The organism is Mangrovibacterium sp. (assembly GCF_041596335.1).
Classification (GTDB): domain Bacteria; phylum Bacteroidota; class Bacteroidia; order Bacteroidales; family Prolixibacteraceae; genus Mangrovibacterium.
The window spans coordinates 57,672-115,342 of the sequence record NZ_JBFHIT010000003.1; the positions used below are offsets into that span (position 1 = coordinate 57,672).

Below are 57,671 nucleotides of genomic sequence, written 5' to 3' on the forward strand. Positions count from 1 at the left end.
ATTGCAGATGATTTTACCGGAGCTGCCGAAATTGGAGGTGTTGGCCTGCAAAGGGGCTTAAAAGTGCTGATTGAAACAATGGTTAGCGGCACTGGAAATCCCGATTTGCTGGTGATTGTCTCTGACACCCGTTCGATGGAGGTGGAGAAGGCGAAAGAAAAAATAAAGACACTGACCAGTCAGTTGCTTAAGTTGAAGCCACGCTTCATTTATAAAAAATTGGATTCTGTTTTACGTGGAAATATTTATGAAGAACTGATTAGCCAACAGGAGGTTGAAGGAAAGAAGCGGGTGATTGTAATCCCTGCCAATCCTCATTTCAACCGGATTATTAAAGACGGAATTTACTACGTGGAGGAAGTTTCTCTGGCAGAAACCTCGTTTGCCAACGATCCTGAGTTTCCTCTGACGTCAAGTAAGGTCGCTGATATAATTGGAAATGACCCTTCGTTAATCAATTGTCTGAATGTAACTGAAGAATTGCCTGAATCGGGATTTATAGTCGGCAATGTGCTGTCGGATACTGATCTTAAAAATTGGGCCAAACGAATCGATGATCAATCGGTATTCGGTGGCGGAGCCGGTTTTTTTGAAGCTGTTTTGAATCTGGAATTTGCACCTAAAATTCGGAGAGGGTCTCTGCAGATAGCCGATGGTCAGAAAGCATTATTTATTTTTGGAAGTACATTTCCAAAGACTGTAGAATTTATTACTAGATTGAAGACTGGCGGAATGGCATTTATTAATCTATCGGAAGAGTACTTTCAAGATTGGGGGCACAGGAAGGGCGACATTGATGAGATGGCTGAAAATATTGCCGGATGGCTGAATCAAGACCGCAAAGTGGTGGTGACAACCATTTTTTCCGATTCCCCCGGGGTTGAAATTTCACCGGAACTGGTTCGGCAAGAAATAGGCCTGCTGGTTAAAAAAGTTTTTCAACTTGCCGAAATCAACGAACTCTATATTGAAGGCGGGGCAACAGCCTCTCAAATTATGCGAAATCTGAATATCTCCCATTTAACTCCGGTTCGGGAACTCGATTACGGAATTATCCAGATGAAGGTTGAAGCTTACCCAGGCCTAAACCTGATAACCAAACCCGGAAGTTACAGCTGGCCTGATTGCGTTATTCCGGACAGCAATTAAAACAAACTGAACGAAATCATTCGAACAAACCAAAATAAACCAAAATCAAATCAAACTAAATGAATCCACTTCCAAGCATACATTTCGTCGATTATTTAATCATGTTTTTAACCTTAGTCGTCTCCCTGGGGGTTGGCTTTTGGTTTTCGACGAATCAAAAAGACACCGACAATTATTTTAAAGCCGCCGGCTCTATTCCATCGTGGGCTATCGGTATTTCCATCTTGGCTACCCTTATAAGTAGTATCACCTTTTTGGCCTATCCGGGTGAAGGCTTCACGTCGAATTGGATTAGATTAGTTCAGGGGCTGATGGTGCCCATTGTTCTGGTTGCCATTGTTGGCTTTGTTGTGCCTTTGTTTCGGCATGTTATTCAGCTAAGTACGTATGAATATTTTGAAAAGCGCTTTGGTTTTTTTGCCCGCTTCTACACCTCAATAAGTTTTATTTTGACCCACTTTTCCAAAATGGGAACGGTATTCTTTCTGATCTCGCTGGCGTTAAGTAAAATGATTGGTCTTGACACAACTACAATTATCTGGATTATCGGTGCTGCTGTAATTATTCTGACCATGATGGGTGGAATCGAAGCCGTAATTTGGCTGGATGTGATCCAGGGATTTTTACTGATTATTGGTGGGATCATCGCTTTGGGGATTTTGTTGTTTACTCCCGAAGGAGGGCCGGTTGCGGTGTGGAATGTTGCAATGGAAAATGGCCGTATTGGCTTCGGACCGTTCGATTGGGACTTTGTGAACCTCACCTTTATAGTAATGGCTTTGAATGGTGTTTTTTATGCCATCCAAAAATATGGAACGGATCAAACAATTGTGCAACGTTATTTGACGGCAAAAACTGATAAGGCAGCGATTCGTGCTTCACTGATTGGTGTATTGCTAAGTGTTCCGGTCTGGGCTATGTTCATGTTTATCGGGACTGCCCTGTTCTCTTATTACCAGATTACAGGTGATGCCCTGCCTGCCGATATTGAAGCCGATGCCGTTTTTCCATATTTCATTTTAACAAAACTACCTGTTGGTGTGGTTGGATTGATTTTGTCGGCCCTGATGGCTGCTGCTATTTCCAGCCTCGACTCGGATTTGAACTGTCTTTCTGCCATTTTAATGGAAGATTATTACAAACGCATTCGTCCAAATAGTACGGACAAGCAACAATTGATGATGGGGCGTATTTTCATTGTTCTGGCTGGTTTGGGAGCCATCGCCGTGGCACTATTTTATGTACAGGCCGGAAGCGAAGGGGTATTGGGAATTATCTTCACCCTATATGCGATTTTTTCAGGTGGTATTGCCGGCATGTTCTTGCTGGGAATATTCAGCTCCAGAGCAAATAAACAAGGCTTGTATTGGGGAATTGGAGCCAGCGTTATTTTCACTGGCTGGGCCGTGCTTACTTCAACACCGATCGGTTTGGAAGGTCATGAATCGATATTGGTCGACATGGGAAGTTTGAATTATCCGCATCATAAATACATGATTGGTGTTTACAGTCATGTGTTATTGGTTTTTTTCGGATACATCGGTAGCTTTTTTTACCAGGGCAACCCAACCGACACAACTCTGACCTGGAAAGGTTGGAAAGCACGTATGAAACAATTAAACAAAGCATAAAACCGAATAAAACTATTTTCCATGAAAAATCTATTCATTTTAAGTTTGTCCATTCTGTTTTTGGCGTCCTGTAAGCCGGAAGTTAAAAAGGAGGAAGGTCTCAGTCTCTTGAAAATATCTGAAAACGGACGCTACTTTGAGACAGAGGATGGAAAACCGTTTTTCTGGCTTGGAGATACCGGCTGGTTGATGTTCACCAAACTTAACAGAGCCGAAACCGAAAAATACCTTGAAACAAGAAAAAATCAGGGATACAATGTTATTCAGGCGATGGTGCTTCACGGTTTGGGGGCGGTAAATGTATTTGGTGATTCTGCCTTGGTGAACAACAGCGTGGCGACTCCGAATGTTACAGAAGGAAATGATTTCAACGATTCAGTTCAATACGATTACTGGGACAACATGGACTATGCGATTGACTTGGCCGCTGAAAAAGGCTTGTACATGGCATTGGTTCCGGTATGGGGAAACAATGTGAAAGGTGGTGGTGTGTCGCGCGAGGAAGCTGCTGTATATGGAAAATGGATTGCCGGGCGATACAAGGATCGTAAGAATATTATTTGGCTGAATGGCGGCGATGTGATGGGAAGTGACTCAATTGCAACTTGGAATATTTTGGGAAATGCCCTCAGTGATAACGATCCTAATCACCTGATTACCTTCCACCCGCGTGGTCGAATGCAGTCAAACGACTGGTTTCTCGATCAATCCTGGATGGATTTCAATATGATTCAATCCGGTCACCGGCGTTACGATCAGGATGATACAGAACGTGCTTACGGACAGGACAACTGGCGTTACATTGTTGAGGACTGGGATTTGACACCAATTCGTCCAACCATTGACGGAGAACCTTCCTACGAGGGAATTCCACAAGGATTGCACGATACGTTGCAGCCTTTCTGGAACGATGCCGATATGCGCCGCTACGCCTACTGGTCGGTTTTTGCCGGAGCGTTTGGATACACATACGGAAGTAACGCTGTCATGCAATTTTATCAGCCGGGTGACAAGGCTGCTGCATATGGTGCAAAAGAATATTGGACGGAGGCAATTAACGACCCGGGAGCCCGGCAAATGCAGTATTTAAAAGAATTGATGTTGTCGCGTCCGTATTTTGAACGCGTTCCGGATCAAAGTTTGATTACCGGCGAGAATGGGGAGAAGTACGATTTTCTGATCGCGACTCGTGGTAATAACTATGCGTTCATTTACACCTACAATGGCCGCGATATTCCGGTTCAGATGGGGAAAATTGCCGGCGCAAAAGTGAAAGCCAGCTGGTTTGATCCACGCAATGGCCAATATTCAGAGATTGGTGAGTTCGAGAATACTGGTGTTCAATCGTTCGATCCTCCCGGAGATGCAGGCGATGGCCACGATTATGTGCTGGTACTGGATACTGTAAAGTAGATTGATGATGAGAAACAAAATATTACTCCTGGTAGCTCTGTTGGCGACGTTGATTTCCTGCTCGAAGGAAAAAGAAATATACGTATTCAGCACGTTTCGCGAACCGGCTGACAAAGGGTTGTTTTTAGCCTATAGTGAGGATGGTTATCATTGGAACGATTTGGGCGGCCCATGGCTGAAGCCCGAAGTGGGCCAGCAAAAAGTAATGCGTGACCCCTCGGTGGTGCAAGGTCCCGACGGAACTTTTCATATGGTATGGACTTCTTCGTGGCGCGGTGATTTGGGCTTCGGGTATGCCAGTTCGAAAGATTTGATTAACTGGAGTGATGAGCAATTAATCCCCGTTATGACCGATACTTCAACGGTGAACGTATGGGCCCCCGAGCTTTTTTACGATGATGAAGCCGACCGTTTTATCATTATTTGGGCTTCTACAATTCCGTTCAAATTTGAAAAAGGGGAGGAAGAGGAAAGGAACAACCATCGGATGTATTATACCACCACCAAGGATTTTAAAAGCTTCACTGATACAAAGTTGTTTCTTGATCCCGGATTTAGTGTGATCGATTGTGTGATCGTAAAGCGTGGAGCGAAGGATTATGTGTTGGTGTTGAAGGACAATACCCGGCCGATGCGAAACATCGAAGTGGCTTTCGGCGAAACGCCGTTAGGACCCTGGACTGACATTTCCGAGCCATTTACGCCGTTCAAATCCGAAGGGCCGACCGTGCTGAAAGTTGGCGAAGATTACCTGATTTACTACGACTCCTACGGCGAAATGAACTATGGATGCGCCCGAACCAGCGATTTCAAATCTTTCGAAGACATTACCGATCAGGTTTCATTACCTGAAGGGCACAAACATGGCACAATTTTTAAAGCGAAACATTCGGTTGTTGATGCGCTGCTGAAACAAGCCAAATTGAAAACTGAAAATTAGTTGGTGAAAAGAACCGAATCCGGTCCTGATTTTTGACGTACCCGGATTCGATTCTTCTTTTGATTGCAATTAGATAAATGAACAGAAACATGAATTTAAGAACGAAATTAATCAGCCTGGTTTTTCTGGCGACGGCATCGTTCGGCCTTTCGCAGGCGCAGGAATTGCCGCACTACACCGGAGAAACGTTAAATAATCCCGACTATCATCATGGCCAGTTGTCACCGGCCATGGGGGTGCACAATATTCAAACCTTTAGGGCAAACCGCGAACATCCGGAACTAGCCGAAGATTTGGGCTGGACATACAACCATGCGCCAAACCTGGCGTACTGGAACAACACCTTCTTTTTGGAATATCTAAACGATCCGGTTGGCGAGCATATTCCACCCGGAGCAACGATGCTTCAAACTTCGCGCGACGGCTACGTCTGGACCAAGCCCGAAATTGTTTTTCCTCCTTACAAAATTCCCGATGGGTTTTCTAAAGAAGGCGATACAGCTGTTGCCCGAAACGTGGAATCGATCAATCATCAACGGATGGGGTTTTTTGTTAGCAAAGATAACCGCCTGTTGGTTCTTGCTTATATCGCCATTTCGCTGAATGAGAAAGACAGTCCGAATGACGGAAATGGCATTGGGCGTGTTGTTCGCGAAATTTATGCCGACGGGAGCTGGGGGCCAATTTACTTTATTCGTTACAACCATGGTTGGAATGCAAAGAATACAAGTTTACCTTTCTATACAAAAAGCAAGGACAAAGGTTTTGTGAAAGCCTGTGATGAGTTGCTTGGTACCCCATTGGTGGTTCAGGGATGGAATGAAGAGGCTGATCGGGATGATCCGTTGATCTCGCTGAAAGGAGAGTATAAAGCATTCAATTTTTACCATTTGCCAGATGGCAAGGTCGTTGGCCTTTGGAAGCATGCCCTGACGGCAATCAGCGAGGACGAAGGAAAAAGCTGGACACAACCTGTTCGTGCTTCGGGTTTCGTAAACAGCAATGCTAAAATCTGGGGACAACGCACAACTGATGGTCGTTATGCCACGGTTTACAACCCTTCAGACTTCCGCTGGCCATTGGCACTTTCGGTAAGTGATGATGGTTTGGAGTACAAAAAACTGTTGCTGGTAAATGGTGAAGTTTCGCCCATGCGTTATGGTGGAAACTATAAATCGTACGGACCTCAGTATGTAAGGGGAATTTTGGAAGGAAACGGAAAGCCTGCTGATGGAAACATGTGGGTTACTTACAGCATGAATAAAGAGGATATTTGGATTTCGAAAATCCCCATTCCTGTTCTCTATAAGGAAACGACCGATGTGAATGACGTTTTCAACCAGATGGAAGCTGGCCAGGAATTGGATAGCTGGAACATTTATAGTCCGGTTTGGGCTCGTGTTGCAATTGAGAAAGATACTAACGGAACGCGATGCCTGGTGTTGAATGATCAGGATGAGTTTGATTACGCCAAAGCGGAAAGGCTGTTTCCAAGAGCCGAAAGTGTATCTGTTTCGTTTAAGGTGAAGCCTGCACAAAACGACCACGGACGGTTGGATGTTGAATTGGTGGACGAAAAAGGAACTGCAGCTCTCCGCCTGTGCTTCAATGCTGACGGACAATTGCAACAGAAAAATGGCTATCGCATGAAAAATATCGTGAATTATGAGGCCGGAAAAGAGTACGATATCCGTATTGAGCTAACCGCAGGAAACCGTTTCTACCATGTATTTATCGATGGTGAGAAGAAATCAACAGGACTTTGTTTTGCACCGGTTCATGCGGTGGAACGTGTAACTTTCCGCACCGGCGACGTTCGTCGTTTTCCCGATGTGGATACGCCTACCGATCAGGATTACGACCTGAAGCAAGATGGAAAACCGGTGAAGCTGGCTCGTTTTTCAATTTATTCCATAACGACAAAAGAATTATAACCCATGAAAATCAGCAGGATAGTTTTTTCATTCATCATAGTTAGTGCGGTTTCCCTGGCATTTTTTAGCCAGGGAATTGCCTTTGCTGCAAATAAAACGAAAGATAAAAGCGTGTTGAAAGCCGACGATTTCAAACACTATGTGGATTATTTCAATCGCATGGAAGATGAAAACCTGTCGTTTGCCATTCCCAATTCGCAATCGTGGGAGTGGCTGAAAAGTAATATTCCATTGTTCGAATGTCCGCAGGATAATTTCGAGGAAATATACTATTACCGTTGGTGGACATTCCGCAAACATATTAAAGAAACGCCGGTGGGTTGGGGGATAACCGAGTTTTTAGTTGACCGTCCGTATGCTGACAAGTACAACCTCATTGCTTGTGCAATTGGGCACCATGTCATGGAAGGTCGTTGGTTGCATAATCCTGAATACATTCAGCAATACATACATGTGTGGTACCGTGGAAACGATGGGAAACCAATGAGCAAGCTGCAAAAATTCAGCAGTTGGACTCCGTTTGCGTTGTTGAATAGCTATTATGTGAACGGCGATAAGAATTATTTGGTTGACATGTTACCTGATCTGACAGCCGATTACCAAAACTGGGAGAACGAAAACCGATTGACAAATGGCTTGTTCTGGAGCTATGATGTGCGTGACGGCATGGAAGAACAAATCAGTGGCGGACGGCGCGTTAAAAACATGCGTCCGACGATAAACAGTTACATGTACGGAAATGCAGCGGCGCTTTCTGAAATTGCCACGCTGAAAGGCGATGAGCAGAAGGCGAAATTATACACGGCAAAAGCAGATACCTTGAAGGAACTGATTGATGCCAATATGTGGGATACCGAGGATGAGTTTTTCGAAACCGTAAAGCAGGATGGAGGGTTCGCAAAAGTTCGTGAACAGATCGGCTTCATTCCCTGGTATTTCAATATTCCAACAACTGAGCAGTCGGTTGCCTGGCAACAAATTGATGACAATAATGGCTTTTCAGCCCCTTTCGGATTAACGACTGCCGAACGTCGTCACCCCGATTTCAGAAGCCACGGGTGTTGTAAGTGTGAGTGGGACGGTGCGATCTGGCCTTTTGCCACAGCTCAAACCCTCACCGGTTTGGCCAACTTGCTGAACAACTACCAGCAGAAAGTGGTCACCGACAGCACATATTTCCGCCAAATGGAATTGTATGTCGAGTCGCAATACTACCGTGGCCGCCCTTACGTGGGCGAATACCTGGACGAAGTCACCGGATTTTGGCTGAAAGGAGACCAGGAACGCAGCCGCTATTATAATCATTCAACTTTTAACGATCTGGTTATTTCCGGCCTGGTGGGCTTGCGTCCCCGTGGCGATGAAGTGCTTGAAGTGAATCCCTTGGTTCCGGAAGGTAAGTGGGATTGGTTTTGTCTGGACAAAGTACTTTACCATGGTAAAGCAATTTCTATTGTGTGGGACAAAACCGGTGAGAAATATAAAAAGGGAAAAGGGCTGTACCTGCTAGTTGATGGGAAAGAAGTGGCTCGTCGTGCCGACTTAGGAAAGCTGACGGTAAAGCTGTAAATGTATTCAGTCGCAGTTTTCAGTGGCGACGAATGGCAGCCTGGTGACTATCCATGACCATTTAATTACTAAGATAGAAAACATGAAACGAATTATAATTTTCACGCTTCTGCTAATTGGGGCTTTCCAATTTCAAGTCGAAGCCAAAAGGAACGACTGGAAAACCGGAATCCTAGTTGACGAGTTTATCTACACCGAAGCACCTTACCCATCCTGCCACTCGGCGACAATTGCCGAAACCGCAAGCGGATTGGTTGCTGCCTGGTTTGGTGGTACCCGCGAACGCCATCCCGATGTTGGTATTTGGGTTAGCCGCTATGAAAACGGAAGTTGGACCGAATCGGTTGAGGTAGCGAACGGTGTGCAAAACGATACCCTGCGTTATCCGACCTGGAACCCGGTGTTGTTTCAAATGCCCGGCAGCGATTTGCTGTTGTTTTACAAAATTGGACCAAGCCCTTCGACATGGTGGGGCATGATGATGCGTTCGTCCGATGGCGGTAAAAGCTGGTCGGCTCCCGAAAAGCTGCCCGAAGGAATTCTTGGTCCCATCAAAAATAAACCCGAATTATTGGCTGACGGAACTCTAATTTGTCCAACAAGTGTGGAGGGCGAAGGTGGTTGGAGAACCTATTTCGAGTTTACCAACGACGCAGGGAAAACCTGGGAGAAGGGTGACTACATTAATGATGGTAAGATGTATCAGGCTATTCAGCCATCTTTGTTGACTTATGCTGATGGTCGTATGCAAACGCTGGTTCGTACCCGCAATGCGGTGATCGCTTCGGCCTGGTCGACAGATCAGGGAAAAACCTGGGGACTTATGCAACCGTCGGGATTACCGAACAACAATTCTGGAATCGATGCTGTAAGTTTAAAAGATGGTCGCCAGTTGGTTGTTTATAACCATGTCAAAACTCCGGTTAATGCACCAAAAGGTCATCGTACGCCATTAAATATTGCTGTTTCGAAAGATGGCAAACATTGGGAAGCAGCTTTGGTCTTGGAAGATTCCGAAATTAGTCAGTATTCGTACCCAGCCATGATCCAGACATCGGATGGCTTGGTACATGTAGTCTACACCTGGCGCCGCGAGCGGATCAAACATGTAGTCGTTGATCCAAATAAGTTGAAATCGGAAGAAATTGTCTACGAACAGTGGCCGGAGTAAAAAGTAGTCGGAGATCACCAGCAACATTCAGGTTACATGCGCTTGCTAAGCCACTGTCCATCGCCTAAAATCAAACATCTATAAATCTTCGAAGATATGAAACAGATCAAACTAACAATCATCGGAATCGTTTTGCTGGCGTGGGGCACACATGCACAGTTGGTGAATTCTGACAACAAATTCCAGAGACCATTGGCTGAAGTTTTAAAAGATGTTGAAGCCCGTTTCGACGTGGAACTGCGGATTTCAGGCGAGAGCATCGAAGGTAAAATGCTGGACTATGCAGACTGGAGAGTCCGTCCCGAACTGGAGGAAACGTTGGATAAAGTTTTAGCGCCTTTCGATTTAATCGCTTTGCCCGATGGTGCTTCCAATAAATTTAAAATTGAAGGTTTTCGCTATCATCGCCGCACAGAGGAAGAGGCGCAACAGTTTCTCGGTTATTTGAGTGGTTTATACAGTATGCAAGAAGAATGGGAAGTTCGCAGAGCAGAGATAAAGGCATGTTTGTCAACCGCAGTTAGGCTCGATAAAGCGCCTGACTCACCTGGTACAAAACCAATTTTGAGCAAAACCCGCAAAATGGAAGGTTATACCATTCAGAACATTGCGTTGGAGATTTTGCCAGGTGTTTACGTTTGCGGATCGATCTATCGTCCGGCAAAAATAAAAGGGAAAATTCCGGTGGTTTTGTGTCCAAACGGACACTTTGGCGATGGCCGTTACAACCCCGATATGCAGAGTCGCTGTGCCGGTTTAGCCCGAATGGGGGCAATGAGCATCAACTACGACCTGTTTGGCTGGGGCGAATCGACGCTTCAGTTCGAATCAAAATACCACCAAAAAAGTCTGGCAAACACGATTCAGGTTCTGACAAGTATCCGTTTGCTGGATTACCTTTTGAGCTTTGATTATGCCGATTCGGATCGGGTCGGAATTACCGGCGGATCGGGGGGTGGAAGCCACACGATGTTGATTTCGGCGATCGAAGACCGGATTGATGTGAGTGTGCCGGTGGTGATGATGTCTGCTATTCATTACGGTGGTTGTCCCTGTGAAAGCGGTAATCCCATCCACCTTTGCGGAGGCGGAACCAACAATGTTGAAATTGCTGGTTTATTTGCACCAAAACCACAACTGATTGTCTCGGATGGAGGCGACTGGACAGCCAATGTTCCTGAAATGGAATTCCCTTTTTTGAAACGAATTTACAGCTTTTATGGTCCCGCCGCGGTTGTTGAGAATGTACATCTGCCAAACGAAAAACACGATTATGGCCCGTCAAAACGAGCTGCGATGTATCATTTTATGGCAAAAGAATTGAAACTGGACAAAGCGAAAGTATTCGGTAAAGACGGCCAGTTGAATGAGTCGGCAATTACGATCGAAAAACCGAATGATCTGAAAATATTTGGCGACAATGGTGAGGAATTGCCGGCCAGTGCACTGAGAAATTTTGAGCTATTGGAAGCGATGTTTAAGTAAGAACCTCTAAACTAATCCTATGAAAACATTACAGAAATATGTCTTGCTGGCTGTTCTTAGTTTGAGTAGTATGACGCTGGCTGCTCAGCAACTGGCTTTTCCGGGAGCAATGGGCTATGGCGCTTATGCTCAAGGTGGGCGTGGTGGCAAAGTGATTGCTGTTACAAACCTGAACGACAGCGGCCCTGGTAGTTTGCGTGCTGCCGTTGAAGCAGAAGGTGCCCGAACGGTGGTTTTCAAAGTGTCCGGAAATATTGCTTTGAAATCGATGCTGACAATCACCAATCCATTTATCACAATAGCCGGGCAAACAGCTCCGGGTGATGGTATTTGCCTGAAGGATTATCCGCTGCACATTACCGGCGCACATGATGTGATTGTCCGTTTTATTCGCGTTCGCCCTGGCATAGCATCCGGGCTGAATGGCAGTGAAATTGATGGCATTGAAGTTCGCGACAGCAAGAATGTTATCGTCGATCATTGTACCATTAATTGGACAGTCGACGAGTGTTTAAACACCTGGCACGGAACTGAAAATATTACGGTACAATGGTGTCTGGTGGCCGAACCGTTAAATAAGTCGGTGCACGAAAAAGGAGCCCATGGTTTTACAGCCTCTTTGGGTGGACAAAAAGCGTCCTATCTGTTTAACCTGTTTGCATCCGGAGTTGGACGGAATCCCAGCATTGGCGGAAACCATTTGGAACATACTCAAAATGTTGATTTTAGCAACAATGTGGTTTTCAACTATGGCAACCGTACCTGCGATGGGAAGCCGATCAGCTTAAATTTCACCGGGAATTATTATAAACCGGGCCCTGCGACACAGGACATCGTGAAAAAACGATTGGTAAAAATAGACAATGCCCAAAAATACGGCTTTGATGGCAGATGGTATATTGCGGGCAATGTCATTCACGGAAGTCAGGACGTCAATCGTAATAATATTGAATTTGGTGTTGAGTTTGAAGACGGTTGCGACGCCGACAATAATTTGCTCAAAGAACCTTTACCTGTGCTCGAAACCAAGCATGTGTCCGCTGAAAAAGCTTTTTCATTGGTCCTTGACAATGCCGGAGTGACTGTTCCGGGGCGTGACTCAAAAGAACAGCAAATAATTGATAATGCTTCCGGAAAATTAGCAGTAATTGGCAATGGTATAGTGAATACAATAGAGGAAGCCGGAGGTTGGCCCGAGCTGAAAAGCACCCCTGCTCCGGAAGATACCGACGAAGATGGAATGCCGAATAGCTGGGAACTGGCGAAAGGTCTGGATCCGAAAAATCCGGATGACAGCTCCGCTCTTACAAAAAGTGGTTTTACCAATTTAGAAGTCTATTTGAGTCAACTTGCAGGAGTCGTAGGATTTTAGGTTTCACGAAAAGGGAATAGGGTTACAGCTATTGACATGAATAGCAAGGGTAGGTCTGAAGATGTTAATTTGTAGTGTTTCAAACTAAGAAGCTAATCATGGCGGAAAAATCGGAATATCCCTCGAACTGGCCTATTGAATGGAACCAGTTTAAAATGGGCAATCAAGAGTCTTTTCGGAAGATCTATGATTTCTTTTTCGACCGCCTGTACTGGTATGGCTCGAAGATTTCACCAGACAGTGAGTTGGTCGAAGATTGCATCCAGGAACTATTTTTGAAACTGTATACCAATCGCGAAAACCTGTCGGAAACAGACCAATTGGAGTTTTACCTGTTAAAATCGCTCAAACTCACCATCTACCAGAAATTGCGTTATCAAAATCGACTGGAAGAATTGAGTCAACCGTTAGACTCCTTTAATCTGGAGTTGGTTGTCGAAACAGACGAGTCGGAAGGGTGTGATACAGAGCGAATTAGGATGGTTAAAGAATCCATTCTAAGTTTAAGTCCTGCTGCGCAGGAAATCCTATACTTAAAATTTTACAGCAATCTCGGCTACAAAGAAATTGGAAAGATGATGGGCGTTCAGCCTGATTCGGTAAAAAAGCAAGTATACAGAACCATTGGCCGACTGAAAGAAATTTTGGCCGAAAAGTACCTTGAATTTTTCATCATGTGCTTTAGAGCATAAAACATTCCTTTTATTTTGTGTCCACGTTGAGCGCTTTCCTGCAATTATCGGGTAAAGACGAACACAAGCATGGCGAATCTGAAAGATTATATTGAAGACCGAAAGTTTGTAAATTGGGCTTTGGAACCGGATGCGGAAACTGAAGCTTATTTTTTAAACTATCTAAATGAGCATCCGGATGAAAAAGCAGGATTACTGAAGGCAAGGGGAGAGCTGAAACTTTTAGCCGTAGATCAAAAAACGATTTCTGCCGATCGAAAATCAACCATTTACAAACAAATTACGTCATACAATACGTTTAAACAAGCATCACGGACAATTCTTGTTTTCAGGAGAACGTTGCCTTACGCTGCGGTAGCAATCTTATTTTTTGCCTTAGGAATTCTGGCGATGAATCAATTGAAGGAAAACTATCCCGTGACAATTCCGGAAAGTCTGCTGGTGAAAAGCGCCGCCCTAAACACCATGGTTTATCTGGCCGATGGCAGTAAAAAGGAAGTCGGTAATGCGAAAACCCTGATTGATTTTTCTCAAAAGGGTGTCTTGCTTGTTGGTACAGATACAATTCAGCTAACAGAAACAGAACGGGAGAATTCTTCGAATATGGTTGTTGTGCCGTTTGGCAAAAGGGCTCTGATTCGACTTCATGATGAGAGTTTAATTGAACTGAAAGCCGGTAGCCGGATTCTAATTCCTGAGAATTTTTCCGACGATCATCGTTCTGCCTATTTATCCGGTGAGGCCTATTTTGATATCACAAAAGATCCGCAGCATCCCTTTCACGTAAACACGTCAAGTACTGAAATTAAAGTTTTAGGGACAAGTTTTCGGGTTGAGGCATACCCTGATTTGGCAGAACAAACGACCTTCCTGAAAGAAGGAACGGTATTCCTGCGCAGTTCCGGTCATTCGCTGTTGAGCGGCTGGAAGGAGTTGAAACCGGATGAGCAAGCGGTCACACATGCTTCATCAAACAAGATTATCATTTCAAAAGGAGACTCGGTAGCCTATTCCTTGTGGAAAAAAGGAATCGTTCAACTAAACAATGAGCCTGTCGAGGCTGTCGTGAAACAGGTTGAACGCTATTTTAATATCAGCATTCAGTTGCCTGATCAACAGATACGCAACCGGTTATTGACCGGTAAAATGAATCTGGACACCGAATTAAACGAAGTTTTTAAATACCTCGAAAAAATAACGGATGGAAAAATTGAAAAAGTAAATGCCGGTGAATTCGTTCTGAAATAAAAAACCGGATGATGGTAGGACATCCTCCGGTTTAGGCCAGTTCGTTATAAACCAGCAGATTTAGTAATATCTAAACAGACCAAATTTATGAAAAAAAAGTCATTAACTGGCTTCCCTGATTGGGGAAGTGTTAAACCACTATGGAGAATCATGAAATTAACCATGCTCATCTCTTTGTGTTTCGTAATTACGGCAGTAGCCAATTCGTATTCACAAGCAACCAAACTAAATCTCAAGCTTTCAAACTCAACGGTGAAAGAAATCCTGAACCAAATTGAAAACGAAAGTGATTTTATCTTCCTCTATAATCTGAATGAATTGGATGAATCCAGGAAAGTCAATATCGACCTTGAAAATGCCAGTATCGAAGAAGTATTAGATGAGATCCTAAAAGGACAGAATTTGAAATATACGATTTTTGACCGGCAGGTCATTATCCGCTCGGGTGAAGCGCAGGTCATTCGCAGTGTCAGTAGCCAACCACGGACTGTAAACGGAAAAGTGACGACCTCATCGGGCGATCCTATTCCCGGGGCAACCATCGTGGTGAGGGGGACCAGCAACGGTGCTGTTACCGATGTCGATGGGGCCTTTTCGATCGGTAATGTTCGTAATGGCGATTTGTTGGTTGTTGCATTCGTGGGAATGGTTAACCAAGAAATTGTTTTTGATGGACAACCTTCCCTGGAGGTAAAACTTATTGAAGAAACAATAGGGATTGAAGAGGTAGTCGCCATTGGTTATGGTACCATGAAAAAGAGCGATTTAACCGGTTCTGTAACTCAGGTTTCGTCAGATGATTTGGTGACCGTTTCAGGATCGAACCCAATTCAAGCATTACAGGGACGAGCTTCAGGTGTTGCTGTGATGAATACTGATGCGTCACCAGGTTCTTCGCCAACATTACGGATTCGGGGTAGCGGTTCGATAAGTGCAGGAAACGAACCACTGGTCGTGGTCGATGGTTTTCCGTTGATGAATAATAATCTGAATGACATTAGTTCGAATGATATTGAATCAATGGAAATTTTGAAAGATGCTTCTTCCGCCGCCATTTATGGATCAAGGGGGGCAAACGGAGTTATTTTGATTACTACTAAAAAAGGTTCCAAAGGACAAAATAATCTAGAGGTATCGGGTTCTTTGGGAATCGCCACTCCTGCAAGGGTGCCTGATATGCTCGGTCGCGCAGATTTCCTGAATTTCATTAACGATGCTTATACTTATTCAAATGGGAATCCGGTGTATTCTTCAGCTAATCCTGCTCCCGATTATGATGTTGACTGGCAGGATGAAGTAATTCGCAACTCCTCAAAAGTACAGAACTATTCTATCGGGTTTAGCGGAGGAAAGGATAAAACAACTTACATGTTATCAGGTAATCTTTTTTCGCAGGACGGCATGGTTGAGGCATCAGGATTCGAGAAATTTACTGTCCGCACAAATTTGAGTCACGAATTTAAGCCGTGGTTAACTGTTGGAACACATTTGCAGGTAGGCCGTTCACAACGCGATGTACGTGAAAATCCAACCGGTAATATCTTCCGCTATGGATGGCCGACAGTTCCAGATAAGAATCCCGATGGAAGCTGGTATTATGCGACTGAAGACCCAACAATAAGTTCCTATTTCGAAGGAACATGGAATCCGGTTTCAGAAGCATCGGAAGTTACAAATGAACTTTCGTCAGATCGTGTATTAGGAGATGTTTTTGCTTTGTTTACCCCAGTTAAGAATGTCACTTTCAAAACAAATTTTGGGGTTGATATAGCAAACGAAAAAGGATACGAATATTATACATCAAAATCGACTGCCGGGATTGGTTCCGGCAGTACAGGAACAGGTGGTCAAACCTATCGTAGAAAAACCAGTCGCTTGACGGATAACATCCTGACCTATTCAAATACTTGGAATGATAAACACCGGTTGACAGCCACAGGTGTCTATTCATGGCAGGACTATGTTTACGAAGATTTGGCCGTAAGTGGATCCGGATTTGAAAACGATGCGACCGGTGCAAATAATATCTCTTACGCAACTAAGGAAAGTATTTCTACAAACTCAGATAAGTATTCCAACCGATTAATATCATGGACGACGCGAGCCGCTTATTCTTACGACGACAAATATCTGCTGACAGTGACCGCAAGATATGATGGCTCTTCCCGTTTTGGAGAGAACAATAAATGGGGCTTTTTCCCGTCAGTTGGATTAGGCTGGCGAATTGATCAGGAACCGTTTCTGATAGACAATGAATTGGTTACGACTTTGAAACTGAGAACCAGCTATGGTGTTACCGGGAACCAGGAAATTGGAAATTATCAATCATTATCATCGCTAAGTACAGCCTATTATGTATATGATGAAGTTCCAATCTTAGGATTTGCTGAAACCATTGGTAATCCTGATTTAAAATGGGAACGTAACATTCAATATAATGTTGGGGTGGATATAAGTTTTTGGAACAGACTTGATTTTAATCTAGATTATTACACCAGGCAAACAACTGATTTACTCTACAATGTTCCTATTCCGACTACTTCTGGTTATTCAAGTATGTTGGAAAATATCGGAGAAGTGAAAAACATTGGACTTGAATTAACAGCACACCTGCGTATCATCGATTCCGACCTGAAATGGGATGTAACAACCAATGTTTCAAGTAATAAAAACGAAGTGATTGAACTATATGGTGATGTTGATAAGATTAATCTAGGATCTTCAACGGCAGGTATTGCCCGATTTTTAATTGTTGGCGAACCAGTCAATAGTGTCTGGGCTCGTGAATCTGCAGGTATCATCCAAACAGATGAGCAATTGGCTGCTTATCAGGAAATTCGGTCTTCGGCCAAGATGGGAGAGGAAATGTATGCTGACAATACACCGGACAACAAGATTAACAGTGATGACTACGTGAATATCGGTTCAACAGAGCCCGATTTCTTTTATGGCGTTTCAACAAGCCTTTCCTATAAAAAATTCACAATGGACATTTATGGTCAAGGCGCAACAGGAATCGCTTCAAACGAAGATGACAATTATATGCTGTTTGGTGAGTATCAGATCCAAAACAGGAACTATCTGCCAACTAACCATGCATACGGCAGGATGTGGAGTCCGGAAAATACAAAAGGTAATTTTCCAAGGGCAGGTGCACAGGAAGTTTATTTGTCTGACAGAACCAATGGAGATTGGAAATATTTTATCGTAAAAAACATCAAAGTTAGCTACGATTTTTCATCGCTGATAAAAAATGCAAACTGGATAAAAGAACTTAATTTTTACGTAAACGCTCAAAACTACTTCAATTTTGCAAATCACCGTGGTTATAACCCTGAAAACGGAAGCGTAAATTTCCCGTATGCAAAAACCATGATCTTTGGAGTTCGTGCAAAATTTTAAATCTTAAATAGTTAGAACAATGAAACTAATAAAATATATCATTTTAAGTTGTACAGTACTGATTTTTACACAATGTACCGACTTGGACGAAGTGCCCTATACCTTTCTTTCGCCAAATAACTATTACAAAACCGGAGATGAGCTTGAGACTGCCTTAACCGGTGTTTATGATGGCTATCAACGGGGATTTAATGGATATTATAAATACATCATGTATTTGGAAGTGATGACTGAGTTTGGCTCTCCTGCTTATGCGAAGGATAATGTACATCTTTGGAATGTATGGTCAGACATCAACAATGCTGACAAAATGGTTATCACCAACTGGGACGATGCCTACAATATTATTAATAGGGCAAACCTGGTGCTTGGTCGGGGTGAGGGTATTGATATGGATGAAACCATAAAAGCCAGATATTTTGCGGAGGCGAGATTTCTTCGGGCTGCTACGTTTTATAATTTAGTGCGCATGTATGGAGGCGTCCCCATTCCGGAGTCATTTACTGCAGGACTTGAAGGACTTAATATTCCTCGAAAAACAGTGGATGAAACATACGAATATATCATTGCCGATTTGGAATTTGCAGAGCAAAATTTACCTGAGAAATCCGAATATTCAGGGGATAATATTTGGCGAGCATCGAAAGGAGCAGCGCAGGCACTACTTGCCGACATTTATCTTACCCGTGGTAGTATGACTTCAGAAAATAGCTATTTCCAAAAGTCGAAAGACTACAGCAGTGCCGTGATACAATCGATGGAATATGGACTGGAGTCAGACTTCAAAGATTTGTGGTACTGGTGGAATACCGAAAACAAGAATGGCATGGAATCAGTCTTTGAACTTCAGTATGGCGGCGTAGACAACGAATACAATAACAACCATGTTATGTTTGGTGTAAATATTACAGAATATACTCTAGGCTGTTATATGTACAGACGCTTTGGTCCCTCAATCTCCCATTTTCTTTCTTATAGTGATACAGATGCGCGCAAGGAAGGCAGCTTTTTGACGCGGTTTCACACAACCGAGAAAGGGAATCCAAGTCACATATTAGATACCTTGGTGTTTGTGCCCGAGGATAACGGATTCTACCCTGGCTCGAGAGGTTGGAAAACAGCTTCGCCTGGTAATTTGAAATTTTATGATCGTACGGATGCATCGGCTACTTTGAAAAAGCCCCAAGCGAATACTTATGTTATCCGATATGCCGATGTTTTGCTCGACTTTGCTGAGGCTGAAAATCAACTGAATGGTCCAACCACAGCAGCCTACAATAGCATTAATGCTGTTCGGAACAGAGCTAATTTGGCCGATTTAACATCAGGCTTGAGTAAACAAGAGTTCGCTGACGCTATCTTTAGAGAAAGAGGTTGGGAGTTTGTTGGAGAAGGTCTTCTATTCTTTGACGAACTACGAACCGACCGTATCGGAGAAAACGTAAAGAAGCATGTGGCCGAGGGAAATGAACAGAGAATCTATATGTATGTTGACGCTCCGTTGGAGTTTGTCCCCTCAAAAAACTTCTTGTTTAAAATCCCACAATACGATCTGGATTCCAATCCTGAGTTGACTCAAAATCCTGATAACGTTTCCAATTAGCTGTAGATCGTTGAATATGAAAGATAGAGGTAATTATGCCTCTATCTTTTTTATTTAAAATAGAGATAGAGCCGAAAAAATCATTAAATTAGCGGTTTCCATTCAAAATATTTATCAACCCCAATTTTTTAAACCATGAAACTGACCGCCAAAATATTTCTTCTAGTATGTGTAAACGTTTACATTAGTTTGGCCGTTTTTGCACAAAAAACTCGGATTAAGTACCTCTCCGGTGCCGGGGTCGATCAACAGGTTGAGTGGGATTTTTATTGCACTGCAGGTCGCAATTCCGGGGAATGGACCCAAGTTCCGGTTCCATCGTGCTGGGAACAGGAGGGGTTTGGGACCTATAATTATGGAAATGCCAAAGATGCTGTTCGACTGGATGAAAAGGGAATGTATCGCTATCTGTTTCAGGTTCCATCCGATTGGAAAGGTCAACAGGTGAACATCGTCTTTCAGGGAGTCATGACTGATTCTGAAGTAAAGATCAATGGCAAATCCGCTGGTCCCATTCATCAGGGCGCTTATTACCAGTTTCAATACGACATAAGTAAATTACTGAAATATGGGCAGGAGAATCTACTGGAAGTCACCGTGGCAAAACATTCGGCTAACGAATCTGTAGGAAAGGCAGAAGCTCACGGCGATTATTGGATATTCGGCGGCATTATTCGTCCGGTTTTCCTAGAAGCCAAACCTAGGCAAAATATCGAGCGAGTGGCAATTGATGCCAAAGCCAACGGCGAATTTACAGCCGACATATTTCTGAAAAATACATCGAAAGCCGATGAGCTAACAGCGCAGGTTTACGACAAGAATGGAAACGCAGTGGGCGAGGTTTTTTCGGCGAAAGTATCTAACGGTGCAGAACAAGTTCGGGTAAATTCAACCTTGAAAAATATTAAAACATGGAATCCGGAGGATCCCAATCTTTACACAGTGAAAGTGGTATTGCGAGCCGGAGATGAAACAATCCATGAAACGACGACCCGTTTTGGCTTCCGTACCGTCGAAGTTAGTCTGCGCGACGGCATATACGTGAATGGAGTAAAAGTGAAATTTAAAGGAGTGAACCGACATACTTTTAGATCCAATTATGGCCGTGCTTCGAGTAAAGCCATCAGCATTGAAGATGTGGAGTTGATTAAATCCATGAATATGAATGCCGTTCGTATGTCGCACTATCCCCCCGATAGTCATTTCCTGGAAATCTGCGATTCGTTGGGCCTTTTTGTACTGGATGAACTGGCCGGATGGCATGCAACATACGATGACGTAGTTGGTTCGAAACTGGTTAAAGAAATGGTGACCCGGGACGTGAATCATCCGTCCATTGTGATGTGGGATAATGGTAACGAAGGGGGGCACAATCCTAACTTTGACGCATTGTTCAACCAATACGATATTCAAAAAAGACTGGTCATTTACCCCTGGATGGAACACAATGGTCTAGCCACTCAGCATTATCGTGGGTACGATTACGGCGCGGGTACATACTGGAACGGACCATTGATTACGATGCCTACCGAATTTTTGCATGGCATGTATGATGGCGGGCATGGAGCGAGCCTATACGATTACTGGGAATACATTTGGAACAAACCTAAAGCAGCAGGTGGTTTCCTTTGGGATTTGTTCGATCAGGGGATCTTGCGAACTGACAAAGAGGGTGAGATTTACGATACCGATGGCAACCATGGTGCCGATGGTATTGTAGGTCCAAAATTGGAGCGGGAAGGAAGTTACTTCGCCATTAAAGAAATTTGGTCGCCGGTACGTTTGGAAGATCGTGAAATTACGGCTCAATGGGATAAGAAAATTGAAATTGAAAACCGCTATCTCTATACCAACCTGAAGGAGAGTAGCTTCAGCTACAAATTGGTAAAGTTGCCTTTGCCGGGCGAAGAGGAAGAGCGAAAAATAATTACAGGGAACATCGATTCACCAAATTTGGCTCCGAGAGAAAAAGGATGGCTCGAAATTCCGGTTCCGGCAAATTGGAAGCAATTTGATGCCTTGTACATTTCGGCTGCTGACCGGCACGGAAAAGAATTATACACCTGGAGCTATCCGCTGGTGATCCCGGCCGAGGTGACTGAACGACTAATTGAAAAAACAGCTGATCGCGGAACGCCGTTCTTCACGGAAACCGACAGTCTGTACCGTATTATAACTGGAACAGTTGAGTATGCAATTGGTAAAGCAGATGGTATGTTGAAGAAGGTGGTAAACGAAAAAGGTGAAATTCCTTTCAATAGCGGGCCTGGGTTGAGCGCAGGTGTCATTGCTTTTAAAGGTTTGGAAGCGAAATCTTACCCCGACAGTATCGTCATTGTCTGCTCGTTCGAAACCAAAGATTCCAGTGCATCGCGGATGAAGGAGTTCAGCTGGACCTTCTACCCGAATGGCTGGGCGAAACTTCATCTTTATTATTTTCCTCCGGTATACGATAAGGATTTTGATCTGATGGGAGTGAATTTTTCTTATCCGGAAGAGCTGGTGACTGGCATTGAGTGGCTGGGAAGCGGCCCGTATCGAGTTTGGAAAAACCGGATGCACGGTGTTGAATTCAACATTCATCAAAAAGATTATAACAACACCATTACAGGAGTTAGTCCGATTGTCTACCCCGAATTTAAGGGCTATCATTCTAATCTGTACTGGGCTAAAATTCAATCGAAGGAGCAGTCTTTTACCGTGGCGACATCAACTGATGACGTATTCCTTCGTCTGTACACACCGGCCCAACCAAAACCATTTGATCCGCGTGTTGTTCCAGCTTTCCCGGAAGGAGATATCTCCTTTATGCAAGCCATACCGGCCATCGGAACCAAATGTAACGAAGCCTGGAATATGGGGCCATCCGGTCAGAAAAACAAGTTTTTCGACTATGGTCCATTCGACGACTGGCGCACTCGCAGTCAGCAAATGACCCTGTTCTTCAATTTCGCCCCAGGTCAATAAGTACATATCCACTCCAAACAATAGAAACATCGAGACCAATGAACCAATTCAAAACCAAACAATTTTTAGTGCTTGCGCTGAGCTTTTTTCTAAGCTTTTCCGCATCAGCGGTCGATATCTGGGTTTCTCCGGGAGGAAAGGATTCCGAACCCGGCACTCAAAGCCGGCCAATGGCATCGGTGCAGGCAGCACTCGAAAAAGCGAGAGACTTAAGACAAAAGAATAGCGGCTCAATAAAAGATGGAGTCCAAATCATTTTACAAGAGGGTGAATACTATCTGGCCAAACCGCTTCAGTTAGGGACTGAAGATTCGGGGACTGCTGCGTCACCGACCATCATCATGGCAGAAAAGCCGGACAAAGCCGTTATCAGCGGTGGTGTACTGGTAACCGACTGGCAGCAGGTTGAAGGCAATATTTACAAAGCGCGACTCAATCGCGATAGCAAGCTGCGCAGCCTGTTTGTCAACGGCAAGCGCAAGCGCATGGCCGGAACCGATGTGCCGGTCAATGGATTAGGAAACTGGGGTAAATTCACCATTGAAGGAAATGAAACTTGGGCTTTTGGCGCAGGTACGGCGATTGACGGGATAAAATTTGCGTCGAACGATATCCGACAGTATAAAAATCCGGGCGATGTTGAATTGGTTCAGTTTAATATCTGGACTGAAAAGATACTTTGCGCCCGAGATATGGAGCAACTGGGCGATACTACGATTATAAAACTGCAGCAGCCCTACGGTGCGATAGCCACAACGATGGCCTGGGCCGGAAAAATCAACTACAAAAAAAGCTTTGTAGTTCGCAATGCGTTGGAACTGCTCGATTCACCGGGTGAGTTTTACTTCGACCGGAAAAGTCAAACGCTTTATTATTATAGTGATGGCGAAGATATGGCTACTGTAAAGGCCATTGCTCCCATGGCTGAAGGCTTGGTTCAGATCAAAGGCAGGTCAGCATCTGAACGGGTGAAAAATATTCGCTTCGAGGGAATCACCTTCTCGCACGACCATTGGCAACTGATGGACGTGGCCGATTCGCACGGCTTTGCCGGTATCCAAAGTTTGGGGCTGGCCACGAAATACATACCCGGCGGCAACTGGCACCCAACCGAGTATAACAGCACCGATGTTCCGGGGGGAGCTATTCAGGTTGAAAATGCCGAAAGCATCGAATTCGTTCGCAATAGCTTCGAGGGCATCAGCTCGGGAATCGCCATCAACTTGGTGAACGATGTGAAAAACAGCCGGGTTGAAGGCAACTATTTCCACGACCTGCTGGGCAATGCCGTCAATATTGGCCATCCGCAGCACTATAAAATCGGCGACGGCAACATTTTCCCCGAAAGCGTTGAAGGCCTTTGCGAGAACAACCGGGTGGCCAACAACTACCTTCGCAATGTTTGTCTCGATTTCAGACAGGTCGAAGGGATCACCTCGTTTTTTGTGGCCAATACCGAAATTGTGCACAACGACGTGGAAGGCACGCCCTACGGCGCGATTGTTTGCGGTTGGTGGTGGGGCAATTCTGAACTTGCAGCTTCAACAGAGGCTAAAAACAATACGATAAGTTTCAATCGTGCAGGCAATACGCACAATGTCCTCGATGATGGGGGCATCATTTACTTGTTGGGCGAGCAGCCCGGAACGGTGGTCGAAGGTAATTATGTGTTCAATGGGCCGCGTTGCATTTATCCGGACGATGGCTCGGCTTACCTGACCATCAAACGGAATGTTGTTGGTAACGACAGCTATAAATGGATGTGGTTGCACCTATGGACAAAACGCTGCCACGACATTACCGCTCGCGAAAATTACGTGAAGAACAACCTGCTGATGGACAATGGCACAAATAATACCATTGAAAAAACCTACTCGTTCCGCGAAGATGAATGGTCGGACGAAGCACTGAAAATAATTGAAAATGCGGGTATTCAAGATGAATTCAAGGATATTATACCCGAATCTGAACCTGATAAAATTAGTATACACCCGGCTGGTTTTAAGGAGCGGGACGTATTTCATTAAAATCCGGGTGACGCGGTTTCTGACCGTGTTAGTTAAGGGAAGGACGACTAAAGCAGCGGTTTCTAACCACTGCACCCATGGCAGAACCGAGGTGAACCCGTGTAAGCGGGAAACATGAAGCAAGAAACCGAAAACTAAAAACTAAATGAATCAGACGAACATCCATAATCTTCTGTCAACGTCAGTACTGGCGTTGTTGCTGTTGGTAGCTTGTCAATCTAAAAATTCTCCAAAATCGGATGAATCGGCGGCTTTGGTGGCGGTTGACCGTGTTGCATTCGAACTGATTCTGGACGACGTTACACGACTGGATTCACTGTTAAATCAGATTGACGAAATCAGCATGGATAGTTATCAATGGAAGAATCATATTGTATTGTTTGGAGAAGTAAAGGATACTATAGGTGTTCGGGATTTGTTGTTAAATACTGGTGTCAATCTAAAAATTAAAACTTACGACAATCCTTTCTATGTTTTTGACAGGGAGCAGCATTGCGGCGATAGTTTGGTTTTAAAGCCTTGGAAGAATTACCTGTTGACGGCCAATCTGGTTGCCGACTCTCTTCTTCAAAAGGAATATATGCACTACCATGCAGTACAGTTTGACAAGTGGCCCGAAGTGGCCAATGGCTTTTGCAACGCTCAGTTTCAGCAACTGCTGGTGTATCGAAACGAGCGGCAGTTGATGCTGGTTATATCCGTTCCGGCCGACAAAACGCTCGACGAACTGAATCCGATAACCGAAGAAAATAATCCTCGGGTGGCCGAATGGAACCAATTGATGAGCCGGTATCAGGAGGGAATAGCGGGAACAGCACCGGGTGAGTCCTGGGTGTTTTTCGAACCGGTTTCGCAATGAAAAAATAGAAACAATTTTTATTAAACAATAGAACAGATAACAAATGAATTTTCGACGATTAAAAAGCACATTTATATTGCTGGTGATTTTAGCAGCATTTAGCGGATGTACCGGAAAAGGAACGATACTAATTGTTTCGGAGCAGACGAACCCCCGTGAGCAATACGGAGTTGAACGACTATCAGCCCAATTGAAATTGGTTGGTTATCAGGTTGAACTTTCAAACGAAATAAAGGAATCGAAGCAGCCCAGGATTGTACTTGAACACATTCAGGGCGATAGCCTGACTCTTCCAGCCGGTTTGGAGCACAAGGCATTTTCGACCACCGATGAAGGTTTTTCAATCGAGACCAAAGCAACCGAAATTTACATTCGGTCGACGGGAAGCAGCGGCATTTTATACGGATGTATGGAATTGGCTGACCGGATTCAGCAAGAACAGAAATTACCTCGGGAAATTCAGATAGACGACCAGCCAGAAATGGTCATGCGCGGAACGTGTATCGGACTTCAAAAAACAAGTTATCTGCCCGGACGCGAAGTGTATGAGTATCCCTATACACCCGAAACTTTTCCTTGGTTTTACGATAAAGAACTTTGGATCCAGTACCTAGATATGATGGTTGAAAACCGTTACAATTCGCTGTATTTGTGGAATGGTCATCCTTTCGCGTCGCTGGTCAAACTCGACGACTATCCCTACGCTGTTGAAGTCGATGATGCAACTTTCGAGAAAAATAAAGAGATATTTGCCTTTTTGACCACCGAAGCCGAAAAACGTGGGATTTGGGTCATTCAAATGTTTTATAATATTATTGTGTCGAAACCATTTGCCGAGCAAAACAACCTCGAAACGCAGGATCGGAACCGGCCAATTGTGCCGATCATTGCAGACTACACCCGAAAAAGCATTGCCGCCTTCATCGAAAACTATCCGAACGTAGGCTTGCTCGTTACCTTAGGCGAGGCTATGAATACCATCGACGACGATGTGGAATGGTTTTCAAAGACTATTATTCCCGGTGTGCAGGACGGCCTGAAAGCCCTGGGTTCGACTCACGAGCCACCCATCGTTTTGCGTGGTCACGACACCGATGCCGAGCGGGTAATGCAGGCATCGCTGCCGATTTACAAGAATCTCTACACCATGTTTAAATACAACGGCGAGTCGTTAACGACCTATAATCCGCGCGATTCGTGGTCGTCAATACCTACTGCGTTAAGCGAATTGGGCTCGGTGCATATTTCCAATGTGCACATTTTGGCCAACCTGGAGCCGTTTCGTTATGCCTCTCCCGACTTCATCCAGAAAAGTGTGCAGGCCATGCACTCCGAACAGGGAGCCAATGGTTTGCATTTGTATCCGCAGGCTTCGTATTGGGATTGGCCCTACACCGCAGACAATACGCCTGAACGACTGCTCGAAATCGATCGCGACCGCATGTGGTACGACGCGTGGGCCCGCTACGCCTGGAAAGCCAAGCGCGACCGGAACGACGAAATCAGCTATTGGGCCGGTAAGCTGAACGAATTTTACGGAAGCAAAACCGCCGGCGAAAATTTACTGACCGCCTACGAAGAAAGCGGCGAAATTGCGCCAAAGCTCTTGCGAACCTTCGGTATTTCGGACGGCAACCGCCAAACCCTTCTTTTGGGCATGTTCATGGGGCAGCTGGTCAACCCGCAGAAATACAATGTGTACAGCAACTTCTGGACATCGAGCGGTCCCTTGAAAGAAGTCCTGCAGGTTTATGCTGAAAAGGAATTTAAAGGTGAAGCGCACGAGGGTGAAACTCCGCCGCAAATTATTGCCGAAGTGGCCGAACATGGCCGCAAAGCTGTTGCAGCAATCGAGGCTGTTTCAAGCCAAATTACCAAAAATAACGACGAGTTTGAACGACTGAAAAATGATATGCACTGCTACCAGGCATTTGCCGACTGCTTCGCAGAAAAAGCGAAAGCCGCAATGCTGGTGCTCAACTATAAATATTCGAATAAAATTGAAGACCTGGAAGCCGCCCTGCCGCATTTGGAGAAGGCTCTGGAGCACTACCAAAAGCTTGTCGACCTGACCAAAGATTCGTACCTGTATGCCAACAGCATGCAAACCGCTCAACGCCGAATACCGATTTCGGGAGTCGACGGTACCAACAAAACCTGGGTGGAGTTGCTGCCGCATTATCAAACGGAGCTCGATAACTTCAAACGAAACCTGCAAATGTTAAAAGACAACGGCGGACAGATGTCGTCAGTTCATCCGAAGTTGAAATCAGTTGAAGTGCATGTTCTCAATGCCGAAGGCAAACGCTATTCGCTTAAGGAAGGCGTACAGGTTTACTCCGACAATAAAGCAAAAATTGCAGCGGTGTCCGATGAATTGAAAAACTTATCGGGTGTGCAGTTTTCAGATGACGCGCAGCGCGAAAACGGAACAGTTTTGCGATTTAAAACCGATAAGCCAGTGAAAGTGGTCGTGGGCTATTTCAATACCAACAGCTATTCGGTTTTGGAGCCACCAACGCTCGAAACCAATGCTGCAGCCAACGATCGGGGGCAGGCTGATATTAAAATTGCCAATGCCATCGACCTTCCCGGCTTGTATCCGGTAAATGTGTACACCTATCAATTTGAAGCAGGCGAGCAGGAGCTGGTTTTAGGAAAAGGACGTGTCCTGATTCTGGGCTTTATGGATGCCGGGCAGGAAATTGAGATCCACGATGCCGGTATGGTAGACGACCCGAATGGCCCAGCTGTTGACTGGTTGTTTTATTAGAAGGAAAGATATGAGATATAAGAAATGAGAGAGGACGATGAGAGACACGAAGAAGAATTTCAGCATTGAGAAAGGATATAAAATGAGACAATTTTTGATAGGGCTACTTTTTATTGGGTTTGCAACGAATGGCGCGGCACAGCCTGGGACGAAATTAAAACTTTGGTACGACGAACCGGCCTACAAATGGACAGAAGCGCTTCCCATCGGAAACGGCCGGCTGGCCGCCATGATTTACGGCACAACCGGCGTTGAACAAATTCAGCTGAATGAAGAAACGATCTGGTCAGGGGGACCAAATAACAATACCAATCCTGAAATGGCCAAGGTGCTCCCTGAGATTACCCGTTTGTTCTTCGAAGGGAAATACCAGGAAGCTGATGATTTGGCAAATGCCGAAAAACGGGCAAAGAACAACGGGATGAAATACCAACCGGTTGGTAATCTTTGGCTGACCTTTCCGGGGCATGAAGAAGTGAACAACTATTATCGGGATTTGAATATTGAAGATGCTATTTCAACCGTGAAGTATCAGCTTGATGGTGTTGAATACACCCGCGAGTATTTTGCCTCGCTGGACAACGGTACAATCATGGTTCGTCTGACTGCCAGCGAAAAAGGGAAGATAAACTGCACCCTGGGGATGGATTGCGACTTGCGCAGCCGAGTCCTGGTTGAAAACGATTCGACGATTCATTTGTCGGGCATTACCGATGACCACGAAGGGGTTTTGGGACAGGTTCGTTTTGAAGCTCTGGTGAAACCACTTGTAAAAGGCGGTGAAATAAAGCTGCTCGATAGGGGATTGAAAATTGAGCAGGCTGATGAAGCAACCATTTTCATTTCAATCGCTTCAAACTTTAAAAATTACCGGGACATCAGCGGCGATGGCTTTGCCAAAGCCGATTCCATTTTAAAGAAAGCTCTTCAAACCGACTACGAAACGGCTAAAGGCAGACATCAGGAAATTTACCGGCATTTTTTCAAGCGCTCAACGCTCGATTTGGGTGACAGCGGCGCTTCTGCCAAAACAACCGATCAGCGAGTGGTTGATTTCAAAAACGGTGACGATCCGCAGTTGGTGAGTCTTTACTTTCAGTTTGGCCGCTACCTGATGATTTCAGGATCGCAACCGGGAAGTCAACCAATGAACCTGCAGGGTAAATGGAACGATCGCGTGGATCCGCCATGGGATTGCAAGTATACCACCAATATAAACGCTGAAATGAATTACTGGCCGGCCGAGCTGACCAATCTTTCGGAGCTGCACGAGCCTTTCCTGAAAATGGTGAAAGAGCTTTCGCAAAGCGGACAGGAGACTGCGAGGATACTTTATGACGCTCGCGGTTGGGTGCTGCACCACAATACTGATATCTGGCGCATTACCGGACCGGTTGACTGGGCTCGGTCTGGTCTTTGGCCAACGGGCGGCGCCTGGGTTTGCCAGCATTTGTGGGAACATTATCAGCATACCGGCGACCGGGAATTTCTGGCCGACGCTTATCCGGCCATGAAAGGTGCTGCCGAATTTTTACTCGATATCTTAATTGAAGAACCTACACATGGCTGGTTGGTGATTGGCCCGTCGGTATCACCGGAAAATAATTATCTGCCCAAAATAAACGTCGGAGTTGGAAATACGATGGACAACCAGCTGGTGTTCGACCTGTTTTCGAATGTCATTCGCACAGCTAAAACTTTAGGGGTGGATGCAGCCTTTGCCGATTCGCTGGCCACCGCCAAAGATCGGTTGCCGCCCATGCAAATCGGCCAGCACAGCCAATTGCAGGAGTGGATCAAGGATTGGGATCGCATAGACGATACGCACCGTCACGTCTCGCATTTGTACAGCGTTTATCCGAGCAACCAGATTTCGCCTTTCCGCTCACCGGAACTTTTTCAGGCAGCCAAAAACTCACTCATTTATCGCGGCGATGTGTCTACCGGCTGGTCAATGGGCTGGAAGGTGAACCTCTGGGCTCGCTTTATGGATGGCGACCATGCATTGAAGCTGATTGGTGACCAGTTGTCGCCATCGCTACCCAATGAAAAGGGAAAGGAAACAGGCGGAACATATCCGAATTTATTCGATGCGCACCCGCCTTTCCAAATCGACGGGAACTTTGGCTGCACTGCCGGTATTGCCGAAATGTTGATGCAGAGCTATGATGGCTTTGTGAATATTTTGCCGGCTTTGCCCACGAAATGGCAAAAAGGCGAAGTGACCGGTCTGGTGGCTCGTGGCGGTTTTGTGATCGACATCCGCTGGGAAAACGGAAAGGTTGTTGAGTTGATTGTGGAGTCGAAGTTGGGCGGCAATCTTCGGATTCGTTCGCTCGATCAGCTGGTCAATGTTGAGGGAGAAAAATTGCTGCTTGCCAATGGTGAAAATCAAAATCCTTACTATCAGCTAAATCCGGTGAAGACCCCTTTGATTTCAAAAAAGGCGAAACTGAAAAAAACAAAGCTGGCAAAAACCTGGATGTATGATTTTCCGACCGAAGCTGGTAAAATATACACCTTCAAAGCGGTAAACTAACGATGAAGAATTCCTTCCAACTAAAAAATAAAATGGTGAATGCCTGCTTGTTGGCGAGCTTGTTTTTTATGCTGACACAAGTGGGGCAGGCTCAACCGATCGATAAAAAAAATCAGGTTCGCCAGCAGGTATTGTTGAATGCTGACTGGCAAACGGTGTTGCTGGACGACAAAGAGGCTTCCGGTTTTCAAGATCCTGACTTTCGGTATGAGAACTGGAAACAAGTCAACATACCCCACAATTGGGACGATTACGGTGGCTTCCGCCGTTTGGTACATGGTAATCTGCACGGTTCGGCGTTCTACCGCAAGACGTTCTCGGTTCAGAAGATTGAAAAGAATAAACAATATTTCCTTTGGTTCGAAGGTGTTGGATCTTATGCCACTGTTTGGCTGAACGGCGATTCAATTGGCTACCACGCCGGTGGCCGCACTTCGTTTACATTGGATGTCACTTCTGCTTTGAACGAAGGACAAAACCTCCTGTCTGTTCGGGCCGATCATCCGGCTGAGATTCGCGATTTGCCTTGGGTTTGCGGAGGTTGCAGCTCGGAGTGGGGTTTTTCGGAAGGAAGCCAGCCGCTGGGTGTTTTTCGTCCGGTGCACCTGATTGTGACTGATGACGTTCGGATTGAACCTTTTGGTGTACACATCTGGAACGATAAAAATATTAGTGCTGAAAAAGCAACTTTGAATTTGACAACCGAAGTTCGCAACTACGGCGAAAAGACCAGGAAACTGAAAGTTGTCAGCCGGTTGTTGAGCGCGGAAGGAGACTTAGTCGCCGAAACTACGGCTTCGGTTTCGGTGAAGCCGGGCGTAACAGATACGGTGGCGCAACAAATGCCGGATATTCAAAATCCGGAGCTTTGGTCACTCGAAAATCCCTATCTGTACATTCTTGAAACCTCGGTCTACGAGGGCAAAAAACTGCTCGACCAATTGCATACTTCTTATGGAATCCGATGGATCAACTGGGACATTCACCACGAGGGAGCAACCAATCGTTTCTACCTGAACGGGAAGCCGGTTCTGATTAACGGAACCGCCGAGTACGAACACCTGATGGGGCGAAGCCATGCTTTTACCGATGAACAAATCAAGTCGCGTGTTGCGCAAGTGCATGACGCCGGATACAACTCGTTTCGCGATGCACACCAGCCGCACAACTTACGCTACCAGGAATATTGGGACAGCCTGGGGATTTTGTGGTGGCCGCAAATGGCCGCACACATCTGGTTCGACAATCAGGCCTTCCGCGATAATTTTAAACAATTATTGACCGATTGGATGCGCGAACGACGCAATAGCCCGTCCGTCATTTTGTGGGGACTGGAAAACGAAAGTACGCTGCCAACAGATTTTGCCGAAGAGTGTTCGGCGCTGATTCGAAAACTCGACCCCTCTACAAGTTCACAGCGACTGATAACAACCTGCAACGGCGGAACCGGAACCGACTGGAATGTCATTCAAAACTGGTCGGGAACGTACGGTGGTAATCCGGAGGCCTATGATGAGGAAATATCGAGGCAATTGCTGAATGGTGAATACGGCGCCTGGCGCAGTATCGACCTGCACACCGAAGGGGAGTTTGAGCAGGACGGAATATGGAGTGAAGATCGCTTCAACTTATTGATGGAGTCAAAGATCCGCCTGGCAGAGAAAGCTGGCGATCGTATATGCGGCCAGTATCACTGGTTGCTGAATTCGCACGAAAACCCGGGCCGCACGCAGGGAGGGGAAGGTACTCGAGAACTTGACAGGCTTGGCCCGGTAAATTATAAAGGGTTGATTTCAGCCTGGGGTGAAATGCTAGATGGCTGGTACATGTACCGCGCCAATTATGTTTCATCCAAAGAGCAACCGATGGTTTACCTGGTTTCGCATACCTGGCCCGATCGATGGATGACGCCCGGCCTAAAGGATGGCATTCGTGTGTTTTCGAATTGCGATGAAGTGGAGCTGTTTAACGGCCTGCGCGAAAAGTCGCTCGGGAAACTGAAAAATCCGGGGCGCGGACAGCATTTCGTCTGGAATCAAGCCGATATTCAAAATAACGTGCTAGTTGCAGTTGGCTATGTTGGTGGAGTGGCAGTGGCGAGCGATGTAATTGTCGTTCACCATTTACCAGAAGCTAAAAACATAGAAAAACTGGCTGGTGACCTTCAACCTTTAAATGAAAATACCGATCGTAATTATTTGTACCGGGTTAATTGCGGAGGCGCTGAATATATCGACCGCGCCGGTAACCGATGGGAAGCCGATGTGCGTTGGGATGGCGGCAACAGTTGGGGCTCGCGTTCGTGGACGGACGACTACCCCGGATTGCCCGCTTTTTATGGCAGTCAGCGCCAAACCTGCGATCCGATTGAAAGTACAATGGATTGGCCCCTTTTACAGTCGTTCCGCTACGGACAGCATAAACTGAGCTACCATTTTCCCGTTCCCGACGGTAACTGCGAGGTAGAATTGTATTTCATAGAACCTTGGTACGGAACCGGCGGTAGCCTGAATTGCGAAGACTGGCGAGTGTTTGACGTGGCTGTGAACGATAAAATTGTATTAAAAGATCTGGATATTTGGAAAGAAGTCGGACACGACCGAATGATGAAAAAGACAGTTTCGGTTGAGGTGACAGATGGCCGGCTTGAACTGAGCTTCCCGCAAGTAAAATCGGGACAGGCGGTGATCTCGGCCATTGCAATTTCGTCGGCCGACGAATCACTCAAAGCGGTTCCGGCTTCCGAAAAACTCCTTCAATTAAAAGCTGAAACAAAAGACTGGACAACACAAAGCTGGTTGAATACGGGCGACGCAATTGATGAAGCAAACACCTGCCAATTTGCAGAACTCCCACCTGTACTTTACAGTGCCGAGTGGCTAAAACCAACGAATATCAATAATCCGGGGAGCATTGATTTCTCAACCCGAACAGATGCGGATATTTTCCTGGCGCTGAAGGATTCGTTGAATGTTCCTGCCGGTTTCAAATCTTCGCCAAAGGGGAAAGTGAGAACCAATGCCGATGGAGGAACTTCTTACATGCTTTATCAGCAGCGGGTAAAGGCCGGAGCTTTGATTGTTATTCCGGAATTCAGCGGAGCTTTTGGACTGCTGGCTGCCGTTCCGGTTTCAACCCTCGATGATGCCCGCGATTTGCGCCCATCTGTGACTTATCAGGCGTCTGATGCTGAAAATTTGGGTAACGGGCAGGCGGAAGAAAAATGGGAAAAACCGGCGCGAAGAGTTGAAGGGGAAAGTGATGCGATCCTTTGGACTTTTCAGGTTGGGCTGGCTTCGAAATATGGCCTCGAGATTCGCTACTCCAATCCGTCAAACCGGACGATTCACGCTGAATTGAGTATTGAAAGTCTGGATGGCCGGCCGATGAGTTCGGCCAAACTGGAATTTGATCCATCCGGCGACCGCTGGCGCAGTTTACGAACTGATACCGGATCGATTATTAACGCCGGAACCTATAAACTGACCATCAAACTTAACGAAGAAGGGCCGATGTGGTTTAACTTTTTGAAAGTACAGTAGGAGGCAGCTGCAAGCTACAAGCTACAAGCTACGAGAGACAATTGCTGATGCCTGAAACTTGCAGCCAGTAGCTTGAAGCTAAAAATATATTTCAAACCGAATATGAAACGAACCAATTTTCAACTCATCGATTTTCTGGATTTCGATCCCGCATTTCCGGGAAATGAATTTCTGTGGAAGTGCGGCGAACCTGCGGAGGTGCGGGAAGATAAGGGAGACATCGTCTTCTACATCCCTTTTCAGCGGCAGAAGCCAATGAATGACATCGTGGCTGATCCGGAACTTGCTCCGAATTATCATCAATTGCGGCTGCGGGCCTACAATGATAAAATAGTGAGAATTGCAATCGGGATCGGTTGTGAGGATATGCCTGAATCGGAAGTGTTGCAGTTTCATCAGTCGGTGAAGCAAACGCCATTGAAGCTGCAAACAACGGACGATGCTTTTACGGTTACCGATGAAAAAGGTCATGTGAAAGCTAAATTGAATCGAAAACCTTTCAACCTGGATCACTGGAGCGACTTGTTGCCGGCAGCTGGTAAAGGCCTGGAATTGGCGCTTTATCCCGATTCTCAGAAAGAAGTTCGACTCAGTGCTTACGACCAGTTCTTTCCGGCGCGGCACGACGCTTTTGCCCTGGCTTACGTGGAAGAAAACGGTCAGGTGCGCAGTACAACCATGTCGTTTCATTGCGAGCCCGATGAATGTTTTGCCGGAACCGGCGAGCGGTTTACGAAGATGGATCTGGTAGGCCAGACTTTTCAGCTTAAAAACCAGGACGGGCAGGGGGTGAATAACCGCCGTACCTATAAAAATGTACCTTTCCTGCTGTCGAGCCGAAAGTATGGCGTTTTTATGCACACCACAGCCCATTCGAAATTTTCGGTGGCCGATCATTCCAGTCGCTCGGTGCAGCTGTTGAGCGAAGAGCCTTCGCTGGATGTGTTTTTCATCGGCGGTGACTCTCCCGAAGAAATATTATACAATTACCGCTGTTTGACGGGCTTCCCGACCATGCTTCCGTTGTGGAGTTTCGGTACCTGGATGAGCCGCATGACCTATTTTTCGGAGGATGAAGTGAATGAAATTTGTGATCGCATGCGGAAGGAAGATTTTCCCTGTGATGTGATTCACCTCGATACCGGCTGGTTTGTGACCGACTGGTTGTGCGAGTGGAAATTCAACCCCGAACGCTTTCCCGATCCCGTGCGATTTGTGAAAAATCTACGGCAAAACGGCTATAAAGTCAGTCTGTGGCAAATGCCCTACATCGCTGCCGCTGCCGAGCAGCACGACGAAGCGCTGGCCAACAAATACATGTGTGTATTGGAGCAAACCGAAAAGCAGGGAGGCTCTAATTTCAGCGCGCTCGATTATGCTGGAACCATCGATTTTACCTATCCGAAAGCCGTTGAATGGTACAAAGGATTGTTGCGCGAACTGCTCGAAATGGGAGTTGTTTGCATCAAAACCGATTTTGGTGAAGACATTCATATGCAGGCTCGTTATCACGGAATGGAAGCTGAAAAACTGAATAACCTTTACGCGCTGCTTTATCAGAAGGCAGCCTACGAAATCACTCAGCAGGTAACCGGCGATGGTATTGTTTGGGCACGCGCCGGCTGGGCTGGTTGTCAACGTTATCCGCTGCATTGGGGTGGCGACTCGGCCTGCTCGTGGGACGGATTGGCTGGATCGCTGAAAGGCGGCCTGCACCTTGGCCTTTCCGGTTTTGGCTATTGGAGTCACGATGTTCCCGGCTTTCACAGCGTTCCCGATTTCATGAACTCGGTGGTGCCCGACGATCTTTACGTTCGCTGGACCCAGTTCGGCGTATTCTCCTCGCATCTGCGCTACCATGGCACCTCGAAACGCGAGCCTTACGAGTTTCCGAACATCGCCGGAATCGTCCGCAAATGGCTGAAACTGCGCTATGCTCTCATTCCTTATCTGGTGCAGCAAAGTGAACTGACAACACAGTCGGGTTATCCAATATTGAGGTCTTTGGTTTTTCATCACCCGGACGACCAAATGTGCTGGCACATCGACAATCAATATTATTTCGGCGACCACTTTCTGGTTGCACCGGTTATGAATAGTGAAAACAAGCGGGATGTGTACTTGCCGGAAGGTGAATGGATCAACTTTTTCACCGGTGATCAGGTTCCAGGTGGCCGTTGGTTGAAGGAGTTTGAATGTCCGCTGGATGAAATGCCGGTTTGGGTGAAAGCAGGTTCTGAGATACCGGTATATCCGTTGCCGGTGAGCAATACCGATGAGATGGATTTGTCGAAAACAGTGAAGTTGAAATTTGATGAGAACTATCGCGGAATTGAAATAATTCTAAAGCACCTCCTGGCCTCCCCGGCGAGGAGGAACTGAAAACACGGCCAACACAACTTAGTGAGTTTAAAATGAAATTAGGCTGCCCATACAACGCGAAATGAACACGATGTACATTCAGAAACCCAAGGCGTTGCTATTGGGTTAAAATAAAGTAGCCGTTCAGGCAAAATTGGCATTTTAAAGGATATTCATTTTAAAGGATCGAAATCTTAAAAGTTAAGAAAAATGAATAAAAAACGACAAGCAGTTTCCCCTCCTTTGGAGGGGTTAGGGGAGGCTTCCTGGAAAAGCAACTGGGAAGAATCGAAAAAACATTATACCGATTGGTGGAATGGGAAGGGCCTTGTACTGAGTATGTGGGAACACTTGCAGGAAGGAGTCAAACCACATGCAACAGTTGCCCCACCAGCGGATGCAAAAGATCTCAAACAATATTGGTTCGATCCGCAATGGCGGGCTGATAACCTGCACTATCAACTGTCGCGCAGTTCTTTTATGGCCGACATTCCGCCCGTTGCCAATACCCATTTAGGGCCCGGTTCGCTGGCAGCATTGTTGGGAGCCGAGCTGGATGGCGGCCCGGATACCATCTGGATCAGACACAAGCCGGGGGGAGAAATGAACCTGAAGTTCGACGAAAATCACCCGATGTGGAAGCTTCATGTTGACCTGTTGAAAGCCTGCAAAGCCAATGCGCAAGGGAACTACTATGTGGGCTGCCCCGATTTGGTGGAGGGGCTCGATGTGCTAGCCAGCATCCGCGGAACACAGGATGTGTTGATGGACATGATCATGCAACCCGATGAACTGGCACAACAGCTTCAGCAAATTAATGAGGTGTATTTTGAAGCGTTTGACCGCATTTACAACATCATTCGTGAAGGCGACGAAAGTACCTTCTGTTATTTTTCGCTTTGGGCGCCTGGTACGGTTTCCAAGTTGCAGTCAGATATTTCGATCATGATTTCGGAGGACGACTACCGGCAGTTTGTGCAGCCCTACATCAGGCAACAATGCCAAAAAATCGACTATACACTTTATCACCTCGATGGGGTGGGAGCGCAACGCCACCTGGATGCGCTGCTCGAAATCGATGAATTGAATGCCATTCAGTGGACTCCGGGCGTTGGCGAACCGCAAGGCGGGAATCCCTGTTGGTTCGATCTGTACAAAAAAATATTGGCGGGCGGAAAATCCGTTATGGCGAACTGGGTGACTTTGGCCGAGCTGGAGCCCTTGCTCGACACGGTCGGCAACCAGGGCTTGCACATCAATGTCGATTTTAAGAATGAACGCGATATTGAAGCTGCACTGAAAATTGTGGAGAAATACCGAAGCCCCCTCTGACTCCCCATGGGGGGAGAAAGAAACTTGTCCCGTCCTTATCTGAATGGAATGGGGGAATGAAGCTGCTTTCTACGTAAATAGTAAAAGTTCATACATGGCAATTAGAATGGAATAGGCTAAGTAATAATTCTTCAAATAAAATGAAAATTAAAACTCCCCTCCTTTGGAGGGGTTTGGGGGAGGCTGTTATGTTACGATTAGGAATTTTAGGGATTGGGGAAGGCAGAAGCACGATGTCGGCTGCCTTGAAGAGTGAGAAATGGGAGCTGAAAATGATTTGCGACCGGAATGAGGAATTGTGTAAGCAGCGTGGAAAGGAATTCGATTTTCACCATTACACGTTGAACTATGAGGATATGCTGAATGATCCGGAGATCGACGTCATTGGCATTTATACACCCGATCATTTGCATGCGACACACATTAAACTGGCTTTGTTGGCCGGCAAGCATGTCGTTTGTACCAAACCGCTGATCGATAATCTGGCTGATGCAGAAGAGCTGTTGCGCATTAGCGACGAAACCGGCAAAAAGGTTTTTGTGGGACAAAGTTCGCGCTTTTTCGAGCCGATGAAACGGCAGCGAAAGGACTACGAGGAAGGCCTGATCGGTGAACTGGTGACTGTTGAGGCGAATTATAATGCCGACCATCGCTGGTTTTTGGGTAAAGGCTGGTCGTTGCAGGAAAGCTTTATGTGGCTGTACGGTGGGTTGAGTCATCCCGTTGATTTTATTCGCTGGTACTTGCCGAATATCGAAGAAGTGATGGGCTACGGCATGCTCAGTCCGAATGGGCGCCAGGGGGGCTTGAAGAATGAGGACACCATGCACTTCATTTTTAAAACAAGCGATGGCCGCGTGGCCAGTGTGAGCGGAACCTACACTTGTCCGGTGCAGCCCATGCAGCGCGAAAGTGAAATGACCTGTATCCTGAGGGGAACGGAAGGTGCCAGTCAGGGCGATTACATGGATCTGCGTTATGCCATTACCGACAAAACCGGTGAAGAGCGCATCATTACCTGGGAACACAAATTGAAACACTATTTCCGCTTTGAAGGAAAATCGCATCATGCCGGCGAATACCAGAATTACCTCGAATATTTTGCCGAATGTCTTGAAAGCGGCCAGACAGCCTATCCCGATTTGCGCGAAGGAATTGGCACGATCGCCGTGTTGAAAGCGATGGAAGAATCGCTGAAAACCGGAATGCCGGTAAAAGTAAAAAGCCCGCTGGATGATCTGCCCGGATAAACAAACCTAAACTTAGAACATGGAGAGTATTTATAGCTTCTTAAAACCAATCGATTTTGTTGTTGTCGTCATTTACCTGATTGTTTTAATCGGAATTGGCTATTGGGTCAGTTTTGTGAAGAAACGCGATGAAGACGAAAACCTCTTTCTGGCCGGAAAGACACTCGGCTGGTCGAGCATCGGCCTGACAATGTGGGGAACCAATGTGGGGCCCTCAATGCTGATTGCATCTGCCAGTATTGGTTACACCACCGGTATTGTTGCCGGAAATTTCGGCTGGTACGCCTTTGTATTTATTTTGTTGCTGTCGCTGGTTTTTGCTCCACGCTACCTCGGGGCCAATGTGCAAACGCTTCCCGAGTTTATGGGCAAGCGCTTCGGACAATCAACCCGCAGTATTTTGGCCTGGTACACACTGGCTACCATTCTGATTTCGTGGCTGGCGCTGACCCTGTTTGCCGGAGGCATTCTGGTAGGGCAGATTCTTGATCTACCGCTTTGGATTTCAGTGATTATTCTGGTTGTCATTGCGGGCTTTTTTACCATTGCCGGAGGCTTGAAGGCCATTGCTTATACCAATGTATTTCAGATGATTTTGCTGATCGGCGTTTCGCTGGTTCTGACGGTTGTCGGTCTGGTTAAAGCCGGTGGACCGATGGCTGTTTTTGAGAATACACCCGGTAACTACTGGAATTTATTGCTGCCGATGGACAATGAAAGTTATCCTTGGTTAGCCATTGTGTTGGGTTATCCGGTCATGGGGGTTTGGTTTTGGTGTACCGACCAGTCGATGGTGCAATCGGTACTGGGGGCCAAAAACCTGAAACAGGGACAACTTGGCGCGAACTTCACGGGCTGGCTGAAAATTCTGGATGTGGCGCTTTTCATCATTCCCGGTATTACCTGCTTTGTGCTGTTCCCGAATCTGGCAGATCCGGATGAAGCCTACATGACCATGGTGACCCGCCTGCTCCCTTCCGGAATGATCGGAATGGTGATGGCTGTATTGATTGCCGCTTTGGTAAGTACCATCGATTCGGCGCTGAACTCGTTGAGCACCGTTTTTACCATGGATATTTATGTGAAAAAATTCCGCCCCGATGCCAGCCAAAAGGAAATTGTGAACATCGGGCGCATTGTTACTGTGTTAGGGGCTGCTATTGCCGTTGTGCTGGCTGTTGGGATCGACAGTATCAAAGGACTGAATCTGTTCGATGTTTTTCAGGCCATCCTTGGATTTATCGCGCCGCCCATGTCGGTGGTGTTCTTGTTCGGCGTGCTGTGGAAGAAGACCAGTCGTAAAGCAGCCAACTTTATTTTATCGGTCGGAACCATTATTAGTCTGGGTACAGGAGTCATGTATTTGTGGATATTCCCAAATGAGGACTATGATTTCTGGCCACACTTCCTCTTACTTTCCTTTATCATTTTTGTTGCGCTTTCCATTCTCATCACCGTTATATCATTGGCTGACCATAAAACGGAAGGACAGAATACACTTGATTTTGGAACCCTCAGCAAAGCTTCCCCAAAGGTTATAGCATTGTGGGCCGCCCTGGTGGTTGTTATGGTAAGCTTGTATATTCTATTTAACGGTCATTAAATTTTTTGTAACCAACGTTGGAACATGTTTGAGTCAATAGATTCATATTTAGTTATTTAAACGTGATAGAATTAGAATATTGAATGATTATAGGTGTATGCCGGCTGCAAAATGATTCAGCCGGCATTTTTGATTTCCGGAGGGCAAACAATCAAAACTTCTTGAAATAAAAACGATTACATTATTGATCGTTAATGGAATAGTTAAAAGATTTAATATTAGTTGGATATTAAAATGTAAACGATTACATTTGAGCGGTAAATTTACCTCATGGTAACGTTTACATTATTTAATTAGACAACTCCGCTTTGCCGGAGCATTTAGTAACTTGTAAAACCAAAACTTATGAATGACAACAATTTTAGGTCGCCTTTTGAAGGGAAAAGGAAAAGCTTAAAATTTATTTCTTCAATTTGGCCGGGAGGCATTAGCCTTTTGAAATTGAAGCCGGGCGTTTTCTACCTGGTGGCTGTAGTATTGTTTCTTAGCGCTTGTGCTAAGGGATTTGATGACGAGTGGACTTTTACTCCGGGGGTAGAAAATGCAACATTGGAATCACCTAATGCTGAAAATGTTCAATTTATCCCAAGTGCTGACGGGTCAACTGTGAAGATCGTTTGGCCGGTCGTTTATGGTGCCGGAGGATACCAATTTTCGTTGTACATTGTCGATGATCCAACAAATCAGGTAGTCGTAGGTGCCGAAAATGAATTCGTGGACGGCGCGTCTGTGTCCCGCGAACTTTTGGAAGACACCAAGTATAAGGTAGTCCTGAAAACGCTTGGCAACGAGAAGTATAATAATAAAGAGGCTACTTCTTCGACCGACGTTAGTTTCAATACGCTGCTGGAGGCTACCATTATTCCTGATGGAACTGATCTTACGCAGTATTTCATCGAAAATCCGATTGTCGATACTGGAGTAGAACTTGGTTACGAGTTAGAGGCTGGCGGAACATATACTGTTTCCGGTGAAATTAATTTTGGAACCGCATTTGTAACCTTGCGCGGGAATAAAATTAATCGTGCTACCGTGACGATGAATGCCGGATTCAAATCTCAAGGTGGCGGTACTAAGTTCAAGTTTATCAATTTTGAATGCGCCAATATTCCAACTGATGGCATGTTCTTCGGATTTACAGATATTCCCGGAGGAGCAACAATCGTGAGCGATGCAGCTATTGTAACCAATCCAATCGTTTTCCAATCTTGTAATTTCATTGATTTGCCAGTTCCGTTATATTGGGATAATGGTATGAGCTATGCAGTTCAAACATTGTTGATCAAAGACGTAGTCGCCGAAATTATTGATGATGGGCGTGTAATCCGCAACTCAGCATCTGCTGGTTATGTGAAGGACTTCAAAATAGAAAATAGTACGGTGTATAAAAATAATACAGGTACTGATTACTTCATGCAAATGTCGACATCGAAACGGGCTCCGAATGATTTTGCTGATCTGGGGTGGGCTACTGCCAGCTTTACCTATTCAAATTGTACATTCTATGGTTTTGACCGCATGCATAACTCAAACCGTTATACTTACGGATGGGTATACACAACTGTTAAGAACTGTATCTTCTTGGAGATGCTTCGTGATCAGACTGCTCGTTACATTTTGCCGGGTAACCGCGTATATAGTGCTCCAGCGATCACGTTCGATAACAATACCTATTGGAGATTAGGTGCAGTAGAGAATTATGGCTCCTACGATAAGAGTGGTAAAACGCTTGATGAAGATCCACTTTGTGCAAATCCAGCCGGTGGAGACTTTACAGTGGGCAACCCGAATACGGTTTCAAGAACTATCGGTGACCCGCGTTGGTTTTAGAACCGATAATAAATAGAAGTTGAACGAATTTTAGTATAAAAAAATGAGTAATACGAATAAGCGAGTACAAAGCCCAAATTCATTTGAGGTTTTGCCTGGCGCAAATTTTTTGCGCTCAGCCAAGTACACTATATTATTTCTCTTCCTGAGTGTTTTCCTGGCTTTCTTTACCGGAACCCAGGCTCAGGCTCAGGCCCAGAAAACAAAAATGTATGAAGGAGTAGTCGTTGAAGAAAACGGCCAACCAATTGTTGGTGCCACAGTTGCAGTCGCAGGTACAAATATCGGTACGATTACTGATGTGGATGGAAAATTCACGATTGCTGTGCCTGCGGATAAAGAAGTTGAGATATCGTTTGTTGGTTATATCAGCCAAAAAATAGAAGATCTTGGCACCACACAAATCACTTTAAAAGAGGACCTGCTAAATCTGGACGAAGTCGTCGTGGTGGGTTACTCATCGCAAAAGAAAGCGCATTTGACCGGTGCAGTTGTGACTGTTCAAGTGGATGACGTTACCGATCTTGCTTCCGGGGGATTAGCTACCGCGTTGAGTGGTATCGTCAATGGGTTGAGTGTTAGCGGGGGGGATGGCCGTCCGGGCGAAAATGCAAGACTGACTATTCGTCAATCCAGTGTAAGTTCGTCGCTGTCTGCGGTTTCCGGCTTTGTTCCTGACTCAGGCCCACTTTACGTCATTGACGGTTTTATTTCAACCGAAAGCGCCTTCAATAACCTTGATGCCTCGATGGTTGAGAGTATCTCTGTATTGAAGGATGCTGCAGCGGCAGTTTATGGAGCACGTTCAGCAAACGGGGTTATTCTTGTAACTACCAAACGGGGAGAAAATGGTAAGCCAAGAATTTCGTACAGCGGACAGTTTGGGTTGACCGATGAAGTTTCGCGTGCAGAATTGCTCGATTCATACAACTATGGAAAAATTTGGAATGCTGTTCGTGCAGCAGACCCCAGAGATACCTGGGATCCTTTACGTGATTTGTTTCAGTCTGATGAGCTGCAGTCCATGAGAGGACTTAATTATGATTTGCTGGACTGGGAATGGCGGGCTGCTTTGACACAACGGCATAGCGTAAATATCTCCGGAGCTTCGGAAGGGGCAAATTATTATGGTGGACTATCTTACTACACTCAGGATGGTAACATGGGCAATATTGACTACGAGCGGTGGAATTATCGTGCCGGAGTTGATCTCAAAATTACAGATTGGGTAAAAACCTCTTTGCAGGTGTCGGGAGATTATGGTAGCGACAGCAAGGCCTACAGCAAGGTCGGAGGTTCAAATAGTGAGCGGGATTATAACTCATTGTTAGCGCGTCCGGGATATATCCCGGAATATGTAAATGGTTATCCTGTGGCTCTTTATGGTGTGTCTAATGCGGCGTTAAACGAGTCTCAGCATTATCATTATGACATTATTCAAAGCATGGGAGACCGCTCTGAATCAATGCCTCAGAACATGACGATTAATACGGCATTGGAGTATGATTTTGGCTGGAGCAAACAGCTTAAGGGACTGAAGTTGAGATATACGTATTCAAAGAGTATAAGCACAAGTAAAACCAACCAAAAAGCAACTGCCTATGATATTTACTCACTATCGCAGCGTGCGGGCAGCGGAGAACATCTTTATACAGGGAGTGATTTAAATCTGGATGAAAGTAATTTTCAGAAAATTATTGTTACCAATGGAAACGCGTTGACACGTTCGACCAGTCGGGGAGATAGGTACCAAATGAACTTTGTTGCCTCATACAATCGCAGTTTTGGACTACACGACGTGAGTGGCTTGTTTACGATAGAAAAGTCGGAATCAGAAGCCGAAGATCTGCAAGGTAGTGTGACTTCTCCTTATTCTTTTACTAACGGCCAATCCAATTCGGCTACAGGTATTCATACAACATCGTTTGGCCGGTCCGAATCCGGGAACCTCTCATACATTGGACGGGCTAATTATGCTTATGCCGATAAGTATTTGTTTGAATTTTTGATCCGTTCGGATGCCTCCACCAAATTTGCACCTGAAAATTACTGGGGAACTTTTTACTCTTTATCCGGAGGTTGGGTTGCCACAGAAGAGAGCTGGTTTAAAAAAGCAGTTAGTTTTGTTGATTATTTTAAATTGCGCGGATCATTCGGTCTTACCGGAAGGGACAATATTAAACCCTGGTTTTGGACACCTGTTTATAATCTGTCAAAAGACAAAGGTCCTATTTTCGGCACGGGCGGCGCAAGCACGGCATCAGGCCCTCATATAGGTATTCCTGATCAGTCGCCGAACCGCGATGCACGCTGGGATAAAAGTTACAAAGCCAATGCCGGTATCGATCTGGCAACGCTTAAAAGTCGTTTATCTGCCAATATCGACGCTTATTATGAATGGAACAGGGATGTTTTCGTAACTCGTTCTGCGAATGTTCCATGGACAATCGGAACAAGGCCGTCGGCTGAAAACTACGGAGAAATTGATGTTTGGGGAGCTGAATTAGCAATAACCTGGAGGGACAAAATAGGTAAGGATTTTAAATACAGCATCGGAATAAACACCGGGTACACAGACAACAAAGTGCTTAAAATGCCTTGGAAATCTCTTATCCCCATTGATGAGCTACACCCCGGAGAACGTCAGGATGTAGGAACATGGGGTTATAACAGTATCGGAATGTTTCGCAGCTACCAGGAAATTGAAGAATATTTTGATAAATACAGTATTACAAATTATCTTGGAAACTCCAAAGATGGTGTTCATCCGGGAATGTTAATTTACGAGGACGTACGTGGTTCACAAAATGCAGATGGCTCCTACGAGGGGCCGGATGGTATAATCAATACAAACGATTGGGTTCAGCTCTCAAAGCGGAGTGACAATCCTTACGGATTTACCATGAACTTAAAGGCCGAATATAAAAGCGTATCGATAAGTGCACAGTTCAATGCAAGTTGGGGCGGATACACCCTTGTTCCTAAAACTGCAAGATCAATTTCAAATATGGTTTCGAGCGGCTCCGGATATCAGGTCATGGAATACACGAACCTTCCTTCTTTCTGGGCAGACAACATGTTTGTTTACGAAGATGTTGTGGATAATGCGGGGGAAGTTGTTGCTGCAGAAAATCGTGATGCGAAATACCCGAACTTGCGATATGGCATTAATGATGCGAATTCGACATTTTGGCGGGTAAGTGGGACTCGTGTTACGCTTCGGAATGTAACAATGGCTTATTCGTTACCGCGGACACTCGTAACAAAATTAGGCGTGGAATCGTGCCGTTTTAATCTGACCGCCCAGAATTTGTTGAGCCTGTACAATCCGTATCCCGATAAATTCATCGATCCTCTTGCTGGCTCATACGGAAGCTATCCGAATTTGAGGAAAATTACACTTGGTGTTAATGTTTCATTCTAAATGATGAAAAAAATGAATATTAAAGCATATATAACATATTTGGGAGCTATCCTTTTAGTTACCCTATTGTCGAGTGGATGTAGTGATCAGTTTTTGCAGGACAAAAAGGATTTTACGAACACGACCGATGATGTTTTCAACTATTACAGCGGTGCACTCGGGCGGATTAATGACCTTTATACAGATATTTTGCCTAATTCAACTTCAGAAATTACCTATGAGCGTCCAAGCGCCGGTGCTGCAGATGATCACTCCAAATCGACTGAAGAGTATAGCGGTTTGTCAAGGTATGTGGATCCGGAAGTAATTATTGCAAGCACTGATCTGCCAAGTTACTGGGGGGATGAGAATAAAACATCAAGGAGTACATATGGCCGCATCCGTAACTGTAATGATGCAATTTGGGGCATTTCAAACAGTTCACTTTCACAGGAAGAGAAGGAAGAACTGTTGGGACAAGCTTACTTCTTAAGAGCGTGGATGTACCTTCACCTGGTAAAAATATATGGAGGTGTTCCATTGGTGAAGGAAGTGCAAAATCCAGTCGCCGGTGATGATGATGGTGCAGATCTGATTGTTCCCCGTTCGACAACTAAAGAATGTATCGATTTTATATGTGATGATCTGAGTATTGCCGCTAAGTATTTGCCGGTGAGCTGGGGAGCAGGAAATTACGGCAGAGTAACCGCTGGAACTGCGCTGGCCCTTCAGGGACGTGCCCGTTTGCTTTACGCCAGCCCCCTCTACAACCGAGCTGATGATCAGGATCGTTGGGCGTTGGCCTATCAGTCAAACAAAAACGCCCTGGATACACTGTCCATGGGGGGCTTTGGCCTTGCCTATCTTGACAATCCTGGTGTAAATGCCTCGAACTGGGCAAAAATGTTCTCAGATTATACAAGTCCGGAAGCTGTTTTTGTAACGTTGTACAACAGAATCGTTGATGATGGTGGTAGTACAAATCCGTTTAAAAACAATGGCTGGGAAAATTCGATTAGACCCAAAAATACCGGAGCAGGTAACGGGAAGAATGCTACTGCGACAATGGTCGATTTGTTCCCGATGGCAGACGGTATGAAACCCGGACAGTCAGAAACATATCCTTACAATCAAAATAATTTCATGCTGAACCGCGATCCCCGTTTCTACCGGACCTTTGCATTTGCTGGTGTGCGGTGGGCATTCGATGGAGATCCCACTTCGAAGGGAGCGGATTTTCCATACACAGGAACAACTTACACATTGTGGAATTATGCCTGGTACCAGGACACGGAGAAAAGAGACGATGGTGAACAAAAGGGTTTCGCAGCTGATGGATTAGGAATAGACTATCAGGGAGTATATATCAGGAAACGTACAGATGATCGCGATATAAACAATAGCCCGCTGTATGATTACCGGATTGATAAAGGAACTTCTCCGTTTGGCGGTTCCGCAGCTCCTTATATGGAAATCCGTTTTGCTGAGGTATTGCTGAACTTTGCAGAGGCTGCTTGTGGCGCTAACAAACCTGTTGAAGCAGTTTCGGCTTTGCAGCAGATTCGCGCTCGTGTTGGCTATACTGCTGACAATAATTATGGACTGGATGCTGATCTTGCCAGTGACCGGGGAAAACTTTTTGCTGCAATTTTGTACGAACGTCAGGTCGAATTGGCCTACGAAGGCAAGCGTTTCGACGACATGCGCCGTTGGATGCTCTGGGATGGAGGCGAAGGACAGGGAAGCCTTAGTCCGTCATTTGCACTGAGCGGTTTTGGCGGTAACACATGTACCTATTTGGGAGCGGAGCCGTTTAACGGTAAACGTCGAGATAATCTTGAGCTTCGCGTGAGTGATAATGTTGGAGATGGCATTGCTAACGCTAACCGCGATAGTGACCCGGTTAAAGTTGACCGTCCTTCCGCATGGAATTTAACCACGCAAAAAGATCCAAGTGTTGAATTAGTTGATTTTTACACGACTAAGCTGACCAGAAAAGAACGACTTGGTGATTCGAATGGTAAATATGTCGATTTTAAACCTAAGTACTACTTCTTGGGTCTAAGTAGAAACGTACAACAAAATAATGTGACGTTAAAACAAACAGTCGGTTGGGAAGATTTGAATAACGGAAATGCTCCCGGTACTTTCGATCCACTAGCTGAATAATTTCAGAATAAAAAATCATAATTGATAGCAGGGATATCCTGCTATCGCTTTTTCTATATCATCCATTAACAAATATTAAGATATGAAGTTTAAAGAGATTATTGGTGTTTGTGTTTTGTTGATGCTCGTAACAGCAACTAACGTTCACGCGCAGTATCCAACAATTCCGGACTCTGTAAAACATGCAGCCGAAGAATTAATGAAAAATGCGGAAGAGCACTCCGACATGGCCTGGGAAAAAGCAATTCCTGCTATAGAAAAAGATGCTGCCCAGGGAAAACCATATATTCCATGGGCCAAACGACCAACCGATCTTCCACAAGCCAGTATTCCCGCCTTTCCGGGTGCTGAGGGTGGCGGTATGTACACTTTCGGAGGTCGTGGTGGAAAAGTAATTACAGTAACCAATCTGAACGATGATGGCCCTGGTAGTTTGCGCGAAGCTTGCGAAGCCGGTGGTGCAAGGATTATTGTCTTCAATGTTGCGGGGATTATCCGACTGAATTCACCGCTGATCATTCGTGCACCTTATGTCACTATTGCAGGTCAAACCGCGCCGGGTAACGGCGTTTGTATTGCCGGTGAAACCGTTTGGATCAACACCCACGATGTAATCATTCGTCACATGCGTTTCCGCAGAGGCGAAACCTGGGTTGGTCGTCGTGACGATGCTATCGGAGGTAACCCAATCGGAAACATTATGCTGGATCACATTTCAGCTAGCTGGGGCCTCGACGAAAACATGTCGATCTACCGTCACATGTATCTGACCGATCCGCGTAAACCGGAAGAGAAATTAGGAACCGTGAATATCACGATCCAGAATTCAATCTTCTCTGAAGGATTGGATACCTGGAATCATGCTTTTGGAAGTACCATCGGTGGTGAGAATTGTTCGTTTATGCGCAACCTGTGGGCAAATAACTCAGGACGGAACCCATCGATCGGCTGGAACGGAGTTTTCAATTTTGTCAATAATGTCATGTTCAACTGGGTTCACCGTTCGGTTGATGGCGGCGATCAAACCGCCCGTTATAACATCATCAACAACTACTATAAACCAGGTCCTTTAACACCGGTAGATGCACCTGTTGGACATCGCATTCTGAAACCAGAATCGCGCTTTACCATGAACGGCCGAAAAGTTTACGGACTGATTTATGCAAACGGCAACGTGGTTGAAGGAAACGAAAAAGTGACCAATGACAACTGGGCCGGAGGTATCCAGATTGAAGACATGGAAGATACCGGTGAGTATACACCGTACATCAAATGGGACAAACCACATCCAATGGCTAAAATTTCGATCTATCCGGCAGAAGAAGCGTACGATTTTGTACTGGAAAATGCTGGCGCTACTTTTCCTGAACGCGATGCTGTTGATCAACGGATCACTCGTGTTGTAAGAACCGGAAAACCTGAGTATGTTGAAAACGTAGATCTTTCAGATGTGCCAAAATTTAAGTACCGTCGTTTGCCTGAAGATTCATACAAAAACGGAATCATTACAGATATCCGCCAGGTAGGTGGTTATCCGGAATACAAGGGAAAACCATACAAGGATTCAGATGGCGATGGTATGCCTGATACCTGGGAGAAAAAATATAAATTGAACCCGAATGACCCATCAGATGCCAACGGCGATGTCAATGGCGATGGTTATACCAATATTGAAAAATACATCAATGGTATCGACCCGACTAAGAAAATTGATTGGACCAAAATCGAAAACAATTTCGATACGTTGAAAGAAAAAGACGGTAAACTTTGGTAATCAGCTAAATATTGAAAAATGAAGAAGGTGTTCAAACGCTTTACGAACGGTATTCCTAAAGCGTCAAAATGTGCTTTTTTGCTACTACTCTCCGCCTGGGCGATCTGCTCTGCAAATGCGCAAAAAAAACAAGAACCAACACCACCGCTTCAATTATCAAAAAACGGGAATCTGGTTTATACACCGGATGAACTGGGAAACCGGATTCCCGATTTTTCCTATTGTGGCTACAAAGCTTCTTCCGAAGCTATTCCTTTTGTTCCTGTAAAAATTATTCTGGAGCCAGTATCGGGCGATGCAACAATGGTGTTGCAAGATGCAATTGACTACCTGGCAACCCTGCCTGCGGATGCCAATGGTTTTCGCGGTGCTATTTTGTTGAAGCCGGGAAACTACGCACTGCAAGGTCGGTTAACAGTTCATGATTCCGGGATTGTGATTCGGGGATCTGGGTCTGGTGAAAACGGAACAGTTTTAACTGCCGCCGGAATTAGCCGGGAAACGCTGATTCGGATTGAAGGAAAAGAAGTGACGTTGGATAAAAGCCAGGTAAAGGTGACACAGGGTTATGTTCCTGTGGGGGCGTTTAAGCTTACGGTTGAAGACGCATCGGCCATTCCGTTAGGAACGAAGATTGCAGTTACCCGTCCTTCAATCCAAAACTGGATTGACCTGCTCCAAATGAATGAATTTGGTGGCGAGACTTCTTGGTTGGGATGGAAACCCGGTGAACGTGATTTGCGTTGGGATCGGGAGGTTATTCGGGTGAAAGGGGATACTCTTTTTCTGGATGCACCTGTAACAACAGCACTGGATCAAAATTGGGGTGGAGCATTTGTTCAACGTTACGAGACAGATAGCCGCATCGAAAATATCGGGATTGAAAACCTGCAGATCATTTCGGAATTCAATGCTGAAAATCCAAAGGATGAAGAGCATTGCTGGAACGGAATCAGCTTCGAAAACACAGTCGATGCCTGGGTTCGCCAGGTGAACTTTAAGCATCTGGCCGGCTCGGCGGTTGCGGTCTACGAAACGGCATCGCGTATTACAGTTGAAGATTGTCTGTCGCTGGATCCGGTGTCGGAAGTTGCTGCTTTACGTCGCTATACCTTTTTCACCTCCGGACAACAATGCTTGTTTCAACGTCTGTATGCCGAATTTGGCTATCATGACTTTGGTACAGGATTTTGTGCCGCCGGGCCAAATGCATTTGTGCAATGTGAATCGCATTTGCCGGCGAGTTTCAGTGGTGCTATCGACAGCTGGGCTTCGGGTGTTTTGTTCGATATAGTGAATGTCGACGGGCAGGCTTTGAGTTTCAAAAATCGTGAAATGAGGGACTACGGTACCGGATGGACTGCTGCCAACTCGATGTTTTGGCAATGTTCTGCAGCTCTCATTGAATGTTACAGTCCGCCGGGAGCAACGAACTGGGCCTATGGCGCTTGGGCGCAATTTGCCGGAAACGGCTATTGGAAAAGTGCAAACGAGCATGTGAATCCGCGTAGTTTGTTTTACGCGCAATTGGCTGAACGGATCGGTGTCGATAAGCTTCCGAAATCAACCGTCATTGAAGTAACAACAGATGCGACCAGCAGCCCTAGCGTTGAAGTTGCTGCTGAGTTGACTGCTTATGCTGAAAATCCGGCGATTACTTTACGTGAGTTTATCGGACAGGCTATCGTGAGGAATCCAATTTCAACGCAAGCTGGTAATGCGACTTTATTCAGTCAGATAAAGAGTAAAAAACAAGTTCAGACGGAAGTGATTTCGGCCCCGGAAATGCAGTTGAAAAATGGCTGGCTGGTTCGTGGCAGTAAAGTTCTCGCTGGTAACCGACATACAGTTCCATGGTGGAGCGGAAACACCCGACCTCGCGGAATTGAACGTGCAAAACCGGCGATAACCCGATTTGTTCCCGGGCGTGAAGGTTTGGGCTACACCGATCGCCTAACGGAAGTCCGGGATTGGATGGAGACTGAAAATTTGATTGGTATCGAGCAAAATTATGCACTTTGGTACGACCGTCGTCGCGACGATCACGAACGCATCCGCCGCATGGATGGTGAAGCCTGGGCTCCGTATTACGAACTGCCTTTTGCCCGTTCAGGAAAAGAACTTGCCTGGGATGGTTTGAGTAAATACGATCTGACCAAATACAATCCATGGTATTGGAGCCGCTTAAAGCAATTCGCCGATTTGTCTGATCAGGCAGGATTGGTTCTGATTCATCAGAATTATTTTCAGCATAACATTATTGAAGCCGGAGCACATTGGGTTGATTCACCCTGGCGTACGGCGAATAATATCAACAATACCGATTTTCCCGAGCCTGTGCCGTTTGCAGGCGACAAGCGGGTATTCATGGACAAGCATTTTTATGATGTTACGAACCCGGTTCGTCGGGAATTGCACCGAAAATACATCCGCCAGTGTTTGGAAAATTTCAAAAATAATAGCGGAGTAATCCAACTAATCAGCGCTGAATATACAGGACCTCTGCACTTCATGCAGTTTTGGCTCGATGTGATTGCTGATTGGGAAGCCGAAACGAGAAAAAATGTTTTAGTTGGCCTGAGCGCCACAAAAGACGTTCAGGACTCAATTCTGGCCGATCCCGTTCGTTCTGAAGTTGTCGATATTATTGACATCCGCTACTGGACGAGTCGTGACGACGGAAGCCAGTTTGCACCACTTGGCGGAAAGCACCTGGCGCCACGTCAGCATATGCGTCTGGAAAAGATCGGCAAACGATCGTTTGACCAGGTTTACACCGATGTGCTGAATTACAAGTCTGCATTTCCCGATAAGGCGGTCATGTATTCATTTGATCAATCGACGAACTGGGGCTGGGCCATTTTTATGGCCGGAGGGTCGCTGGCCGGCATTCCGCAGATACAGGCAGCCGGATTTTTGGATGCTGCCTCGGTAATGGAAGCTGTAACATCAGCGCGGGAGGGAGCCTTTGTATTGAAGTCTGAAAGGAACGGAAGCATTGTTTATCTCGATGAGCGTTGCCCCGAACTTAAACTTGAACTTCCTTCCGGGAATTTTCAACTGATTAGAATTGATCCGGAATCCGGAGAACAAATCGGGAAAGGATCGCGTGTGAAAGGTGGGAAAACGACACCACTCGCATTGGACGGAAAGTCGAAACTGATTTTCTGGCTGAAACATCAATAGCTTGGTATTCAAATAATAAAAAAAAACGAAATGAAACAAATCCTGTTACTAACGCTTTCTGCTTTGCTGTGTGTGTGCTCATTCGGCTGCACGACAACAAGGAAAAAGGAGACGGAAAAGGGAGAACAGTATAAAATTGCAGTGGTCGATCTGATGATCCTCAAAAGACAGAAGTTGAGTGCTTTCCCGTTGGCTAAAGAAATTGGTGCTGATGGATTGGAAGTCGATATGGGAGGATTGGGAAGCCGTCCGACCTTCGACAACAAGTTGGCAAACGACTCGCTGCTAAATGAATTTTTGAACGCTTCGAAGGACAACGGAATCGAAATTTGTGCCTTGTCAATGTCCGGATTTTATGCACAATCATTTCCGTTTAAGGAAACTGCTGTTGAAGCTGTTCACGATTGCATAAAAAGTATGAAAAGGGTTGGCACAAAAGTTGGTTTTCTTCCCTTAGGAGTCGAGGGCGATTTGTTGCAATACCCGGAACGTCGCGAGGCTATTGTAGAGCGATTGAAGCAAGTTGCGAAATATGCTGAGGAAGCAGGAGTCGTGATCGGAATTGAAACAGCGCTCGATGCAAAAGGTGAAGTTGAATTGCTGGATGAGATTGGAAGTCCGGCCATTCAAATCAGTTTCAATTTTTCGAATGCACTCAGCGCCGGGCGGGACTTATATAATGAGCTCGAAATTCTTGGAAAAGACCGCATTTGCCAGATTCACGCGACCAACAAAGATGGTGTTTGGTTGCAAGATGATCCTCAGATTGATATGAAAAAGGTGAAACAAACGCTGGATAAAATGGGTTGGAGCGGCTGGCTGATTGTTGAGCGTTCACGCGATGCCAACCGAAGTCCCCGTGATGTGAAGGAGAATTTTGGTGCCAATGTGGCTTACCTGAAATCAATATTTCAATAAACAGAAAACAAAACAGATGAAGAAAATTAAACTAATAAGCTTACTGGTTGCTTTATTTTTTGGATTTAATCTACAAGCTCAGAAAGCGGATTCAAAGGAATTTACAAATCATGAATACTGGGAAGTTGTTTCCGGTAGAGCAGCAAAAATTGTTGAGACAATGAATCTTGGCGACGAAGGGAAAGAAAAGCGGGTCCAGGATTTAATAGCCGCACAATATTATAGGTTGAATGGTATTCAAGATGGGACAGATGCGAAAATTGATGAAGTAAAAGAGTTGCTCATATCGAAAGAAAAAAAAGAAAAAACGATTGGAAAGCTGAATGCCAAACGCGACAAGGAATTGGCAAAATTACATAAATCATACCTGAAATCATTGTCCAATGAATTAACGCCCGATCAGGTTGATGAAGTCAAAAACGGAATGACCTATGGTGTGTTAGTCAATACCTACGCCGGATACCAGGACATGCTCCCCAATTTAACCGATGAGCAGAAGAAATTCATTTTGGATGCCCTGACCGAAGCCCGCGAAAAGGCGATGGATGCGGGTTCTTCGAAAGACAAACATGCCTGGTTTGGAAAATACAAAGGCCGGATCAATAACTACCTGTCCAAACAAGGGTATGATCTGAATAAGGAAAGTAAGGATTGGCACGAACGCCTGAGAAAAGAAGGCAAGACGCTTTAATGTGTAATTGCCGAACCTGTTTTTCGATTGCTTGAAAAGGTATGGGAAAACAGGTTTTTTATTTCAGAAAAAGCCAATAAGGATATTAAAATTTGATAATTATGACTTTTTTAAGATACGCAGTGAAACTAATATTCCCGGTACTTCTGCTTGTGTTTTTTTCAGGCGCAGCATCGGCCGGAAACCCGGTGGTTAAAATTGATTTTAACCAATCAGGACGGAATATAAACCAGGTTAATGAGCCGGGCTATGAATCGTGGGTCAATTATGGCGCGGAAGAGAGTAACACCTACTCAGGAATAAAATTCACTCTTTCGGGGGACGGATTGAAAAGCATTTGGTACAAAGCCGGCATAAACGATGCAAAATTGGTAAGCGATGGCGTTACTGTCAATGCCGATAATGATAAAAGCGAAATTTTACTGACCATCTCCGGGTTGAGCACGGGGAGTCATTCCTTGTTGGTTTTCCTCAATCAGGTTGACAGTCCGGAAGCCAATAGTTTTTGTCCGATCGATATTTTAGTAAACGGACAACAGGTGGTTGATAATATACAACCATCGGTTCGAACGACATCAAATTATAAAGCAGGGATAGCTTATTTCAATTTTACGGCTACTGCTGGTGAAGATGTCAATATAATTTTTAAAACAGACACACAGAATGGGGCAGCCACGAATAAAAATGTCATTTTAAACGGGCTGGAGTTGAATACACCCAATATTCTGGATCAGGCGATCAATCCCAGTCCTGCTAATGTCGATGAACATGTGGAGGCCGATAACAACAGCATTGTTTTGGCTTGGACTGCCGATGATGAAGCTGTTTCTCACAATGTCTATTTTTCCGATAACCGGCAGGAAGTGGAATCGGCTACAACTGCCGATGCTGCTTTCAAAAAGAGCCAAACGGATACCACTTATACGGTATCGGATTTAAATTCGCATGCAAGCTATTATTGGCGCATTGATGAGCAAAAGGCAGATGGAACAGTTACCAAAGGAAATGTTTGGACTTTTCGCCTGGCGCACCTGGCATTTCCGGGAGCTGAAGGTTACGGTCGTTTTGCGAGAGGTGGCCGTGGAGGGAAAGTGGTTCACGTCACTAACCTGAATGATGACGGTGAAGGAAGTTTCCGTTACGCCATTGAAAAGGAAAAAGGACCGCGTACAATTGTTTTTGATGTGTCGGGGTTGATCACCTTGAATTCCCGTTTGGTATTGTCTGACAGCTATGTTACGATTGCCGGACAAACAGCACCGGGCAAGGGCATTTGCTTACGGGATGCCCCTTTTGGACTAAGCGGTGCCGATGATGTGATCGTTCAAAACATTCGGGTACGGCGAGGATCGCGAGGCGATTTCAACTGGGGGCTGGATGGCATGGGAATGCAGGGCAGTAATAATTCAATTATTGATCACTGCTCTATTAGCTGGACCATTGATGAGTCATTTAGCTCCCGTTCCGGTAAAAACATAAGCTTACAACGAACGCTGATTTCCGAAGCATTGAATGTTGCCGGACATCCAAACTATCCCGAAGGTAAGGGGCACGGCTATGCTGCCAGTATTGGCGGCGATGTCGGAAGTTTTCATCACAACTTGCTGGCACACTGTGAAGGCCGAAACTGGAGTCTGGCAGGCGGTCTGGATGGTAATGCCTACTATTCCGGGAGACTTGATTTGAGAAACAATGTGGTGTACAACTGGGGGCATCGGACGACCGATGGCGGAGCAATGGAAGTCAATTTTGTTGGTAACTATTACAAACCGGGGGCAGCTACCGATTTATTTTATGCCCTAACGATGGATCATGAAGGAGTCGGACATGGATCACAACGGGCTTTTTTCACTAATAATGTGATGCCGGGCTATTTTGATGAAACGAACCAGGAAGACGGTCGCAGATATAAGATCTCAAACAATGCAATTGTTGACTGGGAAACTTTTGTAAGTGAGCCATTTTTCGAGTCTTATGTTGAAACACAGACCGCAAAGGCGGCTTACAAAGATGTTTTATCAGATGTTGGCTGTAACGCTCCAACCCTCGATGACCACGATATCCGCGTGATTGGCGAAACCTTAAGCGGTACCTATTCAATTAAAGGAAGTAAGTCAGGAAAGCCGGGTTTGCCCGACAACGAACAGGATGTTGGTGGTTGGGAAACATATCCGGAGTTGAAACGTGAAGCGAACTGGGATTCCGATGGCGATGGCCTTCCCAACTGGTGGGAAAAACAATTCAAGCTAAATCAGAATTCACCTGAAAGCGATTTTTCAGAGGCTAATTTGGATTCGGATGGCGATGGATATACCATGCTGGAAGATTATTTGCAGTGGATGGCTAAGCCTCATTATTTTATAAAATCGGGAACAAAAATGAATATCGATTTAGTGAGTTTGTTTCGGGGATACACCGATTCTCCTTCTTTTGAGGTGATAAGCGTAAACAATCTGAAAGTTCGCATCAAAGGTCAGGAAGCAGCTATCCGGCCTATGTCATCGGGTTTGGCTTCTGTTACAATCAAGGTTACCGACGCAGCAGGTGATACGAAGGAGCGGGAAGTTGTTGTTTTTATCGCCAACCGATAATCGAAAATGATCAATTAACAATTTTTTGTTCTAAAAAAAGGCACAGTCAATCGGATTGAAATTCGGTTGGCTGTGTTTTTTATTGCTTCATGCGTTGCCGGTAGGCACGCGGCGAAATTCCCATTTTTTTCTGAAAGTCTTTCGAGAAATAATAGGCGTCGGTATAGCCCAACGAAAAGGCAATTTGCTTAATTTTTAGTTTGGTTTGGTCGAGCATTTCGCAGGATCTGCTGATTTTAAGATGAGC

At 45.5% G+C, this 57,671-nt stretch carries 32 protein-coding genes (2 of these 32 cut by a window edge); 31 read left to right on the top strand and 1 reads right to left on the bottom strand.

What is annotated here, in order from left to right; translation table 11 throughout:
- The 31 genes from ABZD21_RS02205 to ABZD21_RS02355 form a co-directional block, all read left to right on the top strand.
- Positions 1-1,149, top strand: partial view of a four-carbon acid sugar kinase family protein gene (locus tag ABZD21_RS02205; protein WP_372772564.1) — the 3' portion only. It extends 12 nt beyond the left edge of the window; only the last 1,149 of its 1,161 coding nucleotides appear in the window; its start codon lies off the left edge, out of view; its stop codon occupies positions 1,147-1,149.
- Between the two features lie 59 nt (positions 1,150-1,208).
- Positions 1,209-2,780 (top strand): sodium:solute symporter, encoded by a 1,572-nt coding sequence (locus ABZD21_RS02210; protein WP_372772565.1) that lies wholly within the window; start codon positions 1,209-1,211, stop codon positions 2,778-2,780.
- Positions 2,781-2,801: 21 nt separating this feature from the next.
- Positions 2,802-4,193 carry a glycoside hydrolase family 140 protein gene (locus tag ABZD21_RS02215; RefSeq protein WP_372772566.1) on the top strand — a complete coding sequence of 464 codons (1,392 nt, stop codon included), beginning with the start codon at positions 2,802-2,804 and terminating at the stop codon, positions 4,191-4,193.
- A 4-nt stretch (positions 4,194-4,197) separates the two neighbouring features.
- A complete protein-coding gene (locus ABZD21_RS02220; protein WP_372772568.1) occupies positions 4,198-5,133 on the top strand; it encodes a glycoside hydrolase family 43 protein in 936 nt (311 codons plus the stop codon).
- An 89-nt stretch (positions 5,134-5,222) separates the two neighbouring features.
- Entirely contained in the window at positions 5,223-7,067 is a 1,845-nt protein-coding gene (locus ABZD21_RS02225) for an exo-alpha-sialidase (RefSeq protein WP_372772569.1), read from the top strand.
- 3 nt (positions 7,068-7,070) lie between these two features.
- The gene (locus tag ABZD21_RS02230; RefSeq protein ID WP_372772570.1) at positions 7,071-8,636 is read left to right on the top strand and encodes a glycosyl hydrolase family 65 protein; all 1,566 of its coding nucleotides are present in this window, start codon (positions 7,071-7,073) and stop codon (positions 8,634-8,636) included.
- 82 nt (positions 8,637-8,718) lie between these two features.
- On the top strand, positions 8,719-9,807 hold the full coding sequence (locus tag ABZD21_RS02235) for an exo-alpha-sialidase (protein WP_372772571.1): 1,089 nt from the start codon (positions 8,719-8,721) through the stop codon (positions 9,805-9,807).
- A 96-nt stretch (positions 9,808-9,903) separates the two neighbouring features.
- Positions 9,904-11,292, top strand: coding sequence for an alpha/beta hydrolase family protein (locus ABZD21_RS02240; protein WP_372772573.1), 1,389 nt, complete (start codon positions 9,904-9,906; stop codon positions 11,290-11,292).
- Between the two features lie 19 nt (positions 11,293-11,311).
- Positions 11,312-12,664: a polysaccharide lyase family 1 protein gene (locus ABZD21_RS02245; RefSeq protein WP_372772575.1), complete on the top strand. Its 1,353-nt coding sequence runs from the start codon at positions 11,312-11,314 to the stop codon at positions 12,662-12,664.
- A 98-nt stretch (positions 12,665-12,762) separates the two neighbouring features.
- Positions 12,763-13,356, top strand: a complete 594-nt coding sequence (locus ABZD21_RS02250) for an RNA polymerase sigma factor (protein ID WP_372772576.1) — start codon at positions 12,763-12,765, stop codon at positions 13,354-13,356.
- A 69-nt stretch (positions 13,357-13,425) separates the two neighbouring features.
- Entirely contained in the window at positions 13,426-14,604 is a 1,179-nt protein-coding gene (locus tag ABZD21_RS02255) for a FecR family protein (RefSeq protein ID WP_372772578.1), read from the top strand.
- A gap of 87 nt (positions 14,605-14,691) precedes the next feature.
- Positions 14,692-18,006, top strand: a complete 3,315-nt coding sequence (locus ABZD21_RS02260) for a TonB-dependent receptor (RefSeq protein ID WP_372772580.1) — start codon at positions 14,692-14,694, stop codon at positions 18,004-18,006.
- Positions 18,007-18,025: 19 nt separating this feature from the next.
- Positions 18,026-19,609 carry a RagB/SusD family nutrient uptake outer membrane protein gene (locus ABZD21_RS02265; RefSeq protein ID WP_372772582.1) on the top strand — a complete coding sequence of 528 codons (1,584 nt, stop codon included), beginning with the start codon at positions 18,026-18,028 and terminating at the stop codon, positions 19,607-19,609.
- 135 nt (positions 19,610-19,744) lie between these two features.
- Positions 19,745-22,576 (top strand): glycoside hydrolase family 2 TIM barrel-domain containing protein, encoded by a 2,832-nt coding sequence (locus ABZD21_RS02270; RefSeq protein WP_372772584.1) that lies wholly within the window; start codon positions 19,745-19,747, stop codon positions 22,574-22,576.
- A 38-nt stretch (positions 22,577-22,614) separates the two neighbouring features.
- Positions 22,615-24,603, top strand: coding sequence for a hypothetical protein (locus ABZD21_RS02275; protein ID WP_372772585.1), 1,989 nt, complete (start codon positions 22,615-22,617; stop codon positions 24,601-24,603).
- A 145-nt stretch (positions 24,604-24,748) separates the two neighbouring features.
- On the top strand, positions 24,749-25,462 hold the full coding sequence (locus ABZD21_RS02280) for an L-rhamnose mutarotase (protein WP_372772587.1): 714 nt from the start codon (positions 24,749-24,751) through the stop codon (positions 25,460-25,462).
- A 43-nt stretch (positions 25,463-25,505) separates the two neighbouring features.
- On the top strand, positions 25,506-28,235 hold the full coding sequence (locus tag ABZD21_RS02285) for a hypothetical protein (RefSeq protein ID WP_372772589.1): 2,730 nt from the start codon (positions 25,506-25,508) through the stop codon (positions 28,233-28,235).
- 37 nt (positions 28,236-28,272) lie between these two features.
- On the top strand, positions 28,273-30,774 hold the full coding sequence (locus ABZD21_RS02290) for a glycoside hydrolase N-terminal domain-containing protein (protein WP_372772591.1): 2,502 nt from the start codon (positions 28,273-28,275) through the stop codon (positions 30,772-30,774).
- A 2-nt stretch (positions 30,775-30,776) separates the two neighbouring features.
- The gene (locus ABZD21_RS02295) at positions 30,777-34,316 is read left to right on the top strand and encodes a malectin domain-containing carbohydrate-binding protein (RefSeq protein WP_372772593.1); all 3,540 of its coding nucleotides are present in this window, start codon (positions 30,777-30,779) and stop codon (positions 34,314-34,316) included.
- Positions 34,317-34,418: 102 nt separating this feature from the next.
- A complete protein-coding gene (locus ABZD21_RS02300; RefSeq protein ID WP_372772594.1) occupies positions 34,419-36,698 on the top strand; it encodes an alpha-xylosidase in 2,280 nt (759 codons plus the stop codon).
- Between the two features lie 189 nt (positions 36,699-36,887).
- Positions 36,888-38,009, top strand: coding sequence for a hypothetical protein (locus ABZD21_RS02305; protein ID WP_372772596.1), 1,122 nt, complete (start codon positions 36,888-36,890; stop codon positions 38,007-38,009).
- Between the two features lie 140 nt (positions 38,010-38,149).
- The gene (locus ABZD21_RS02310; protein ID WP_372772598.1) at positions 38,150-39,259 is read left to right on the top strand and encodes a Gfo/Idh/MocA family protein; all 1,110 of its coding nucleotides are present in this window, start codon (positions 38,150-38,152) and stop codon (positions 39,257-39,259) included.
- 19 nt (positions 39,260-39,278) lie between these two features.
- A complete protein-coding gene (locus ABZD21_RS02315; RefSeq protein ID WP_372772600.1) occupies positions 39,279-40,862 on the top strand; it encodes a sodium:solute symporter in 1,584 nt (527 codons plus the stop codon).
- Positions 40,863-41,207: 345 nt separating this feature from the next.
- Positions 41,208-42,692, top strand: coding sequence for a DUF4992 family lipoprotein (locus tag ABZD21_RS02320; protein ID WP_372772601.1), 1,485 nt, complete (start codon positions 41,208-41,210; stop codon positions 42,690-42,692).
- Between the two features lie 43 nt (positions 42,693-42,735).
- Positions 42,736-46,116, top strand: coding sequence for a SusC/RagA family TonB-linked outer membrane protein (locus ABZD21_RS02325; RefSeq protein WP_372772602.1), 3,381 nt, complete (start codon positions 42,736-42,738; stop codon positions 46,114-46,116).
- 12 nt (positions 46,117-46,128) lie between these two features.
- Complete coding sequence (locus ABZD21_RS02330; RefSeq protein WP_372772603.1) at positions 46,129-48,264, top strand: RagB/SusD family nutrient uptake outer membrane protein; 2,136 nt, start codon at positions 46,129-46,131, stop codon at positions 48,262-48,264.
- Between the two features lie 82 nt (positions 48,265-48,346).
- The gene (locus ABZD21_RS02335; RefSeq protein WP_372772605.1) at positions 48,347-50,038 is read left to right on the top strand and encodes a pectate lyase; all 1,692 of its coding nucleotides are present in this window, start codon (positions 48,347-48,349) and stop codon (positions 50,036-50,038) included.
- Between the two features lie 18 nt (positions 50,039-50,056).
- Positions 50,057-53,224, top strand: a complete 3,168-nt coding sequence (locus tag ABZD21_RS02340) for a DUF6298 domain-containing protein (RefSeq protein WP_372772606.1) — start codon at positions 50,057-50,059, stop codon at positions 53,222-53,224.
- Between the two features lie 30 nt (positions 53,225-53,254).
- Positions 53,255-54,142, top strand: a complete 888-nt coding sequence (locus ABZD21_RS02345; RefSeq protein WP_372772608.1) for a sugar phosphate isomerase/epimerase family protein — start codon at positions 53,255-53,257, stop codon at positions 54,140-54,142.
- A 16-nt stretch (positions 54,143-54,158) separates the two neighbouring features.
- On the top strand, positions 54,159-54,833 hold the full coding sequence (locus ABZD21_RS02350; RefSeq protein ID WP_372772610.1) for a DUF3826 domain-containing protein: 675 nt from the start codon (positions 54,159-54,161) through the stop codon (positions 54,831-54,833).
- Positions 54,834-54,934: 101 nt separating this feature from the next.
- On the top strand, positions 54,935-57,424 hold the full coding sequence (locus ABZD21_RS02355) for a hypothetical protein (protein WP_372772611.1): 2,490 nt from the start codon (positions 54,935-54,937) through the stop codon (positions 57,422-57,424).
- A 79-nt stretch (positions 57,425-57,503) separates the two neighbouring features.
- Here ABZD21_RS02355 and ABZD21_RS02360 read toward each other — a convergent pair whose 3' ends face one another.
- Positions 57,504-57,671, bottom strand: partial view of a helix-turn-helix domain-containing protein gene (locus ABZD21_RS02360; RefSeq protein ID WP_372772613.1) — the 3' portion only. The gene runs 696 nt beyond the window's last position; the window shows 168 of its 864 coding nt (coding positions 697-864); the start codon falls outside the window, past its right edge; the stop codon is at positions 57,504-57,506.

Excerpts from the sequence above, each read along its gene's own strand:
- ABZD21_RS02210 (WP_372772565.1), top strand. The coding sequence starts at position 1,209 with ATGAATCCACTTCCAAGCATACATTTCGTCGATTATTTAATCATGTTT.
- ABZD21_RS02215 (WP_372772566.1), top strand. The coding sequence starts at position 2,802 with ATGAAAAATCTATTCATTTTAAGTTTGTCCATTCTGTTTTTGGCGTCC.
- ABZD21_RS02220 (WP_372772568.1), top strand. The coding sequence starts at position 4,198 with ATGATGAGAAACAAAATATTACTCCTGGTAGCTCTGTTGGCGACGTTG.
- ABZD21_RS02225 (WP_372772569.1), top strand. The coding sequence starts at position 5,223 with ATGAATTTAAGAACGAAATTAATCAGCCTGGTTTTTCTGGCGACGGCA.
- ABZD21_RS02230 (WP_372772570.1), top strand. The coding sequence starts at position 7,071 with ATGAAAATCAGCAGGATAGTTTTTTCATTCATCATAGTTAGTGCGGTT.
- ABZD21_RS02235 (WP_372772571.1), top strand. The coding sequence starts at position 8,719 with ATGAAACGAATTATAATTTTCACGCTTCTGCTAATTGGGGCTTTCCAA.
- ABZD21_RS02240 (WP_372772573.1), top strand. The coding sequence starts at position 9,904 with ATGAAACAGATCAAACTAACAATCATCGGAATCGTTTTGCTGGCGTGG.
- ABZD21_RS02245 (WP_372772575.1), top strand. The coding sequence starts at position 11,312 with ATGAAAACATTACAGAAATATGTCTTGCTGGCTGTTCTTAGTTTGAGT.
- ABZD21_RS02250 (WP_372772576.1), top strand. The coding sequence starts at position 12,763 with ATGGCGGAAAAATCGGAATATCCCTCGAACTGGCCTATTGAATGGAAC.
- ABZD21_RS02255 (WP_372772578.1), top strand. The coding sequence starts at position 13,426 with ATGGCGAATCTGAAAGATTATATTGAAGACCGAAAGTTTGTAAATTGG.
- ABZD21_RS02260 (WP_372772580.1), top strand. The coding sequence starts at position 14,692 with ATGAAAAAAAAGTCATTAACTGGCTTCCCTGATTGGGGAAGTGTTAAA.
- ABZD21_RS02265 (WP_372772582.1), top strand. The coding sequence starts at position 18,026 with ATGAAACTAATAAAATATATCATTTTAAGTTGTACAGTACTGATTTTT.
- ABZD21_RS02270 (WP_372772584.1), top strand. The coding sequence starts at position 19,745 with ATGAAACTGACCGCCAAAATATTTCTTCTAGTATGTGTAAACGTTTAC.
- ABZD21_RS02275 (WP_372772585.1), top strand. The coding sequence starts at position 22,615 with ATGAACCAATTCAAAACCAAACAATTTTTAGTGCTTGCGCTGAGCTTT.
- ABZD21_RS02280 (WP_372772587.1), top strand. The coding sequence starts at position 24,749 with ATGAATCAGACGAACATCCATAATCTTCTGTCAACGTCAGTACTGGCG.
- ABZD21_RS02285 (WP_372772589.1), top strand. The coding sequence starts at position 25,506 with ATGAATTTTCGACGATTAAAAAGCACATTTATATTGCTGGTGATTTTA.
- ABZD21_RS02290 (WP_372772591.1), top strand. The coding sequence starts at position 28,273 with ATGAGAGACACGAAGAAGAATTTCAGCATTGAGAAAGGATATAAAATG.
- ABZD21_RS02295 (WP_372772593.1), top strand. The coding sequence starts at position 30,777 with ATGAAGAATTCCTTCCAACTAAAAAATAAAATGGTGAATGCCTGCTTG.
- ABZD21_RS02300 (WP_372772594.1), top strand. The coding sequence starts at position 34,419 with ATGAAACGAACCAATTTTCAACTCATCGATTTTCTGGATTTCGATCCC.
- ABZD21_RS02305 (WP_372772596.1), top strand. The coding sequence starts at position 36,888 with ATGAATAAAAAACGACAAGCAGTTTCCCCTCCTTTGGAGGGGTTAGGG.
- ABZD21_RS02310 (WP_372772598.1), top strand. The coding sequence starts at position 38,150 with ATGAAAATTAAAACTCCCCTCCTTTGGAGGGGTTTGGGGGAGGCTGTT.
- ABZD21_RS02315 (WP_372772600.1), top strand. The coding sequence starts at position 39,279 with ATGGAGAGTATTTATAGCTTCTTAAAACCAATCGATTTTGTTGTTGTC.
- ABZD21_RS02320 (WP_372772601.1), top strand. The coding sequence starts at position 41,208 with ATGAATGACAACAATTTTAGGTCGCCTTTTGAAGGGAAAAGGAAAAGC.
- ABZD21_RS02325 (WP_372772602.1), top strand. The coding sequence starts at position 42,736 with ATGAGTAATACGAATAAGCGAGTACAAAGCCCAAATTCATTTGAGGTT.
- ABZD21_RS02330 (WP_372772603.1), top strand. The coding sequence starts at position 46,129 with ATGAATATTAAAGCATATATAACATATTTGGGAGCTATCCTTTTAGTT.
- ABZD21_RS02335 (WP_372772605.1), top strand. The coding sequence starts at position 48,347 with ATGAAGTTTAAAGAGATTATTGGTGTTTGTGTTTTGTTGATGCTCGTA.
- ABZD21_RS02340 (WP_372772606.1), top strand. The coding sequence starts at position 50,057 with ATGAAGAAGGTGTTCAAACGCTTTACGAACGGTATTCCTAAAGCGTCA.
- ABZD21_RS02345 (WP_372772608.1), top strand. The coding sequence starts at position 53,255 with ATGAAACAAATCCTGTTACTAACGCTTTCTGCTTTGCTGTGTGTGTGC.
- ABZD21_RS02350 (WP_372772610.1), top strand. The coding sequence starts at position 54,159 with ATGAAGAAAATTAAACTAATAAGCTTACTGGTTGCTTTATTTTTTGGA.
- ABZD21_RS02355 (WP_372772611.1), top strand. The coding sequence starts at position 54,935 with ATGACTTTTTTAAGATACGCAGTGAAACTAATATTCCCGGTACTTCTG.